General features: G+C 66.7%; 46 protein-coding genes. 12 read left to right on the top strand and 34 right to left on the bottom strand.

Annotated elements, in window-relative coordinates:
- Window positions 1-97 precede the first annotated feature (97 nt).
- The 22 genes from ABS78_RS06955 to ABS78_RS06850 all read right to left on the bottom strand — a co-directional run bounded on the left by ABS78_RS06955 (window position 98) and on the right by ABS78_RS06850 (window position 30,801).
- Window positions 98-2,218: a phosphocholine-specific phospholipase C gene (locus tag ABS78_RS06955; protein WP_293376416.1), complete on the bottom strand. Its 2,121-nt coding sequence runs from the start codon at window positions 2,216-2,218 to the stop codon at window positions 98-100.
- A 51-nt stretch (window positions 2,219-2,269) separates the two neighbouring features.
- Complete coding sequence (locus ABS78_RS06950; RefSeq protein WP_293376414.1) at window positions 2,270-3,490, bottom strand: serine hydrolase; 1,221 nt, start codon at window positions 3,488-3,490, stop codon at window positions 2,270-2,272.
- 131 nt (window positions 3,491-3,621) lie between these two features.
- Window positions 3,622-6,237, bottom strand: coding sequence for a TonB-dependent receptor (locus tag ABS78_RS06945; RefSeq protein ID WP_293376412.1), 2,616 nt, complete (start codon window positions 6,235-6,237; stop codon window positions 3,622-3,624).
- 228 nt (window positions 6,238-6,465) lie between these two features.
- On the bottom strand, window positions 6,466-7,491 hold the full coding sequence (locus ABS78_RS06940) for a FecR domain-containing protein (protein WP_293376410.1): 1,026 nt from the start codon (window positions 7,489-7,491) through the stop codon (window positions 6,466-6,468).
- Window positions 7,484-8,071 carry an RNA polymerase sigma factor gene (locus ABS78_RS06935; RefSeq protein ID WP_293376408.1) on the bottom strand — a complete coding sequence of 196 codons (588 nt, stop codon included), beginning with the start codon at window positions 8,069-8,071 and terminating at the stop codon, window positions 7,484-7,486. Before ABS78_RS06935 ends, ABS78_RS06940 begins: the two co-directional genes overlap by 8 nt.
- 134 nt (window positions 8,072-8,205) lie before the next feature.
- Window positions 8,206-9,081, bottom strand: coding sequence for a histidinol-phosphatase (hisN, locus tag ABS78_RS06930; RefSeq protein ID WP_293376406.1), 876 nt, complete (start codon window positions 9,079-9,081; stop codon window positions 8,206-8,208).
- A 72-nt stretch (window positions 9,082-9,153) separates the two neighbouring features.
- The gene (eutC, locus tag ABS78_RS06925) at window positions 9,154-10,008 is read right to left on the bottom strand and encodes an ethanolamine ammonia-lyase subunit EutC (RefSeq protein WP_293376404.1); all 855 of its coding nucleotides are present in this window, start codon (window positions 10,006-10,008) and stop codon (window positions 9,154-9,156) included.
- Window positions 10,005-11,381 carry an ethanolamine ammonia-lyase subunit EutB gene (locus tag ABS78_RS06920; protein WP_293376402.1) on the bottom strand — a complete coding sequence of 459 codons (1,377 nt, stop codon included), beginning with the start codon at window positions 11,379-11,381 and terminating at the stop codon, window positions 10,005-10,007. The genes eutC and ABS78_RS06920 overlap by 4 nt, the downstream gene beginning before the upstream one ends.
- A complete protein-coding gene (locus ABS78_RS06915) occupies window positions 11,378-13,108 on the bottom strand; it encodes an ABC transporter permease subunit (RefSeq protein ID WP_293376400.1) in 1,731 nt (576 codons plus the stop codon). The genes ABS78_RS06920 and ABS78_RS06915 overlap by 4 nt, the downstream gene beginning before the upstream one ends.
- Window positions 13,098-14,165 carry an ABC transporter ATP-binding protein gene (locus tag ABS78_RS06910; protein WP_293376398.1) on the bottom strand — a complete coding sequence of 356 codons (1,068 nt, stop codon included), beginning with the start codon at window positions 14,163-14,165 and terminating at the stop codon, window positions 13,098-13,100. Before ABS78_RS06910 ends, ABS78_RS06915 begins: the two co-directional genes overlap by 11 nt.
- Window positions 14,162-15,526 (bottom strand): putative 2-aminoethylphosphonate ABC transporter substrate-binding protein, encoded by a 1,365-nt coding sequence (locus tag ABS78_RS06905; protein WP_293376396.1) that lies wholly within the window; start codon window positions 15,524-15,526, stop codon window positions 14,162-14,164. Before ABS78_RS06905 ends, ABS78_RS06910 begins: the two co-directional genes overlap by 4 nt.
- Before the next feature lie 14 nt (window positions 15,527-15,540).
- Entirely contained in the window at window positions 15,541-16,020 is a 480-nt protein-coding gene (locus ABS78_RS06900; protein WP_293376394.1) for an integrase arm-type DNA-binding domain-containing protein, read from the bottom strand.
- 428 nt (window positions 16,021-16,448) lie between these two features.
- Entirely contained in the window at window positions 16,449-17,231 is a 783-nt protein-coding gene (locus tag ABS78_RS06895; protein WP_293376392.1) for an enoyl-CoA hydratase/isomerase family protein, read from the bottom strand.
- Between the two features lie 14 nt (window positions 17,232-17,245).
- Entirely contained in the window at window positions 17,246-18,748 is a 1,503-nt protein-coding gene (locus tag ABS78_RS06890; RefSeq protein WP_293376390.1) for a fatty acid--CoA ligase family protein, read from the bottom strand.
- A gap of 71 nt (window positions 18,749-18,819) precedes the next feature.
- The gene (locus ABS78_RS06885; RefSeq protein ID WP_293376388.1) at window positions 18,820-20,943 is read right to left on the bottom strand and encodes a TonB-dependent receptor; all 2,124 of its coding nucleotides are present in this window, start codon (window positions 20,941-20,943) and stop codon (window positions 18,820-18,822) included.
- Between the two features lie 315 nt (window positions 20,944-21,258).
- Window positions 21,259-21,924, bottom strand: a complete 666-nt coding sequence (locus ABS78_RS06880) for a flavin reductase family protein (protein ID WP_293376386.1) — start codon at window positions 21,922-21,924, stop codon at window positions 21,259-21,261.
- Window positions 21,925-22,086: 162 nt separating this feature from the next.
- Window positions 22,087-22,878, bottom strand: a complete 792-nt coding sequence (locus tag ABS78_RS06875) for an enoyl-CoA hydratase/isomerase family protein (RefSeq protein ID WP_293376384.1) — start codon at window positions 22,876-22,878, stop codon at window positions 22,087-22,089.
- A gap of 13 nt (window positions 22,879-22,891) precedes the next feature.
- Window positions 22,892-25,177, bottom strand: coding sequence for an acyl-CoA dehydrogenase (locus ABS78_RS06870; protein WP_293376382.1), 2,286 nt, complete (start codon window positions 25,175-25,177; stop codon window positions 22,892-22,894).
- The gene (locus ABS78_RS06865; protein ID WP_293376380.1) at window positions 25,167-26,420 is read right to left on the bottom strand and encodes a MaoC family dehydratase N-terminal domain-containing protein; all 1,254 of its coding nucleotides are present in this window, start codon (window positions 26,418-26,420) and stop codon (window positions 25,167-25,169) included. Before ABS78_RS06865 ends, ABS78_RS06870 begins: the two co-directional genes overlap by 11 nt.
- Window positions 26,417-27,952, bottom strand: coding sequence for a long-chain fatty acid--CoA ligase (locus ABS78_RS06860; RefSeq protein WP_293376378.1), 1,536 nt, complete (start codon window positions 27,950-27,952; stop codon window positions 26,417-26,419). Before ABS78_RS06860 ends, ABS78_RS06865 begins: the two co-directional genes overlap by 4 nt.
- A 76-nt stretch (window positions 27,953-28,028) precedes the next feature.
- Window positions 28,029-29,054: a LysR family transcriptional regulator gene (locus tag ABS78_RS06855; protein WP_293376376.1), complete on the bottom strand. Its 1,026-nt coding sequence runs from the start codon at window positions 29,052-29,054 to the stop codon at window positions 28,029-28,031.
- A gap of 85 nt (window positions 29,055-29,139) precedes the next feature.
- On the bottom strand, window positions 29,140-30,801 hold the full coding sequence (locus ABS78_RS06850; protein WP_293376374.1) for a class I adenylate-forming enzyme family protein: 1,662 nt from the start codon (window positions 30,799-30,801) through the stop codon (window positions 29,140-29,142).
- Window positions 30,802-31,050: 249 nt separating this feature from the next.
- On the opposite strand from ABS78_RS06850, the gene ABS78_RS06845 reads away from it, so the two are divergent.
- The 3 genes from ABS78_RS06845 to ABS78_RS06835 are packed head-to-tail and all read left to right on the top strand — an operon-like array spanning window position 31,051 to window position 34,534.
- Window positions 31,051-32,241 carry an acyl-CoA dehydrogenase family protein gene (locus ABS78_RS06845; RefSeq protein ID WP_293376372.1) on the top strand — a complete coding sequence of 397 codons (1,191 nt, stop codon included), beginning with the start codon at window positions 31,051-31,053 and terminating at the stop codon, window positions 32,239-32,241.
- A gap of 20 nt (window positions 32,242-32,261) precedes the next feature.
- Window positions 32,262-33,404 carry an acyl-CoA dehydrogenase family protein gene (locus ABS78_RS06840; protein WP_293376370.1) on the top strand — a complete coding sequence of 381 codons (1,143 nt, stop codon included), beginning with the start codon at window positions 32,262-32,264 and terminating at the stop codon, window positions 33,402-33,404.
- Window positions 33,401-34,534, top strand: a complete 1,134-nt coding sequence (locus ABS78_RS06835; RefSeq protein ID WP_293376368.1) for a MaoC family dehydratase N-terminal domain-containing protein — start codon at window positions 33,401-33,403, stop codon at window positions 34,532-34,534. The genes ABS78_RS06840 and ABS78_RS06835 overlap by 4 nt, the downstream gene beginning before the upstream one ends.
- A 2-nt stretch (window positions 34,535-34,536) precedes the next feature.
- On the opposite strand, the gene ABS78_RS06830 is transcribed toward ABS78_RS06835, so the two are convergent.
- The 9 genes from ABS78_RS06830 to ABS78_RS06790 all read right to left on the bottom strand — a co-directional run bounded on the left by ABS78_RS06830 (window position 34,537) and on the right by ABS78_RS06790 (window position 44,730).
- Window positions 34,537-35,313 (bottom strand): enoyl-CoA hydratase/isomerase family protein, encoded by a 777-nt coding sequence (locus tag ABS78_RS06830; RefSeq protein ID WP_293376366.1) that lies wholly within the window; start codon window positions 35,311-35,313, stop codon window positions 34,537-34,539.
- Window positions 35,314-35,457: 144 nt separating this feature from the next.
- Window positions 35,458-36,081, bottom strand: a complete 624-nt coding sequence (locus ABS78_RS06825; protein WP_293376365.1) for a TetR/AcrR family transcriptional regulator — start codon at window positions 36,079-36,081, stop codon at window positions 35,458-35,460.
- A gap of 133 nt (window positions 36,082-36,214) precedes the next feature.
- Window positions 36,215-37,435 (bottom strand): acyl-CoA dehydrogenase family protein, encoded by a 1,221-nt coding sequence (locus tag ABS78_RS06820; RefSeq protein WP_293376364.1) that lies wholly within the window; start codon window positions 37,433-37,435, stop codon window positions 36,215-36,217.
- Window positions 37,425-38,573 carry an acyl-CoA dehydrogenase gene (locus ABS78_RS06815; RefSeq protein WP_293376850.1) on the bottom strand — a complete coding sequence of 383 codons (1,149 nt, stop codon included), beginning with the start codon at window positions 38,571-38,573 and terminating at the stop codon, window positions 37,425-37,427. The genes ABS78_RS06820 and ABS78_RS06815 overlap by 11 nt, the downstream gene beginning before the upstream one ends.
- Before the next feature lie 42 nt (window positions 38,574-38,615).
- Window positions 38,616-40,130 carry a fatty acid--CoA ligase family protein gene (locus tag ABS78_RS06810; RefSeq protein ID WP_293376363.1) on the bottom strand — a complete coding sequence of 505 codons (1,515 nt, stop codon included), beginning with the start codon at window positions 40,128-40,130 and terminating at the stop codon, window positions 38,616-38,618.
- Between the two features lie 25 nt (window positions 40,131-40,155).
- Window positions 40,156-41,406, bottom strand: a complete 1,251-nt coding sequence (locus ABS78_RS06805) for a MaoC family dehydratase N-terminal domain-containing protein (protein ID WP_293376362.1) — start codon at window positions 41,404-41,406, stop codon at window positions 40,156-40,158.
- A gap of 130 nt (window positions 41,407-41,536) precedes the next feature.
- Window positions 41,537-42,625 carry an acyl-CoA dehydrogenase family protein gene (locus ABS78_RS06800; RefSeq protein WP_293376361.1) on the bottom strand — a complete coding sequence of 363 codons (1,089 nt, stop codon included), beginning with the start codon at window positions 42,623-42,625 and terminating at the stop codon, window positions 41,537-41,539.
- Between the two features lie 44 nt (window positions 42,626-42,669).
- Window positions 42,670-43,857 (bottom strand): acyl-CoA dehydrogenase family protein, encoded by a 1,188-nt coding sequence (locus tag ABS78_RS06795; RefSeq protein ID WP_293376360.1) that lies wholly within the window; start codon window positions 43,855-43,857, stop codon window positions 42,670-42,672.
- 93 nt (window positions 43,858-43,950) lie between these two features.
- Complete coding sequence (locus tag ABS78_RS06790) at window positions 43,951-44,730, bottom strand: enoyl-CoA hydratase-related protein (protein ID WP_293376359.1); 780 nt, start codon at window positions 44,728-44,730, stop codon at window positions 43,951-43,953.
- A 110-nt stretch (window positions 44,731-44,840) separates the two neighbouring features.
- Here ABS78_RS06790 and ABS78_RS06785 point away from each other — a divergent pair, with 110 nt between their 5' ends.
- Genes ABS78_RS06785 through ABS78_RS06770 form a run of 4 tightly spaced genes read left to right on the top strand, consistent with a single transcriptional unit; the run spans window position 44,841 to window position 48,773 of the window.
- A complete protein-coding gene (locus tag ABS78_RS06785; protein ID WP_293376358.1) occupies window positions 44,841-46,166 on the top strand; it encodes an MFS transporter in 1,326 nt (441 codons plus the stop codon).
- Between the two features lie 31 nt (window positions 46,167-46,197).
- Window positions 46,198-46,650 (top strand): nuclear transport factor 2 family protein, encoded by a 453-nt coding sequence (locus ABS78_RS06780; protein WP_293376357.1) that lies wholly within the window; start codon window positions 46,198-46,200, stop codon window positions 46,648-46,650.
- 19 nt (window positions 46,651-46,669) lie between these two features.
- Window positions 46,670-47,506 carry a glucose 1-dehydrogenase gene (locus ABS78_RS06775; RefSeq protein ID WP_293376356.1) on the top strand — a complete coding sequence of 279 codons (837 nt, stop codon included), beginning with the start codon at window positions 46,670-46,672 and terminating at the stop codon, window positions 47,504-47,506.
- Between the two features lie 43 nt (window positions 47,507-47,549).
- Complete coding sequence (locus tag ABS78_RS06770) at window positions 47,550-48,773, top strand: CaiB/BaiF CoA-transferase family protein (RefSeq protein ID WP_293376355.1); 1,224 nt, start codon at window positions 47,550-47,552, stop codon at window positions 48,771-48,773.
- A 3-nt stretch (window positions 48,774-48,776) separates the two neighbouring features.
- Here the strand turns inward: ABS78_RS06770 and ABS78_RS06765 are convergent, their stop codons facing one another.
- Window positions 48,777-49,625 (bottom strand): TIGR03619 family F420-dependent LLM class oxidoreductase, encoded by an 849-nt coding sequence (locus ABS78_RS06765; protein ID WP_293376354.1) that lies wholly within the window; start codon window positions 49,623-49,625, stop codon window positions 48,777-48,779.
- A complete protein-coding gene (locus ABS78_RS06760; protein ID WP_293376353.1) occupies window positions 49,622-51,304 on the bottom strand; it encodes a class I adenylate-forming enzyme family protein in 1,683 nt (560 codons plus the stop codon). The genes ABS78_RS06765 and ABS78_RS06760 overlap by 4 nt, the downstream gene beginning before the upstream one ends.
- Before the next feature lie 199 nt (window positions 51,305-51,503).
- Between ABS78_RS06760 and cofE the strand changes: the two genes are divergently transcribed.
- From cofE to ABS78_RS06735, 5 genes are read left to right on the top strand one after another with little or no spacing between them, the layout of a single operon-like run.
- Entirely contained in the window at window positions 51,504-52,913 is a 1,410-nt protein-coding gene (gene cofE, locus ABS78_RS06755; RefSeq protein WP_293376352.1) for a coenzyme F420-0:L-glutamate ligase, read from the top strand.
- Window positions 52,910-53,869 carry a 2-phospho-L-lactate transferase gene (gene cofD, locus ABS78_RS06750; protein WP_293376351.1) on the top strand — a complete coding sequence of 320 codons (960 nt, stop codon included), beginning with the start codon at window positions 52,910-52,912 and terminating at the stop codon, window positions 53,867-53,869. Before cofE ends, cofD begins: the two co-directional genes overlap by 4 nt.
- Window positions 53,866-54,528 carry a 2-phospho-L-lactate guanylyltransferase gene (gene cofC, locus ABS78_RS06745; RefSeq protein WP_293376350.1) on the top strand — a complete coding sequence of 221 codons (663 nt, stop codon included), beginning with the start codon at window positions 53,866-53,868 and terminating at the stop codon, window positions 54,526-54,528. The genes cofD and cofC overlap by 4 nt, the downstream gene beginning before the upstream one ends.
- Window positions 54,521-56,845, top strand: coding sequence for a 5-amino-6-(D-ribitylamino)uracil--L-tyrosine 4-hydroxyphenyl transferase CofH (gene cofH, locus ABS78_RS06740; RefSeq protein WP_293376349.1), 2,325 nt, complete (start codon window positions 54,521-54,523; stop codon window positions 56,843-56,845). Before cofC ends, cofH begins: the two co-directional genes overlap by 8 nt.
- A 27-nt stretch (window positions 56,846-56,872) precedes the next feature.
- Window positions 56,873-57,286 (top strand): MerR family transcriptional regulator, encoded by a 414-nt coding sequence (locus ABS78_RS06735; protein ID WP_293376348.1) that lies wholly within the window; start codon window positions 56,873-56,875, stop codon window positions 57,284-57,286.
- Here the strand turns inward: ABS78_RS06735 and ABS78_RS06730 are convergent.
- A partial coding sequence (locus ABS78_RS06730; RefSeq protein WP_293376347.1) for a TetR family transcriptional regulator C-terminal domain-containing protein occupies window positions 57,283-57,671 on the bottom strand: 389 nt, incomplete at its 5' end. The two genes, ABS78_RS06735 and ABS78_RS06730, sit on opposite strands and share 4 nt — an antisense overlap.

Here is a 57,671-nt window from a genome sequence, read left to right as displayed (position 1 = left end):
GCAGTCATTCCACTTCGAAATCCACTTTGCCCACATGCCAGGGACCTGGGTAGAACTCGAGAGTGGGACGTAGTCCGCCCCTCGGAGGGCCTCGGCTTTATCGCCACAAAAGTGCCGGGCCGCCTAGGGCCGGATCGCTGATGGTGTCACGGCCTGTCTCGATCCGCCCCGCAAGACGGCGCGCCCAACCGGCTTGTCCGGCCACCACGACGGCGAAATCGTACCACCCCCCAGTTCTCTCCAGGCGCCAGGCCCGCCGCACCGACTCACCCGGCGCAATGGTCGGCCGCCAGGGCGGCAGCGCGGGTCCGTAGGCGCTCGGCGTCACATCAAGGCGCGTCGGGCCGTCGCCCAGGTTTCGGACCATGAGCACAATTCTTGCCATCGACGGGTCACCCTCCGCCTCGACGGAAAGCGCGTCAGCGCCGCGTCCCACGAAATGCCGGTGGAAGCCGTTGGGGCCTAGGATCCAAAGGTCATACGCTCCCGCATCAGCCGACAAATCCCACGAATCTTCCAGGCTCGCGCCACCCCCGATGGTGTAACGCCGAGGGATCTGATTCAGGTGCAGGCGGTCGTAGACATGAAGAACGACGGCCGCAGCGCCGAGGTTCTTCATATGCAGTGTCGCCTGCGTCGGGTTCGAGACCATGCTGACTTCGGGAGCATAAGGCAGGGACCTCGAAGGGCGCACGCCGCGGGCTTGAACCGGCGCCCCCAGCGTGGCCGGCGTCGGCGGTGTGGCCCTCTTCGGCAGCGCCGCCGCTCGGGCCGCCAGGTAGGTCGTGTCGGGCAGCGTCGGGAAGGCCGCGACGTTCGGCGTTCGAAAATCGAGCGTCGAGGTCAGGTCTCCGCAGACCGCGCGTCGCCATGCCGAGATGTTGGGCTCATGGACGCCGAAGCGCGCCTCAAGGAACCGGATGACCGAGGTGTGGTCGAAGACCTGCGAGTTCACCCATCCGCCCCGCGACCATGGCGAGATCACATACATCGGAACTCTAGGTCCCAGGCCGTACGGGCGTCCCATCAACTCTGGCCGGTCGGCCTTTCCGTCAGAGGGGCTCGAGACAAGATGGTGTTCACCAAGGGTATCGACGGTCGAGCTTCCGATCTCGCGGCCCGCAGTATCGCGCGACGGCGGGCTAGGCGGCGGGACGTGATCGAAGAACCCGTCGTTCTCGTCGAACATCAGGAACAGGACCGTCTTGCTCCACACCTCCGGATCGGCGGTCAGGGCTTCCAGCACCTTGGCGGTGAAATCGGCGCCCTGAGCTGGGCTCGAGGGCAGCGGATGCTCGGAGGCCGCAGCAGGGGCGATGATATAGCTGACCTGCGGCAACCGCCCCCCCAACACATCCTCTCGAAGCCGATCCAGCTTGTAGGTGCTCAGCCCCGCCTCAAGCAGGCGTCGGTCGGAACCCGCCATCCCCGCATGCGCGTCGCGGAACACCTTGAAGCCGACGAGCGGGTTGTCGGTGAAGTTGTCGGCCATGTCCTGGTAGATGCGCCAGGTAACGCCGGCCTCGTGTAGCCGCTCGACGTAGGTCTTCCACGTGTAGGGCCGCGCGCCGCCGCCATCTTCTGCGAAGCGGTCATTGGTGTTGGCGAGCACCGGTCCGCCCTCGCGGCCCAGCGGGTCATTCGTCCCCGTCCAGAGGAGCAGCCGGTTCGGGTTCGTCCCCATCTGGAGCGAGCAGTGATAGGCGTCGCAAAGGGTGAAGGCTTCGGCGAGCGCAAACTGGAAGGGGATATCCTGGCGCTCGTAGTAGCCCATTGACCTCTCAGTCTTGAACACCGGCCAGCGGTCCATACGGCCTTCGTTCCAGGCGCCTTGGGCGTCGGGCCAGAGGTGCGGTGTTCCTTCCACACGCATGTGCTCGAAGGATCGGGTCGTGTTCAAAGCAAAGGGCGACACCAGACGCGGTTCGTCGCCCTCCGCGCTAGAGGCCTGCACCCAGATGTTGGCTGGGGAACGCCCGGCGATGTCTGGCGCGGGTATCGGGAAGCGGTCCCCGAAGCCGCGAACCCCGGCGAGAGTCCCGAAGTAGTGATCGAAGGCGCGGTTCTCCTGCATGAAGATCACGACGTGCTCGACGTCGCGGATCGTCCCGGTTCGCACGCGCGCCTCGATCGACAGCGCGCGCGCGATCGACGGATGCTGAGCGACGCCGGCGGCCAGTCCCGCGAGGAGCACGTGGCGACGATCGGGTGCGTTCATGGGACGTCTCTTTCAAGCCCCGGCGACCCTGCGCCGGGAAGGTTTGCACAGCTAGGCGAGCATGTCCTGAACCGCTTCAAGATAGGCGATCGCGGCCGCCTTCCTGTCCGGGTCGCTCGGCGCGTTCCAGGCGCTGTGGATCGCCACGACCAGACTCTTCTCGGGGTCGATGAAGATCTGCTGGCCGAACACGCCACGGGCGTGAAACGCCTTGTCGCCCGGTCCGCCCCACCACTGGTAGCCATAGAACGGGTTGCGGCCGTCAGTGACACGCGGCGCCGACCGATTCGTCGCTTCGGAAAGCCAGTTGTCCGGCAAGACCTGGCGCCCCTTGGCGACACCGCCACCCAGGAAGAACTGGCCGAAGCGCGCGTAGTCTCGGAGCGTTGCGCTGATGTTGGCGCCCCCCCATTCGAGGCCGTCTGTCGCCGTGAGGAGCCAATAGCCGTCCTTCTCCATGCCAAAAGGCGCCCAGATACGGTCGGAGAAGTAGGGCGAAAGGGGACCACCTATGGCGGCGGCGAGAACCTCGGCGATGAGGTGCGAGTCACCGGTCTTGTACTGGAAGACCGAGCCAGGCGGATCGACCTGAGGCAGCGACGCCATGTGACGCAGCAGCTCGCCGGGCCGGTTGCGGGCCGCGAACGTGGCGATGTGTTTGTTGATGTCGGACGTGGGGTCGAGGTAGTTCTCATTCCACTTCATGCCCGACGACATCCGCAGGAGGTCGCGGATCGTCACCTTCGCAAGGGGCGACGACTTCAGAGACGGCAGGTAACGCGAGATCTCCTCATTCACACTCTTGATGTGGCCGTCGTGAAGCGCGGCTCCGACCAGCGTGGAGGTGATCGATTTGGCGACCGAGAACGACGTCCACTTCGAGGTCTCGTCGTTCCCGAGCCCATACCGCTCCAAGAGGATGCGCCCCTTTTGGACCACGATCAGGCCCGCGACGCGGTTAGATTCCATGAAACGGGAGGTGTTCCAGGTATCGTCCAGATACCGATACGACACGTCGAGTTCGCTCGATGCGCGGGGCATCCCGTAGACCGACGTCCCGGCGCGGATGGGCCGCGTGGCGAACACCTTGTCCATGTTGCGGAACGTGAAGACCTGTTCCTCGCCTCGCAGGAAGAGGAGCCTGGAGGCGTCGATGTCCGCCGCCGTCACGGCTCCGGCAAGCGACGGGCGGGGAGCCATCGCCAGCGCCGCGGCGCTGGCGGCCATGGCCTTGAGCGTCGTGCGCCGCCGGGGATTGGGAACATCCTGCATGCTTCTGTCCTTGCTGGTCTGGAACGAGCCCGCCGCTGCGACGGACAAGTGTCGCCCCGGCGGCCGCTGAAGGCGCGCCGCCGGGGCGGATGCCGTGGGACGGCGCCGGAGAGAGCCGAACGCCGTGCCGGTCAATAGGAGTAGAGGGCGGAGATCCCGAACGTCCTGGGCGTGTAGGTCTTCGCGTAGAACACGGGCGACCTAGCGCTATCGTGGCCGTAGCTCAGATAGTCGTGGGCGTTCAGCACGTTGCGGATGAACACAGCGACCTCAGCGCCCTTGACCTTCACCCCGGTCCGGAGGTTCGCGATATCGGTGGACTTCAGGTCAGGCAGCGTACCATCGTAGCCGTAGATGGTCGGATCGCGCTCGGGCTGGTGGCTCTGATACTGGTAGTCCGCACGCACATAGGCGTCGTGGTCGAGCACGCTGAACGTATATTCGCCCGAGACGCTCGCCGACCAACGGCGGTCACCGATCGGCGTCCCTTTCTTGGCGATGAAGCGGCCGCCGGAGACGATGTCCTCCACATACCGCGCGTTCACATATCCGACCGCGCCGCTCAGCGAGAGGTTCGAGGTCGCCTGGACTTGGAAGCTCAGATCGAAGCCTTCGCTTCGCACCTTGCCGATGTTCGCCGTGAAGGTCTGGCCGCAGGACGCCAGGGGGATGACGCTCTGCCGGTTCGTCCAGTCGACCCGAAACGCGCTGGCTTCCACCTGCAGTCGGTTCGCGAAGAGTCGGTTCTTGCTACCCACCTCGTAGCTCCAGACCGTATCGGCATCAAACGTCGATGGCGCCTCGGTAAGGCCAAGCTCCTGGAGGCTCGGCAGACAGGCTGTCGGCGCTGGCTTCTGCGCGCCGCCGGGCCGGAAGCCCTTGGCGGCGCTGAAGTAGGCCATGTTCCCTTCGTTGATCTGGTAGGAGAGGCCGACTTTCGGGGCGATCGGCGTCTCGGATTGCCGGCCGCTGCTCAGGCCCGTACCGCCGAGCGGCCCGGCGTTGATGTTGGAGAAGTCGTACTTCACCTTGGACGCTCGCGCGCCCAGAGTCGCCGTGAGTTGCGGCGTGACCTTGAAGTCGAGCTGTCCGAACGCCGCGATCTGCTTGTCGTGGGTCGTCATCAGATCAGTGTAGGTGGAGTCGTATTTCGCTAGCGGGATACCATAGCGTCTGAGGTAACTGACGCCGGTCTCGGCCAGGTAGTAGTTCGCGAAGTTCGGCGACGAGACCTGCTCCCAGTCGCTCTGCCGCGACCAGCCCCAGAACACGCCCGCCACCCACTTCAGCCGGCCTTCGCCTTCAGCGGACTGGATCCGGAACTCCTGGGCGTAGGACGTCTGCTTGCTCTCGTAGATCCCGCGCGAATAGTCCTGCGGACTCTTCACGTAAGGATTTCCGATCGAGATGTTGTGCTGCCACTGCGAGTAGTCGGGAAAATTGTCCACGTCCCGCTGGAAGAAGGACGTGTTCGAGATCAGGGTTGCGCCGCCGAGGTCGTATTCGATATTGACTGCCGGAAGTATCAACCGGTCACGACTGGGCGAGCTGAGCAGGTTGGCGCTCTTGAACTTCTGCTCGCTCGGCTCGGACAGCGAGACCCAGAAGGGCGCGCCGTTGTTCGCCTCGAGATCCTGAGCATAGACCGACGATGTGATCTTGAGATTTTCAGTTGGCGCCCAGATCACACCCACGCGAACGACCAGCGCGCTGTCGCGGTTCGAGTTCCGATCGACGATATTGCCGGTGAACGGATCGACACGATCCATGTAGCCGCCCGTGTGCCGGTAGAACACGCTCGCGCGGAAACCAAGTTGATCGGTCACGATCGGCCCGCCGACCGCCACGCCCAACTCGGCGCCTGGATCGCCGCCCTGAATGACCGAAGCTTCGCTCCGCGCGTAGACCTGAAAGCGCGTCAGACTGGGCTGTGGCGTGATGAAGCGAACCGTACCGCCCTGTGAGCCCGCGCCGAACAGCGTCCCCTGGGGCCCTCGCAGGACCTCGATCCGTTCGAGGTCGAAGGTCTCGGGGTAGACGTTGGTGCTCGTGAAGCCCGCGTTGCGGACCTGGATGGGCGACTCATCGAGATAGACGCCCGTCGTCGCGGCTCCCGTTGTGGAGCTGATGCCGCGAATGGATATCCGCGAGCGGCCGTGCGTCGAGACGGTGGAGCCCTGCGTGAAGACGAGTCCCGGCGTGAGGCGCGCGATGTCCGCAACCGACTTCACGCCCTGCCGGTCGATCCGTTCCTGTGTGTAGGCCGCCACGCTGAGAGGCACCTTGGACAACGACACGTTGCTGCGGGTCGCGGTCACGATGACCTCGTCGACAGAGGTGGGCTCAGCTTCGTCTGCGTAGGCGCCGCTCGCGCCGAACCAAGCCACCAGAAGCGCCGAGGCGCCGCTCAACAGCGATGCTTTCCGTCCCGAATCCACCTTGCCCTCCTGAATGGACTTCGAGCGCGTGATCGTGATGACCCCGCTACTCGTCAGTTCGCCAGTGAGGGACGTGCCCTGAAGCATGAGCGAAAGCGCTTCAGGCACGGTGTAGCGCCCCCGCAAGGGACGCACGCCGCCTGTATCCGCCAGCTCAATTGGATAGAGAAACGGCGTCTTGCATTGCGTGGCCAGTTCGATGAGCGCCCCGCCCAGTCGACCTCCGACAGTATCGAGATCGCACTCAATATCTTTTGCACAGGCGATAGAAGGCACGATCACCACATATAGAAATACGCCCAATGCCAAGACAAATGCTCGCCTCCGATTTCCCCTTCTATCTTCAGTAAGACAGCTCTCATATTGAGATCGCCCACCCACTACTGGTAGATGACCGGTGAGCGAAATCGATCCTCCATTTAGAATAGGATTTTTTTTTGCGCGTCTCGAGCCCAAGCAACCGACATGAGGATGGCCTTCCCGGCAGGGCCGGCGACCGATCTTGTCGGGCGCAGACAAAGCGGGCGACGCTCTACGCTAGGAGGCCGCGTGCAGGCGCACGCGCTTGGCGTCGATCCGCTCCACGCGCACGCCCAGCCCGGCCCTGAACGCCTCCAGCATCGGTTCGATCTCACCGATCTTGAAGTATGCCGCGACACGCACGTCCCGCAGCCCCGGGTCGGACGCGTCGATGCTCACATCGGTGTAACGGCTCATCTCGGCGACGACTTCAGGCAGGGCCTGGCCGGTGAAGGCCAGCATTCCGCCGCGCCACGCCAACCGTTCGCCCGCCGCTTCCGAGGCGAGCTGAGTTTCCGTGACCTGTGAGCCCGCGAGCGTCCCGGCCTTGGCCTCGGTCGCAGTCGCCGACAGCATGGCTCGCGACGGCGGCGGACCGGCTCCGGGCCGGCCGGGCGAAGCGGATGTGAGCTCCACGACACCCTTGGTCACGGTCACTTCGACAGCCGGGCCGTGAAGCCGCACCGCGAAGGCCGTACCGACCGCCCGAACCACACCCCGGCCAGCGTAGACGAGGAAGGGGCGGCGCTTGCTCGGCGCGACGTCAAAGAAAGCCTCCCCCCGAATGAGGCGGATGGTGCGAGCATCGAAAGTGTAGCGGACTTCGGCGCGGCTATCGGTGTTGAGTTGGATCGTCGATCCGTCGCTCAGGTTGATTACCCGCTGCTGACCGACCCCGGTCGAGTAAGACCGTGGCGCGACATACCAAGAACCCGCGACAATCACGGCCAGCAGGAGCCCGGCGGCAGCGGCAAGCGCCGGATGAACCGCGCTGGGCCATCGACCTCCCAAGGACCTGCGAGCGCGCTGCGGCGTGGCGCCCGCCATACTGGCGATCTGGCCAAGAACGTCCATCTCCGCCCAGAGTCCAGCGAGCCGGTCGGCGGCTTCTCGATGGCTGGCGCTTTGCGCCCGCCAAGCGGCGTAGGCTGCTGCATCGGCCTCGCTGGCGTCGTCGCAGTCGAGCCGCGCGAGCCAAGCCGCAGCCTGGGCCTCGATCTCGGCGAGATCGACGAACGGAAGGACATTGTGGCGTTCAGGCATCGCGCGCGCCCCCGCGGCGGGAGGTTCGTCCCGCGAGTTTCTGCAGCGGGGCGTCCGCCCCGTGCGCGGGGGCCCCCACGCCGTCATCTCGCCCCACCAGATGGCCCCGCTGACGCATGTATTCCGCACACTTGACGAGGCCGAGGGCGACATGCTTCTCCACAGTGCTGGCGGAAATGCCCAACTCCGCGGCGACCTCCTTCTGGGATAGGCCGCGCACCTTGCGCAGCAGAAACACGCGCCGACACTGAGGGGGCAGGCTGGAGACGGCCTCGGCGAACGCCGTCATCTTTTGACGCCCATAGAGCCCCGCCTCCGCCGTCACCCCGTGTTCCTCCGCGAATCCCCCTTCCCCGCCCATGTCCTCGATCCGGTCCGTGAGTTGCGACGCGTGCTTGGCGCGCTCGTTGAGGGCTAGATTTCTCGCGATCCGGTAGAAAAACGCCTTGTGCGACGTGATCTCATTCTCGCCCTCGGCGGCAAACGCACGCAGGAACGTCTCCTGCGCCAGGTCTTCCTCGGCGCCAGCCCCGAGCGAGAACTTGCGAAGATATCGCTTTATGCCGCGCTCATGGGCCATGAATGCTTTCAGGAGAGGCGACATCTTCCGCCGTCAAACATGAGCGCCCGCTATAGCCTCAGCCCGCCCCGCAGTCACCGGTCCGGCGACGTCCCTCCGTGGAGAAGGCGCCGAGCGCCCGCGCGACCGGAAGATCATGCGCCGACAGCCCCCTGCCCGCTATGGCGCAGATGCGACGGGACTGCCGCGCCTCCTCCTGACGACGCCGCGGGCTCCAACAGCGTCAACGCCTCTGCCAGGCATCGCGGGTCACCCGCGATCGCCACCTGCCCCCCCGAGGCTCCCACGGGGCGCCCACCCCAATCCGTGACGATGCCGCCGGCGCCCATCAGGATCGGCATGGCGGGCTCGATGTCCCAACACTTCAGGCTGGCCTCGACGACGAGATCGATCGTTCCCGCGGCGACCATCGCATAGGCGTAGGCGTCACATCCCATGCGCACCAGCCGGGCGGCGGCGCGCAGTCGAGCCCAGGCGGCGCGCTCCTGCGGGGCGAACACCCCGGTGTCGGTCGTGGCGACGGTCGCCGCGCTCAGGTCGGCGCAGCGCCGCACGCGAAGCTGTTGAGTTTCGCCGCCGCGCACCAGCTTTGCGCCCGTCGCCGAGCCCAGGAACACCTCACCCAGGTTGGGCTGCCCAATCGAACCGAACAGCGGCGCGCCCTGCCATCGCAGACCGATCAGGGTGGTCCATACCGGCAAGCCGGCAATGAAGGCCCGGGTGCCGTCGATCGGATCCAACACCCACACGAACTCGGCGTCTGGCCGGTCCTCACCGAACTCCTCCCCTATGACACCGTGGCCAGGAAAGCGCCGAGCGATCGCCTCGCGGATAACCCGCTCGCCCCCCCGATCCGCCTCGGTCACCGGGTCAAATCTCATGGACCCCTTATCGTACAGGCCGTTCTCAGTGCGGAACAGCGGCAGGATCGCCGCGGCGGACAATGCGTTGAGCTCGACGAGGAAGCTTTCGAACTCTTCCAGCGGGCCGAGACCGGAGGATGGGAACATGCCGGACCCTAGCCGTTCAGGAGGAAGGTGGGCATAGGCGACTCCTGTCACGCCGGCGCGGCGCTCACTGAGCTAAGGACCGGCCAGCGGCTCCGATCCTCCAGTGCCGCGGATATTTTCTGCCGGGTCAGCCCTGTTCGCGGGCGCTGGTCCCCGGACGGGGCGTTCGTAGGCCGGCGCCGCCAAGGCCTCCAGGTCGCTCTCATCCTTCAGGGCGACCCCCGTCAGCCCGAGCCGCAGGGCTTCACGCACGATCCACAAGATCTTGAAGGCGGCAGCCTCATGGCTCAGTCCCTCGGACCGGATATTGGAGACACAGTTCCGTTCGCCGTCGAAACGACCCACCTTTGGGCCGAACGTGATGTAAGCGCCAAGACTGTCAGGCGAGGACAAGCCGGGGCGCTCGCCGATGAGCACCAGCACCAGGCGCACGCCCAGGCGCTCCCCGACCTCATCGCCGAGCGCGACCCGCGCCTGATGCGCGAGCACGACGGGAGCCAGGCTCAGGCCTGCAGCGGCAAGGCCGGCTTGGATCGCGGCGACCATGGGCGGGCCGTGGGCGTGGACCGCGGTGCACGACAACCCGTCGGCTACTACGACCGCCACGTCATGAGCGGCTCGGGCGGAAAGACGGCTGATGCTATCGGCGGAGAGGCGCCGCCCGAGGTCCGGCCGACGCAGGTAGGTGGCGCGATCTCCGGCCGCGCTTTCCACCTCGATCGGAGAGAGGCCCATCATCCTGATGTCGTCGGCCAGCCGCGCCGCGTCGTAAGGCGCGTGCACCGCATCGCGCGCCCGGGCATGGGCGAGAGCGAAATCCAGGGCCTCCGCAGTCGGTAGGCTCGCCCCGACCCGCCCCAGCGCGATTCGCGCCGGCGTGAGGCTGCGCAGGCCGCGCCACGGATCTGGCCGGGTCGGCGGGCTCATCCGGCCAACGCCAGCAGTGGGTGGCCCGCCTGCAGCTCGGCGAGGCGCCCGTCACGGCCGGTGATCGCCATCGCCTGAAGCCAGGCCTCGAACTCCGGTGACCGCTTCAGCCCGAGCAGTTCACGGACATAGAGCGCGTCATGGAAGGAGGTCGACTGATAGTTGAGCATGACATCGTCTGCGCCAGGAACACCCATGACGAACGTCACTCCTGCCGCAGCCAGCAGGGTCAGGAGCGTGTCCATGTCGTCCTGGTCCGCCTCGGCGTGATTGGTGTAACAGACGTCGACCCCGAGCGGCGCGCCAAGGAGCTTGCCGCAGAAATGGTCCTCGAGGCCGGCACGGATTATCTGCTTCCCGTCGTACAGATACTCCGGCCCAATGAAGCCCACGACCGTGTTCACGAGCAGAGGCGCAAAGGCGCGAGCGACGCCATAGGCCCGCGCTTCGAGGGTCTGCTGATCGACGCCGTGGTGAGCGCCCGCCGACAACGCGGAGCCCTGTCCGGTCTCGAAGTACATCAGGTTGTCGCCGAGCACGCCGCGACCTAGCGAGCGGCCGGCGTCCAGACCCTCACGGAGCAGCGACAGCGTCACCCCGAAGCTGGCGTTGGCCGCCTGCGTCCCAGCGATGGACTGGAATACGAGGTCCACCGGAGCGCCGCGTTCGATGAGTTGGATGGTCGTGGTAAGGTGGGTGAGTACGCACGACTGGGTCGGGATGTCGAAGCCCTGGATCAGGTCGTCCATGCGGCGCACGAGATCCCCGAGAAGCGTCAGGTTGTCACTCGCCGGGTTGAGGCCGATGACCGCATCACCGCAACCATAGAGCAGGCCGTCCACGATCGAGGCGGCGATCCCCACGGGGTCATCGGTCGGGTGATTGGGCTGCAACCGCACCGCCATCGTGCCCGGCAGGCCAATCGTGTTGCGGAACCGCGTCGTCACGCGGATCTTGGACGCCGCGAGGATCAGGTCCTGGTTGCGCATTATCTTGCTGACGGCCGCCGCCATCTCGGGCGTCAGGCCCGCGGCGACGTCGGCCAGGGTCTCCGATGTCGCGATCGGCGAGAGAAGCCAGTCCCGAAACTCCCCGACGGTCAATGCCGAGACCGGCGCGAACGCCGCCATGTCGTGCCCGTCCAGGATCAGCCGCGTGACGTCGTCCGTCTCGTAGGGAACCAAGGGTTCGGCGAGGAAGGCCTTCAGCGGCGTATCAGCCAGCACCATCTTCGCCGCGACATGCTGCTGGGCGCTCGAAGCGGCCACGCCCGCCAGCACATCGCCCGACCGCAGGGGCGAGGCTTTGGCCATGACATCCGCCAGACCATCGAAGGCATAGGTGACGCCGGAGACGGCGTGCCGGTAACTCATGTTGCGGCGCCTGATGCCTGAACAGGGTCGCTGGCGGGCCCGGCCAGAGCCCGCGCGGTTGGCGCCGCCAGGACGTTTCCGGCGTGTCGTAGCCGCGAGCCCGCCCCCTGGGCCAGGAGGCGCACTCCAAGGTTTACGTAGAGGATCATCATGCCCATCGCGGCGGCGGGCGCCATGTCGCCAGCGTCATCCATGTTGAGGATCGACACAGAGGCGAGCTTGAAGTCCGTCGGGTAGAGGAACACGGCGGCCGAGACCGTCGTCATGGCATTGACGAACAGATAGAGGGCGATTTCCAGGAGCGGAACCGCACTCAACGGGGCGATGACGCGCACGACGGTATGCAGCGCCCCGCGCCCCAGCACCGCCGCAGCCGGCTCGAACTCGACATCCAGCGCGTTCAGCGCCGAGACCGACGTCAGGTGAGCCACGGAGTAGAAGTGGATCACCGTGGCGACCAGCAAGATCGCGAAGGTGCCGTAAATCAGGTGGAAGGGATTGGCCGGATCGCCGAAGAACAGGGCGTAGGCGAGACCCAACGCGAGGCCGGGCGTGGCGGCCGGCAGCAGCGCCAGCAGCACAAACAGGCCGCGCAGCGCCGGGGCGGGGCGGGTGCGTTGCGCGACGTAGGCTCCCGTGAAGGCGGCAAGGGCGCCGGACACGGCCACGGCGGTGGCCAGTCCTATCGAATTCCGCAGCGCGCGCCAGCCACCGTCGTACCGCTCCAGGTCGTAGCTTGCGAAACTGAACGACAGATCATAGGGCCACATGCGCGCGAGCGCGGCCATCTGGCAGGTCAGAAGCAGACTGGCCAAGGCGAGGGTCACGGCGGCGCCGTAGGTGGTGAATGCAACGTCGCGCAAGACGTGTCGGGGCGGATGGCGGGCCGTCGACTTTCCAGAGACCATCGCCGCCTGGCGGCTCGAGGCCAGCCGCTCCACACCGACGAGGACGAGGCTGGGCGCGAGGAGCAGCATGGCCACGACCGAGCCCATCTCGAAGTTCTGTTGGCCCAGTACCTGCTTATAGATGTCCAGGGCCAGGACGCCGAAGTCACCGCCCAGGACGGCCGGCGCGCCGATGTCGGTTATGGCCCGCGTGAACACCACGATGCCGGCGCCGACCAACCCGTAGCGAACCGAGGGCAGCGTGACAGCACGGAACCGGCGCCAGGGTCCGGCGCCCAGAATCTCCGCCTGCTCGTAGAGGCGAGCGTCCGCCATCGAAAGGGCGGCGCGCAGCATGATCACCGCGTGGGGGAACGCTGCGACGATCTCGGAGATCAGGACACCATGCGCACCGTAGATCACGTTGCCGCCGAGCAGGGGCGTGAGCAGGCCCTGATGGCCGAACAGATAGACCAGCCCCATGGCGGGCAACAGCGATGGCGTGAGCACGGGGAACAGGCACAGGGCGCTCATGACGCCCTTGAACCGCATGTTCGTCCGCTCGATCCCGAACGCGAACAGGAAGGCCAGCGGCAGCACGATCAGCGTAGTGGCCCCGCCAAGGAGGCCTGTGTTCATCACGGACTCGCGCAGCGTGGGTGTCGCCAGGTAGCGACCGTAGTTCGCGAGGGTCAGCGCGCCATCAGGCCCGCTCAGCGAGCGTAGCGCGAGGGTCGCGAGGGGCGCCAGCAGGACCAGCGCCGCGACAGCGCACGCGATGCCGGCCGGGACGGCGGCGGCGATCGGGCTGGGCGCCCGCAATCCAGATCTAAGCGTCACGGATGACATCCGGAAACAGCTTCACCTCCGCGGGCTGGGCCTGCAGCACGATCATGTCGCCTTCGGGCGGAATGCAGGTGTGCGTTGCGACGTCCGCCAACGCATGCCCGGCCGCGCCTTCCAACATGATCTTCAACCGCATGACGGGCCCCAGGAATTCGCGCGAGACCACCCGCCCCGGCAGGCCGGAACGGGACGCGCCAGTTGCGATTCGAAGTCCCTCGGGCCTGACGCCGACGCTGACCCTGTCACCAACGGTCCAGCCTTGCGTCGACGCGGCCAGGACCCCTCCCCCTGCGAACCCGATACAGCCGTCCGCGACAACCCGCCCCGGCCAGTGGTTCATCGCGCCCAGGAACCCGCCTACGAAAGCGCTCGACGGCCGGTCGTAAAGTTCGATGGGCGCCCCTGTCTGCTCGACCCGCCCGTCGCGCAGCACTGTGATCTGATCGGCGATCGCGAGGGCTTCCGTCTGGTCGTGGGTGACCATGACCGTGGTGATCCCCATTCGTCGCTGCAGCGCGCGTAACTCGCCGCGCAGGTGCTCACGGACCTGCGGATCCAGCGCCGAGAGTGGTTCGTCCAGAAGCAGGACACGGGGTTCCGCGCCCAGGGCGCGGGCGATCGCGACTCGCTGCTGCTGTCCGCCGGAGAGCTGTGTCGGATAGCGCCCCGCCAGATGCGCGAGACCTACCAGGTCCAACAACTCGCCGGCCCGCCGCAAGCGTCCAGCCTCGCGACGTTTCATGCCGAACAGCACGTTGTCGGAGACGGTCATGTTCGGAAATAGGGCATAGGACTGGAAGATCATCCCCACGCTGCGGTGCGCAGGCGGTAGGTGCGTAACATCGCGCCCGCCATTCAGAATGACGCCGCTGGACGGTGCTTCGAGTCCCGCCAAGAGGCGCAGGCAGGTGGTCTTGCCGCATCCTGATGGCCCGATCAGGCAAGCGAAGGCGCCGCCGGGAATATCCAGGTCCACGTCATCGAGCGCGACCGACGAGCCGAAGCGCTTTGAGAGTCCCCGGATAGAGAGGGTCGTAGGCGGCGGATTCATTGGCGTGCCGCCCGTCCCTCGTAGCGGCGGACCCATTCCGAGAGCACCCGCATGCGGTTGTTCGCTGTCCAGGCCACGTCCATCGGGGCAAGGCGGTTGGCCAGGTCCGGTGGCAGGGACGGCGCAGGCTTGGAGGCATTGGCGACACCGACGATCGCGAAGCTTTCAGCGTAGAGGCTCATCGCCTCGTCCGACATCGCCCAGTCGACGAAGGCGCGAGCCGCTTCGGGATGCCGGGCCCCTGCGACGACGCCCGATGCCTCCATGTCCCAGCCCACCATCCTCGTCGGCACCACGATCACGATCGGAGCGCCCTCGGATTGAGTCTTCACGGCGCGGAAGTCGAAGGAGATCCCGATCGGAACCTCCCCGCGGGCCGCGTCTTTGCATGGCTTCGAGCCGGAATGGGCATAGCTGACCACGTTGCGGTCCAGCCGGTCCATGAAAGCCCAGGCCTCCGCCTCGCCAAGGCCCTGCAGCCAACCCGCCACCGTCAGCAGCCCAACGCCCGATGATGCGGGGTTCGGCATCGAAATGGCGTCCTTGTAGATCGGGTTGGCGAGGTCTTCCCATGTGTTCGGGATCGGCAGGCCACGCCTCTTCGCCTCGATCGTGTTGACGCAAATCGCCGCCGTCAGAACCGCCGTGCCCGTCCAATGGGGTATGGCCCGCGAATCCCGGAACATGGGATCGATCCGGCCTATGTTCTTTGGACTGTAGGGCGCCAGCCCGCCCGCGGAATCGACCTGGGCCATGGATGTGGCCGCGAGCGCGAAGATGGCGTCGGCGCGGGGCGCCTTGCGTTCGGCCAGGAGCTTCGCGGTAAGGACGCCAGTCGAGTCTCGCACCCACACCAAGTCGATCTCTGGGTGCGCCCGCTTGAACGCGCGCTCATACTTGGTGAGCTGATCCGCCTCGGCGGCGGTGTAGACCACGAGAGGCCGCTCCGTCGAACAACCGGCGACAGCCAGCAGTAGGGTCAGGCCGAGCAACCGGCCCAGGCCGGCTGCAAGGCGCGATACCGGTGAATGCAAGCTCGATCCCCTTGCTAAGCAACATCCGCACAAGGCTGAGACCGATGGAACCCGCCGGGCCTCTACCCACCCTTCACAAATCTGTCTCGCCGGCGGCGCGATCGACGAGCGGGGGGAGGCCTTTGCGCCGGACCCGGTCTTGGCCGGGAGGTCCGGTCTCGGGCCATGACGCCGATGAGCCTCGCCAATCCCGATCGCGCCCAGCGCGTCGATGACGTCGGCGACCAACTCAAGACCGAGCCGCATGCGTTCGTTGCCGTCATAGGCCGCAAGACGCCGCATGAACTCCGGAAGCTCACCCGGCTTGAGCGACGGTCGATGCTTCACCGGCTTTGGGGCCTCTAACGCCCCGGTGATACCGGCAGCCGGATTGCGCGGGCATCGACCGGTTGCGCCCCCGTATCGGAACATGCTGCTGCCAACTGAAAGAAGCGCCGGGCCATTTCGGGGGCGCCGCGTCCTTCAACCTTGCGAATGCAAGCGAGGATGTCGACCGGCGCGATCGCAGCGAGCAACCTGCCCCCCAAGTCCGGCATCAGGTCGTTGTCCAGGCGAGACCTCAGGCGATCTGAGTAGGTTTCGACCCACTTGATTTTGCGGGCCGCGAACCACTCATCGGCAACGACACGAAACTTGCTGTCGGCCGCCAGCATCTTGGCCTTGGCGCTCTTGCGTTCGGCGCAAGGGTCGCGGCCGTCTTCGAGAAGATCGCGTGCATCATCCGCCGCTCTGCGAGCCTGACGGAGCGACACATCGGGATATGCGCCCAGTGCCAGAACCTTCTGCCGCTCGTCGAAGCGATAGGCAAAGCGCCACAGCATCGATCCTGTCGGTTTCTGGAAATGATCCCCGCCCGGCGAACCGGAACCACACGATTTCGTGATATTTTTCTAAGTGTTTCTAATGGTTTATGCGAACACTCGGAACCCTTGTGAACGCCCCTGAAAAAGCGCTGCTGGTGGGCCCGGCAGGACTCGAACTTCGCTAGAGAACAACTCCCCCTATCTGGACGATACCAACAGAAATACCAACGCTTAGCGGGCGGCGGACCTGCAGGATTCATCCGAGGAGCGCAGCCGAGACTGCGCCAGGTCCTGAGAAGTCACGGCTGTCCCGTGTGACGCGCGCATCGGCGGTCGATAGAGCGCCTCAGGCGGCGGGCGTGGCGAAGGCCGCCGCATTTTCGCACCTGCATTCCCGAGCACCTACGCCGCACGGCCCACGGCCCCGCCCTGTGCTAGCGACAGCCTCATCGCAGAGACCAGTCTGGAGTGGTCATACTCGAGCGATCGATGGCGGCGGTCGAGATCGGATTGCCAATCTGGGTGTACTTCAGGGCGTTGGCGACCGCGATTGTTCGCGGCACGCCCTGGGACTCCCAGATCGCCCGGACGGTTCCCTGGATCGCCACCGGATGCTTGTCCGCGATCAGGCCGGCCAGCTCGGCGGCCCGCGCCCAGAGGTCGTCGGATGAGGTAATCTCGGTGACCAGGCTGATGCGCAGCGCCGTCTGAGCGCTGATGCGTTCGTGATTGCCCAGCAGCACCATGCGCTGGATTTCCGAGAGGGGGATGCGCGCCATGGCCCCGACCGGCTCCACTGCGGAGACCATGCCGAAGGTCACATGGGGGTCGAAGAACGTGGCGTCCTCCGAGCAGATGATTATGTCGGCCTCGTTCAGCCAGTAGAAGGCGCCGCCGGCCGCCATTCCCGAGACGGCGACGATCATCGGCTTCCACACCTTGTTGCTCTTCGGCCCTAGCCACTCGCCGGGATCGTCCATCTCGAACGGCATCTCGCGCGCACCCGGCGCACGCCAGCCTTCCTTCACATCGACACCCGTCGAGAAGGCGCGCCCGCCCGCGCTGCGCAGGACGATCGCCCGAATCTCCGGATCCTCCCGGACGCTCTCCCACAGCTGTCGAAACTCCTGCGCCATGACGCGATTGAAGCTGTTCATCTGTCGCGGCCGGTTCAGGGTGACGGTGGCCACACCGTCGGCCACTTCCACGAGGATCGTTTCGTACGGCACGGGCGTGATCTCCTTCACAGGCCGAGCATCGCCTTCAGCTCTGGACGGCTCACCTTCATGGTGGTCGTCCGCGGCAAGGCGTTGACGAAGCGGAACTCCACAGGCACCTGGTAGGCGGCCAGGCGCTCGCGGGCGAACGCCTTGAGAGCCTCGACGTCGGGTCTCTCGCCTTGCGCCTCGATGACAGCGAGAGGGACTTGGCCAAGCCGTTCGTCCGGCACGCCCACGACCGCGGCGTCGCCCACGCCGGGAAACTGGCGCAGGACCGCGACGACATCATCGGGAAGAACCTTGAACCCGCCGCGGTTTATCGCGTCGTCCACCCGTCCATGGATATAGAGGAACCCGTCGGCGTCCAGCGACGCTAGATCCGTCGTGCGGACCAACTCGCGTGCAAACCGCGGGCACTTGAGCTCCAGCTGGCCGGTTTGGCCGACATCCATCGAGTTTCCGTTCTGAGCGTCGACCACCCGCATCTGCACGTCTGGCCGCGGCCGGCCGACGCTCCCGCGCTTCAGATGGGCAAAGCGCGTGTGGTCGCTCAAGGACCAGCCGGCGACACCGCCGATGAACTCGGCGGCGCCATAGTCGATCAGAACCGGCACCCCGAACCGCGCCTCGAACTCCACCTGGGTCTGCACGTCCAGGGGCGCGGTGCTGCTGTGCACGGCCTTCAGGCTCGCCAGCGCCCCTCGCGGCAGGTCGGAAGCCAGGATCATCCGGATCATCGCGGGGACCAGGTTCGCCGACTTCGGCTTGTGGCGCCGCACTGCGTCGGCCCAGGCGTCGACGGTGAAACGGTCGAACAGGACCATCGGCCGGGCTTGGTATATCGACAGTAGCAGCCGGAAAATACCTCCGGCATGGGTGAACGGGGACAGGATGATGCCCGGCGACCCCTTCAGGGTCAGCGGTCGCTCCATTCCGGACGCCGCAGCCTCGGCGGATCGGAGGGCGGGGAGCAACACGTCTGCGCTAACCGGAATTCGTTTGGGCGGGCCGGTGGTGCCGCTCGACAGTCTCTCGATTACCATGCCCGGCGCGTCCGGCCTATGAGGACCCGGACCGATCGCCGTCAGGCCGTCGACTAGATCAACGGTGAAGCTCGCCGCGCCGCTGATGCGGATACCTGCGCTACCTGCTTCCCGAGCAGCGCCGACGACACCATCGATCCCCCAATCCTGATCGTCGCCGATCACGGCCTGGAGCCTCTGGATGCGGATCTCGTCGCAGAATCCGCTCGGGGATTGGTTCGGCCGCAAGGGGGCGATCGGACGACCTGCCAGCAGGAGCGCGACGAAAACCGCGACCGCCGCGGGCCGGTTGCGCGCGACCCATCCGACCGGGGAGTGCGGCCCGACGCCCGCCTGGCTCAGATGCGCCTCGATGGACGTCGCCGCTGACGCGAGCGCAGCCCAGCTTGTCCATTCGCTTTCGTACTCGACCGCTCCAGAGTCCGGAGACAATCCCAGCACTCGAGCCGTCCGGCCCCTGATCGATGACACGGTCTGGTTCATCTGCACCAAGCGTCGCCGCCGGGCGGCCGAGCCGGAGCTCGCGGCGCCCGGTTGGACGCCGCGAGCCTGGGTCAATTGGTCTTCATCGAGAACGTTATTCCGACGCGGCGAGGCGGCGCGACGTTCCCGGTATCACCACCCGTCGATACGTTGACGTTGTTATAGTAATATTCGTCTGTCAGGTTCTCCCCCCAGACAGTTACAGTGAATCGCTCGCTCTCCGGGGACCACGACACGCGCCCGTTGATCAGTGTAAAAGCAGGCTGCCGCATCCTGTTGGATGGCTCCCACGAGAATCCACTATTGTAGTAAACCGACCCCGTAGCTTTTATTACGCCACCAAAAACGTTGTTCGTGTAGCTGAGGCCAGCGTTGAGGGTTTGTTCCGGCGTTCTGTAAACCGGGTTCCCCGAAGCATCCATCGTTGCGTTTCTGTTACCGCCGCCGGGGATTGGAATGAGGACGCTGGCATCCGGGAAATCGGTGTAGGTGCCCTTCATGAGGGTCAAGCCAACGTTCGCGTCCAGGTGGTCCGTCAGAGCGGCGTGCCCCTCGAACTCAACACCTTTGATCTTCGCCCTGGCAGCATTCTGGAGAAAGTTCGCCCCCGTGGTGGGGTCGGTCGTCCGCTGGATTTGAATGTCCTTCCAGTCATAGTGGAAGGCGTCCATGCTGAGCGTTAGTCCCCGCCGCGCGAATTTCGCACCGGCCGTCCAGGCATCCACCGTTTCGGGGAAAACTGCTGGATCCGTGAACGAGGTGGCGTTGTAGGAACCGCTCTTAAATCCGGTGCTCCGCGTGAGATACACATTCAGGTCCGGGTTGAAGAAATACTGCGCGGTTAGACGGTAGTCGATATCATCCCAACTTTCCGACACATTCCTCCTCAGCGCTCCAAAACTCGCATTCACCAAGTGCTTCTTCTCGTAGCTGTACCTCAGGCCGCCGATTAAAGTCAGGCGATCATTCGCCTTGAAGGTAAGCTCGCCATACGGCGCGTAAGCTTCGGTTGTAACGGCCGCGTTGAGGACCGACGTGGCCACTCCGTTTGCATAAGAGGTCTGCGGCAGACGCTCATTCTTGTCCTTGAAGAGGAACAGTCCGGTGACCCATTGGAGCGGACCCTCCGAGGTCGAGGCGGCGATGAACTCCTGGCTCCAGGTCTGCCCCCTGGCTCGGACGAGGGTCGTCTGCCTGGGAATTGGTGTTACGTCCGAGTCGATGACGCTCTGAGAGCGCATATGGCGGAACCCGGAGATCGACTTCAGGGTCGCGAACCCGAGGTCCAGATCGGCAATGAGCGAGCCCCCCTTCTGCAGCGTTTTTACAGAGGGATCGAAGCTGGGAGCGATTTCGTAGTCACCCTCACGACCAAATAGCACTCCGGGGGTGAGGCGCCGCTGCGCAATGTTGCCGTTCACGGCTACATAGGCGTAGGCGGTGTGGTTCGAGTCCCAGACATAGTCGGCGGTGGCTGTAAAGCTAAGCTTTTCCGAGGCCTCCCACAGGAGCTTTGTCCGGAACCCGTAGTCATCAGCGGAGTCGAGGTTACTTCCGGTGACGATATTTTTCATATATCCGCTATCGGCCTCGTAAAAGGCCTGGAAGTCGGCGCGCACTGTACTCGTCAGCGGCCCGGTGACGTAAGCTTTTGCCGTCACCATTTCAAAGCTTCCGTAGCCGAGCTCTGCTTCAGCGAACAGCTCAGGCGCCGGCGTTCTTGTGATGATATTGATGGCCCCTCCCGTGGCGTTTCTGCCAAAGAGCGTGCCCTGGGGTCCCTTCAAGACCTCAATGCGTTCCAGGTATCCGAAGTTGAAAATGCCCGCTTGCGGGCCCACGAGGGGCACCCCGTCAAGGTAGAGGGCGACGCTCGCAGAGTCTCCGGATGCGGTGGAGCGGCTACCGATGCCACGGATCGACGGCTGGGCGTATGCAGTATTCTGAACAAACAGCAGGCCAGGAACAACCCGGGTGAGGTCGGCTGTGCCCTCCACGCCCTGCTCTTCCATTTGCTGCTGCCCGAGGACGCTTACGGGGATCGGCACGTCCTGAAGGCGCTGCACACGCTTTTGCGCCGTGACAATCACTTCCTGGAGTTCACTGGACGCCACAGCCGCCGGCTGGGCGTAGCCCAAGGCCGGCGCGCCAAGCGCCGCCGTCACCACCAGAAGCCCCTGAGACAAATGGCGCATCTAAACCTCCCCAATTCTGTTTTCTTGAGTGTCCGGGCCCCGGAACCCGTTCAATCGCGACTGTCGCGGCCACTTCCGTCCACCGACGAGCCCATCCTGATACCGACCCAGATCAGGGTCTAACCGAGCATCACGACTTTCACGATGTTGGCTGGCTAATCAATAAATGGCAACCCAAAAGCTCTTGGGGCCGCATGCTGATTCATATTCGTTTTAAGTGGCTTATATTCAGCGACGATAACTGGCGGCGTCGTCTCGTCTGGCGGTTGTCGGAGGTCTCCCGCACGTTGTGGATGCTTCGGCGCCGTAGACCGCTCACCCTGCTGGTGGCGTCTCGCTAGCAGCCATTCCGGAACGGTAGGCTCGCTGCCCCGGACGTGGCAGATGCAGCAACTCGCGCACGACGGCGTAGTGGGAACGATAGCCGCATCGGGCAAGGGGACGGGCCGCCACAGTATCGAAGACGCCGTCATTCAGGAATGCGCGGTCGATATGGACCCCCACGACCTGGCCAATGACGACGTGCGTGCTTGTCGCTTTGCCATCGAGATCGTGGAGGTGAATGATCTGCAGCAGCTTGCATTCCATAGCGGCCGGCACGCCGCCGACCCGCGGCGGCTTCACCATCCGGGACGGAGCCGCCGTCAAGCCAACGCGCGCCATCTCGTCCACGCCGTAGGGCTCCTCCACGGAGCTGTCGTTCATCTCCGCCGCCATAGACTCGGTGCTGAGGTTGAAGACGAATTCGCCGTTCTTTTGGACGTTGATAAGGCTGTCGCTGAGCTTGGCGTTGGCGAACGCCAGGATCGGCGGAGTGACGCTTAGGACGTTGAAGAAGCTGTAGGGCGCCAGGTTGGGCGTTCCGTCGTCGTCCGCAGTGGATATCCATCCGATCGGTCGCGGCGCGACGATAGCGGTCAGCGGGTTGTGCTTGAGGCCATGGCCTTGCGCTGGATCGTAGAAGTAGATGTCCTCGCCCACCGGGAGTCTCCTTGGGTCAGTGGCTCAGTCACCGCGCGGTGTCGGCCAGATGCGCGTCCTTAAGTGGACGTCGGCGCGGCGCGGCATCAAGCCCGCCGTCGCCAGGATTATGTCCGGCCACGACTAAATCCTGGCCTCGATCGGCATTGGGCGCCAACGCCATCAGATCCCCGTGAACAGGCCCGCACGGCGTTCCTTCGCGGCCGCAAGCCCCTCCCGGAAGTCTTGGGTCCCGAGCAACAGCGCCTGGCCCAGCACATTGGCCGACCACTCACTCTCCATGCTGGAATCCAGCCCGCGGTGCATCGCTTCCTTGGCGGCCCGGTAGGCCAGCGGCGGCAGGTCGGCCAGCGACTGCGCGAAGACCTGCGCCCGCTCGTGGAGCGTCTCCTCGGTATCGACCAGTTCCGACGCAAGGCCGATGCGCACGGCCTCCTCCCCGCCCACGGGACGTCCGCCCAGCGCCATCTCCGACGCCCGGCCCAGTCCGACGAGGCGCGGCAGCAGATAGAGGCCCCCCAGCGGCGGCAGGATCCCGAGCTTGATCCAGCTTTCCTGGAAGCTTGCCGAGGGCGCGACGATCCGGAAGTCGCAGGCGAGCGACAACTCACAAGCCACCGTGACGGCCGCGCCGTGCACCGCCGCCACCACCGGCTTCGGGCAGTGGAACAGGCGTCGTGCCGCGCCTTGGAAGAGGCCGTAGATCTGCTCCTTGATGGTCATGCTGGGCGTGCGCGTCAGCTCCTCGAGGAAGCTGAAGTCGGCCCCGGCGCTGAAGTGCTTGCCTTCGGCGGCCAGCACGATGGCGCGGACCTCGGGGGCGAGGGTCAGCTCGTCGATCGCCCCGCAAAGCTCTCGCAGCGTCTGGGGCCTGAGGCTGTTGCGCCCATCCTTGCGGTCGATGAGCACCCAGCCCACCGTGCCGCGACGTTCCACGCGCAGGTCCTCGTACATCACTCTGTCTCCTTCACGCCCAATCGTCGGCCCATGGATCGCGCGGCATGCCTAGGACACGTTCCGCGATCTTGTTGCGGTGGATCTCGCTCGTCCCGCCCCCGACGGTGGCGGCGCGCGACCCCAGGTAGGCTTTGCCGGGCCGCCCGGCGGTGAGGCCCTCGACTCCGTGGACGTCCAGGGCGAGTTCATAGAGGCGCTTCTCCTCCTCCTGGCCGAACAGTTTCAGCACCGATCCCTCGGCGCCCGGCTGGCCGCTATCCAGGATCCTGACCATGTTTCGCAGGCCATGCAGGCGCAGCAGCTGGGTGTTGATCCAGGCCTGGGCCGCCCTTCGCCGCAGACCGTGGTCGACGCCGTACGCAGCTTCGCGTCGGCCCAGCTGCGCGATGGTGCGCTCGACGAGCAAGCTCTGACGGAACTGGGCGCCCAGGAATACGGTGGAGTGTTCGTGCGCCAGCGACGTCTTCGCGACCTTCCAGCCCTGATCCAGCTCACCCACCATGTTGCCGGTGGGTATGCGCACCTCGTCGAGGAACACCTCGTTGAAGCCGGCCTCCCCGTTCATGCGGCGGATCGGGCAGACGGTGACGCCAGGCGCAGCGAGCGGGATAAGGACGCAACTGATGCCAGCGTGCTTCGGGATCGAAGCCCCCGTACGCACGAGCGTGTACATCCACTCCGAGTAATGCGCCCCGGACGTCCACGTCTTCTGCCCGGTCACGACCAGGGTGTCGCCGTCGACGACGGCGCGGGTCTGCAGCGAAGCCAGGTCGGAGCCGGCTCCCGGCTCTGAAAGCCCGCTGGCCCAGAGGATGTCCGCCCGCCGCGACGCGGCCAGGAAGCGGTCCCTCTGCTCCGGAGCGCCATGCGCGATCAGGGTCGGCCCGACCAGGCTGAGACCGCGGTTGCCGACCAGCGGCGGCAACCCGCGCCGGGCCAGCTCGGAGTGATAGAGCACCTGCTGCAGGAAGCTCGCCGAGCGTCCCCCGTATTCCAGCGGCCAGTGGATGCCTGCCCAGCCGGCATCCGCCATCGTGGCCTGCCACTCCCTCAGCGCCGGTATGGCGCGGCTTCTCAGCTCGCCCAGTCGCTCGCCCGTCGCATGCGCGTCCAGCCAGTCGCGCAGCTCTTCGATGAAGTCCCGGTCGCGCTCGTCCAGCGAGAGCTCGCTGCCGGGGCCCTCCGGGGCCCGTCGCAGCCCGGCTTCGGAAGGCTGGGTGAGCTCGGCGCCGAGGACGTCCAGGTGCCTGTCCCCGGAGCCCAGCATCAGCTGCACGGACTTGGCCCGCCGAAGCAGCAGGTGAAGGTCGTGGTCCCAGGTGTTGCCGATGGCGCCGTGGATCTGCACGGCTTCCGACACGACCCGGGCGGCGGCGCTCGTCGCGACGATCTTGGCCACGCGGGAGGCGCGCGGGTCGGGGAAGTCGTCGCGCACCGAACGCAGGGCGCCCTCCAGGGCGGAGCGGGCGTTCTCCACGTCCACCAGCGCATCGGCGAGCTTATGCTTGATGGCCTGGAACCGCCCGATTTGCTCACCGAACTGGCGACGATCCAGGCAGTATCGCGACGTAAGGTCGAGCGCGGCCCTCGCGACGCCGACCGCCTCCGCGGCGAGCAGCGTCCAGGCCACGCTGAGGATTGCCTCCGGATCCGCGCTCGAGACGGCGACACATGCGGCGTCGCGCAGCGACAGGCTGGCCATCCGACGGGTGGGATCAAGTCCGCTCAACTCCAGCCGCTCAACGCCGTCCGCCCCGGTATCGATCGCCCACCATCTCCCAGCCACCGGCACGAGCACGATGTCGAGCGCCGCGCCGTCCATCACATCGGGGATGACGCCGCTGATGCGATGGTTGCTCCCCGCCTCGACGAGCGACAGGCCGACGTCGACGCCGCGTTCGGCTGAAAGCGCCGCCCCGACGATGCACGCGCCGGACGCTAGGGTCCGCGCCAGAGCCTGAGCCGCCTCCCCCTCGCCCGCCGCGAAGATGTGCGTGGCGAGGAACACGGAGATGAGCGGAATGGGCGCCACTTTCCCCGCCAGCGCCTCGGCCACCGCGGCCTCCGTCGCCAGCCCTGCGTCGGCGCCGCCGAGCCCTTCCGGCAGGACGCCGCAGAGCAGGCCCAGCTTGGCCAACTTGTCCCAAAGCGCCCGGTCGACAGCAGCTCCGCCCTCCGCGGCTCGCCGCGCGGCGCTGCGATCTGGCGTCAGCTTTTCAAGGACGCGAACGATGTCTCGCAGATCATCCGTAGCCGCCGGGTCCGCCCAGGTCTCGACGCGCGGGTCACTCCCCATGCGTGCGACGATTGTGCTCGATCATGAACTCGAGAGCCCGGCGGGCCAGGTCCGCGGGCGGCTGCGGCAGCTGCACCGGCCCATGGTCGCGACTGGGCAGAGCAATTGCCGCCACGGCGTGACAGGACTCCTCGCCGCGCTGGTTCACGCCCGCCACGCGGACGTCGACGATCGCGCGACCGTCCTCGTGGCGCTTCTTCATCACCTGCCCGGTGAAGACGTGCAGGTCGCCGATATAGTTGAACTTTCGAACCTCAGCATGCATGTGGCACATCCAGCCGTCGTCGCCCATCCAGTCGGTCAGCACGTGGGCCAGCCAGGCCTCGCGCATGACCGAGTAGTCGTAGGCGCTCGGGGCGCCGATGGCCCGGGCCCAGCTGCTGTCCCAGTGCACGCGCTGGGCGATGTCGGGAACGCCCTGGTCGTTGGGCACATAGAAGGCCGGCATGCGTTGGCGGTTCTTGTAGGCCATGCGACCGGACCCCGGATTGAACCGGAAGCCGACGCCGCCGGCGTGCCAGAAGATGATGTCGGTCATGGTGAGCGGCCCGCCGCCGGCCGGGCCGATGCGGTCCCCGACCTCGACGTCCTCCCAGTAGCGCGGCTCGCCATAGCGCGGCTGCTCTGCGGCGTAGATGGCGTCGTGGCGGGCGATGTCCTCCGGCGAGTAGTTGGCCAGCTCTAGGTCGGCCAGCTTCTTGCGTTCCCGCGCAGCCTTGCGCTCGGTCATCACCATCAACGGGCGCGAAACCGCCACGACCTCGCCTCTCTGGTTGATGTGCGTCCACCGGTCGACCTTGATCAGCGACCGGCCCGCGAAGCTCGACTCCTTCGGGGTCAGGCCCTCGATGCCGCCGAACTTGAAGAGTTTGTCACCCTCGCGGATCGGCAGGTACCAGTCGATCGTCTGGCCCGACACGAACTGGTGAATGCCGCGGAAGGAGGCCTGCCGGGGCGGCTTTTCTCCGCGCAGGGGATTGTTTATCGCGCGCACCATGAACGGAGCAGCGATCTGCCCGCTCCATCTCGTGCGTTTGCCGTACTCACGGTCGCAGAAGAGCGGATTGTCGTCCCCTGCCGCGCGGGAATACGCGCGCATGGTGTCATGGGACGCTTCCGTCCACTGCTCCCGCGCAGGGCTTGCGAACTCCTTGCCGATAAGGGAGCGTGTCAGCTCGACGTCTTCGTCCCGGAAGGTCGCGCTGGTGGCCTCTTCGACGCGGTCGGTGACTTCAGTGCTCATCTTGAGCTGTCCTCGGATTGTGTGGCGCGGGGGGCGGCGAACAGCTCGCGCACCGCCGGCAGCATCGGTTTCATGCTCTGGGTTCGGGGCAGGTCGGCGACGAACCGGAACGCCGTGGGCACCTGATAGGGAAGGAGTTGCTCGCGGGCCCAGGCCTTCAGCCCCTCTTCCGTGAGGTCAGCGCCCGCCTGCAACACGACGGCCGCCACAGGAACGTTGCCCAGCCGCTCGTCGGGCACCCCCACGACGCAGGCTTCCCGCACGGACGGATGTTGCTCCAGCGTGCGCTGCACATCCTCGCCATGCACTTTGAAGCCGCCGCGGATGATGACGTTGTCGACGCGGCCCTTGATCCACAGGAACCGATCCGCGTCGAGAACGGCACGGTCGGTGGTCCGCAGCCACTGGTCGCCGGCGACATGGGCGCCACGCAGCTCCAGCACACCCTCGGTTCCGAAGGGAACAGGCTCGCCGGACTGGGCATCTACGATGCGGGCTTCATAGTCGGGGTTCACGATCCCGACCGCGCCCTTGTGCGTCGCATAGTGCTCGCGGAACTCGCCGACGGACCAGCCGGCGACATTGGTGAATTCCGTGGCCCCGTAGGTCTGCAGGACGGGCACGCCCCAGCGATCGAGGGCCTCGTCGATAAGGTCGGGGCTGAGCGCCGCCGTCCCGGATTTCAGCGCTGTCAGGCTCGACAGCTCCTCTCGGGTTACCCCTGCGTCAAGCACCATGCGCAGGCTGCTGGGCGTCAGGTTGGCGATCTTCGGCCTGTGCCGCGCGACGGCCGAGCGCCACTCGTCCACGTTGAACTTCTCAAGCAGGCAGACGCGGAATCCGCCGGCGATCGCGTTCAGCAGGCCCCATATGCCCGACATGTGGACCAGGGGGTTGTCGACGATCACCGCCGCGGAGCGCAGCGCCGGCGGATCGGTGATCGCGGCGGGGTTCTTCTGGTAGCGCAACGCGCCCTTGATGTTGGCGAGGATGCGGGCCCGCCCGATGGCGACCCGCTTCGGGGCACCGGTAGTTCCCGAGGTGAGCATGTAGATGGCGACGTCCGGGTCGCCCTCAAACCGGTCGCCTGAGGTAGGCCTCTCCAGGCCGGGTACAGAGCGAATTGGTTGCGCGCGGTCGTGCGTGAGCTCCAGACCGGCGGCGCCGATGGCCCCCACCGCCGCCTTGAAGCCCGCGCGGTCCCAGTCCTGGCCGTCGGCGATCACGACCGCCGGCCGCAGCTTCGCGAGATCGGCGGCCAGGGTCTCGTCCGGGAACAGCGGGTTGATGGTGAGCAGGCTGTGGTCGCCGGCCAGGAAAGCGATGATCGCCGCCGCGTGCTCGCCCGAATTTCGGATGGCGCAGCCGACCGCCTGGCTGGTGGGAACGCCGATATCCTGCAGCGCCTCGTTGATTCCCTTGGCGACGTCGGCGAGGTCGCCCCAGCTGAGCCACGAGCCGCGGAATTCGATCGCCGGCGCCTGCGGATCGACGGCGAGCATGCCCTTGAAGCGGTCTTGCAGCGTGACCATCGTGATCCTGACCCGGGAACCGTAACCCGAAGCTAGATGGTAAGGCGCCTGCGATCCAATCCGGGTTTCCGGGGATTTATCCGCGTTTCACTATGGGTCGGCCGGGCGTGCCACCTAACTGTAGAGCTTCGCGGCGCCGCCCAGATCCGGCGCGCAATTGGCCGTCCGCCGAGGCTGCCTCGCCCGTCGCAGCTTCTGGGAGCGGTTGAAGCTCGTAGGCGCGCCCGACCGCCCAGAACCATTCCAGCGCGAGGCTGTGCAGCGTGCTGCGCCGCACCAGGTGCAGTTCGCATCCCGGCGGCCCGCCGACCAACGGCCGGGTGACCATGTCGCCCACCGCGCGGTCCATGCCTTTCTGCCAGCGGTACGACATCAGCACGGCGCCGCGCGCGTTGGTGAAATGCATCTGCGCGTACGGATCGGATTCCGGCGCCTCGAGCAGCTCGGCTCCAGCCCGCAACGCCGGCCCGTATTGCCGTTCGAAGTACGCCTTTCCGAGATTGGCTCGCTGCATGCAGACCAGCACCTCGCCCTTGAGGGCCTCGATCGGCACGGTCTCCATCATCGCAAGGCGATGGTTCGGGGGCATCACGACGCAGGTGGTGGAACGAGCCACCACCATGGACTCCAGGCCGGCCAACGGCGGCGGGTCGGTGGCGAACACCACGTCGACGTCGCCTCGCCGCAGTTCGTTCAGCTTTTCCCGTGTGCTCCCGTAGGAGACCTCCAGCACGACGCGGGGATGCTTGGCCGTGAACTCCCCTAGGATCTGCAGCCGCACCGCGACGCGGTTCGTATAGATCGGAGCCGCCACCCGCAGCCGGACCCGGCTCTCGCCCCGCATTTGCCGCACCAGCGCGTCGGCCTCCTGCAGCGAGGCTTCGACCTTCAAGGCCACCTCGCGGAACTGCTCGCCGGCCGCTGTCAGCTCCACTCTGCGGGTGGTGCGGATGAACAGGTCGAAGCCGAGTTCGGATTCGAACCGGCGTATGATGTAGGAGAGCCGCGGCTGGGTCAGGCTGAGCTCGACCGCCGTCTTGGTGAACGACAGCGTACGGGACAACGAGAGGAACGCGAGCACGGCTCGGTTGTCCAGGATCATCTCATTCTAACGAGACGGATCGCTCGCTCACACCATGACATTTGATGGGACTATCACGACTGGGCCCCAGCAAAGTCAATATTTCCTAGGCGTCGGCCGTGGTCTCAGCCGCGGCCGCGGCCAGCAACTCAGCACGAAAACGCTGCTTGTGAAGCTTGCCGCTGCCGGTTCGCGGAAGGTCCTCGAAACGCCGGAAATGGATCACCTTGGGGATCTTGAAGGCGGCCAGTTCCGTGCGGATGCGCCCGCGGATAGCGTCTGCGTCCAGTGTCTGACCAGAGTTCAGGACGACCACCGCGGCGACCTTCTGGTCGTGGCCTTCGCCGGGCAGCGAGAAGACGCCGACCTCCTGCACTTCAGGCAGCGCCTCGATGACCTTCTCGACTTCGGTGGGCGAGACGTTGGCCCCCGAGGTCTTGATCATCTCGTTGTTGCGGCCGACGAAATAGAGAAAGCCGTCGTCGTCGATCCGGCACAGGTCGCCGGTGCGGTAGAAGCCGTCCGGCTCGAAGACCTCCCAGCGCTCCTTGTTGTACATGCCGACCATCATGTTGGGGCTGCGCACGCACAGCTCTCCGACCTCGTTGGGGCCCAGCACCGCGCCGGTAGCCGGATCGATGATCCGCCGTTCGAAATCCGCGGCCGCCCGACCGCAAGCCCCGGCCTTCGCGGCGGGCAGCACCCCGCCCACCTCGAAGCTGTGCTGACCGGCCGTCTCGGTCATCCCCAGGCCACTGTTCTTGCGTTCCGGCGGACAAATCTCGCCATTTTCGTCGAACCGCTCGAGCACCCGGGCCAACTCCGGATCCAGCCCGCCTTCGGCGATGCTCGGATGCTGGCGGATCTCGCGCATGAGGACGTCCTGCGCCGCGACGCGCGTCGGCCGCTCCCTGAGGAAGGTGGCCACTGTGTCGTCGAGCTTCGGCGTCGCGGGACAGATGGCCGTCGCGCCCGTGCCGACAGTTTGCAGCAGGGCGTTGAAGCGGCCCGCCCAGAAGAACGGCCCGACGATCAGGTTGCGGTCGTCGGAAGTGGGCCTGAGCCAGCCGCGAACGCTGTAGAGCCGGTTCACGGTCGAGCCGTGGGTGTGCAGCACCCCCTTCGGATCGGATGTGCTGCCTGAGGTGTACATCACGAGCGAGAGGTCGGCGGGCGTGACGCTGTCCTCGACGTTGCGAAGCAACTCATCGCTGATTCTCGACGCCTCCGCGTCCGCTTCGGCCGGCGCCGCCCAGCGTGGCGCCGTATCCCCGTAGACATAGACCCTGCGCAGGTGGGGCAACGCCGGCGTGGCGAGCCGCTCGCTTGCAAGTTGGCCCTTCAGTTCCGGCGCGATCTCCTCGAGTCGCGCGACGTAGTCGTGATTGAGATAGCGGTCGGCCATCAGCAACACCGCCACGTCGGCGTTGCGCAGCAGCCATTCCAGCTCCCGGCGCTGGTACATGGTGGAGATCAGCACCGCCAGGGCGCCGATCCGGGTCACCGCCATGAACGCGATCAGCCACTCCGGTGAATTGGGGAGCAGGATCCCGACCCTCGCGCCCTTGCCTACGCCTGCAGCCAGGAGCGACTTCGCAAGGCCGGTCGCGCGGGTGTCGATCTCCGCATAAGTCAGCCTGCGTTCCCCCTGGACGAAGGCGACCTTGCCCGCGTGCTGCTCGAGCGTCCGGCGGAACATGTTGGGCAGCGTGGCCGTGAAGGGCGGAGGCCGCGACCAGTACTCCCGTTCGTTGCCTGGGTCCGACATTCGACTACTTCTGCTCCGAGGCTGCCGCCCGACGATCGCGCGGCGGCGTGCCTGGATGCTAACGGACGAAAGAATCCGGCAAAAGCCGATTGCCGCCCGGCTAATGGCCGGATTTCGGTCGACTTATGCGCGAGTGATCAGAATGGCGCCGAGAGCGGGCTTGATGCTTGCCCCCTGCCCCGCCAGCGTAATGCCGTGGCCTGCGCCCGGCGCGGCAGCCTCGATCATGCTTCCCCGCAGGCGGACGGAATGGATTTCTCCCTTTCTCAGGATGATTGCAGGTTTCGCGACGAGGTGCGTGAATTCCTGCGCGCCGAGTTGCCGGCCGAGCTGCGGGAACGGCACCGCCAGGGGTTCCACATCCGCGACGACGACCATCGCCGGTGGACGCAGATCCTGGGACGCAAGGGTTGGGTGGCGCCCGAGTGGCCCCGGGAGCACGGCGGCCTGGGCCTGACGCCGATCCAACGCTACCTGTTCGATGAGGAGTTCGGCGCCGCCGACGCGCCCACGATCCTGAGCTTTGGCCGCAACCTTGCCGGCCCGCTGATCTACACCTTTGGAACGCCCGAGCAGCGGGCGCGCTTCCTGCCGCCGATCCTCGCCGGGGCGGAGTTCTGGTGCCAGGGCTTCTCCGAGCCGAACGCCGGCTCCGACCTGGCGTCCTTGCAGACCCGGGCCGAGCCGCATGGCGACGCCTATGTGCTCAACGGCGGAAAGATCTGGACGACCGAGGCGCACCACGCCGACTTCATGTTCTGCCTGGCGCGGACGTCGGCCGAGGAGAAGCGGCAGAACGGCCTCTCGTTCCTGCTCGTCGACATGAAGTCGCCGGGGATCACGGTGCGCCCGATCTGGTCGATCGACGGAGAGCATCACCTCAACGAGGTGTTCTTCGACGACGTGGTGGTCCCCGCCGACCGGCGGGTCGGAGAGGAAGGCCAGGCCTGGAGCTACGCCAAGTTCGTGCTGACCAACGAGCGGACGTCCGCCGCCGGGCTCGACCGCATGAAGGCCGGTCTACGGCGGGCCCGCCGGCTGCTGGTCAGGCTCGCGCCAGGTCTCGATCCGACGGCCGTCACGCAGTTCCGGCGACGCCTCGCCCAGCTCGAGGTGGACACCATCGCCCTGGAGTGGGCGGTCCTCAGGGTGCTCACGGCCGACGCCCGGGAGATGGCCGGAGCCTCGGCGCTGAAGCTGCGCGGCTCGGCCCTGGCCCAGCGGGTGGCCGAGCTCGTCGTCGACCTCCTCGGCCCTGAGGCCCTGCCGCAGTTCTCCGACGAGGGCTATCCGCACAACGCCGACCACAACTACGGCTTCGCCGACCCGGACGCGCCAGGCGCCATGACCACCCACCTCTACCGCCGGGCGCTGACCATCGCAGGCGGCGCCTACGAAGTGCAGCGCGGCATCGTCGCCAAGCAGATGTTCGGCCTGTGACGGTCCAGGAGCCCCGCCGCATGAACCTGAGCCTGACCGAAGAACAGTTGCTGCTGCGGGACAGCGCGCGGCGCTTCCTGCGCGAGCAGTACAGCTTCGACGTCCGACGCCAGCGCCTCGGCGACCGCGGGATGGGCGGCGAGCTCTGGACCCAGTTCGCCAATATGGGCTGGCTGGCCATGTCGCTGGACGAGGAGTTGGGCGGCAGCGGCGCGGGTCCGGTGGAGATCGCGCTCCTGTGCGAGGAGCTCGGCCGCGTGCTCGCCTTGGAGCCTTTCGTCGACAGCATCGTGCTCGCCGGAAGCCTTCTGCAAGCCATGCCCTCGACGCAGCTGCGGGACGACCTTCTCCGCGGCCTCGGCGCTGGCGAGATCGTCATCGCCGTCGCCGTGCTCGAGCCCGGAGCGCGTTACGCGGGCGCGGCCGGAGGCGTGGTGGCCGGCCTGACGTCGGAAGGCTGCACGGAGCTGACGGGCCGGAAGATCCTGGTCCGCGGGGGCGGCGAGGCCGACATGGTCATCGTGGCGGCCGTGCCGCCAGAGGGCAACCCGGGCGATCTCGGCCTCTACCTTGTCACCATGCACGGCGACAGCTGCGCCCGCCGGACCTACTCGACAGTCGATGGCTGTGAGGTCGCCGACCTCAGCTTCGACCGGACCGCGGCGGTGGACCTGGCGGGCGGGCCGATGTCGGCCGCGGCGATCCTGGATGAAGCCCTCGACCGCGCCACCGTCGCGCTGTGCGCCGAGGCAGTGGGATGCATGGAGGCGGTCATCGAGCTCACCGCGGTTCATCTGCGGACCCGCAAGCAATTCGGCAAGACGCTCGGGTCCTTCCAGGCGCTGCAGCACCGCATGGCCGAGATGCACGTGGAATGCGAGTACGCCCGGGCGATGATCTACAAGGGCCTGCAGAGCCTCACGCTGCCCGCCGACGAGCGGCAAAAGGGGGTGTCGGCGGCGAAGATCCGCGTCTGCCAGGCCGGCCTCGAGGTCGGCGCCCAGGGCATCCAGCTGCACGGCGGCATCGGCATGACCGAGGAATATCCCGTCGGCCACTACTATCGGCGGCTACTGGTGATCGAGAAGACCTACGGCGATCTCGCACACCATTTCGGCCGCTTCGAAGCCCGTTCACCCCTGATTGAGGCGCAACGCCAGTGAGCACGACCGAGGTCGATTGGGAGCACGGCAAGATCACTGCGGCGGGGATCGCCCAGATGCGTGCCGAAATCGGGATAATGCACCGGGTGCCGGGCTGGAACCGCACGGTGACCCGCGACAGCATCGAGCATTTCGCGCTCGGGATCGGCGACGACAATCCCCTGTGGTGGGACGAGGCCAGGCGCGTCGACGGCCGCTTTGTCACGCCGCCATGCTACCTCTACAGCCACTTGCGCGGTCCCCGTCTGCACGGCGGGACCATCGCCATCGAGCGGTATCTGCCGGGCGTCATGGGCGTGTGGTCCGCGGAGAACTGGCGCTGGAACCGCCGGGTGCTCGAAGGCGAGACCATCTACGGGGAAAGCGGACTCGCGGACGTCATACTGGTGCCCAGCCGCTTCGGGGGTCAGTCGGTCACGCAGGTCGAGCGCATCAACATGATCGCCGACGGGGGCGAGGTCGTCGCGAGTTGCGACCACTTCATTCGCCGCTTCGAGCGCGACCAGATCCGCAGCCGCGGCTCCTATCTGGAGCGGCCGGAGACCCGTTACACCGCCGCGGACCGGGCGCGCTTCCTGGAGCAGTACGAGTGGGAGACAACGGCGCGCAGGGGCGCCGAACCGCGGTTCGTCGAGGACGTCAAGGTCGGTGATACCGTTGGCCCGCTACTCAAGGGACCCCTGACCGTCACCGGCCTGATCGGCTTCCTCATGGGCGCGGGCTGTCCGTTGATCCTCTCCAATCGGATCGGAGCCCGCTATCTCGCCGAGCGGCCGGGTTCGGGGATGGTCCATCCCGAAACCGGGGTCCCGGACACTATCGAGGCCCCGCACTGGGACCGCGCCCTGGCGCGGGCCAGCGGCATGCCGGACGGCTACGACTGGGGCGGCACGCGGGTCTGCTGGCTCTCACACGCCTTTACGGACTGGGCGGGCGACGACGGCTTTCTGCAGTCCATGGACGTTAAGCTGCTGAAGCCGAACATCCTGGGCGACGTGACTTGGATCCGGGGCGCGGTGACAGCCGTGGACGCGGACACGGCGACCATCGAGCTCACGGCCACAAACCAGCTCGACGAGGCGACGGCGGCCGCGACCGGCGTAGTGAGGCTTCCCCGCCGCGCCGAATAGGCTCAGGTGGGCTTCGGCGCGTGGCCGCCAGCCCCGCGGAAGGTAGTCGCCTGCCGGGCCTTGCGGTCCTCGATGCGGTACCTGGCGGTGGCCTCGTGGAGCACGCCCTCATCGAGGCTGAGATTCTGCGACAGGCGGTACAGGTCCTTGTAGGCGGCGACCGAGCCCGGGCTGACGGCGATGATCGCGTTGGCCAGCGCGTCCACCCGAGCGTCCAGCTCTTCGACCGGCACGGCGTCCAGCACTAGACCCAGGTCCAGGGCCTCGCGGCCGCTCACGCGGCGGGCCGTGAAGGACATCTCACGGGCGCGTTGCACGCCGATCAGCCGCGGCAGCCGTTGCGTCATGCCCCACGTCGAGTGCAGGCCCAGGGTGGCGTGGTTGTCGCAGAACTGAGCGTCCTCACTGCAAAGCAGGAGGTCGAGGCCCACCGCCAGCGACAGGCCGCCCGCGTAGCAGGCGCCGCGGACAGCGGCGATCGTCACCTGCGGCATCGTCTGCCAGGTGTGGAGTAGCCGCCTTGCCTCCCCCGACAGCGCCTCTTTGCTGTAGCCTGGATCCGCGGCGGCCTTGTAGTCCACGCCCGAAGAGAATGCCCGGCCCACGCCCTGCACCACCAGCACCCGGACATCCTTCAGTCCGGCCACGTGCTCGCTGGCGCGCAGCGCCTCGTTGATGAGCGTCTGCGTGAGGGCGTTCACCCGTTCAGGGCGATTGAACAGCAGCGTCGCCCGCGGCCCGTCGATCTGCAGTATGACCTGTGTGAATTCGCTGACCACTGCGTCCCTCTCGCCCGTTCGTCGACCGCAGCCGCCCGCGGAGGCTGAAGTGAGCGGCGACGGTGTCGCGGATCGACACGGTGGTCTAGGTCGCCAGTAGGCGCGATCTATCTCGAAGGCGGATAAGCCGGGATCGGTCGACGGCTATTTCAGGCTTGCCAGGACCTGGCGCTGCACCAGCGGCAGCAGGGCGTCGATGTCCACGGCCTGTTTGTCGGTAAGGACCTGGATCGCCACGCCTCTCAGCACCGCCAGCAGGAGCACCGCGGCGGACTTGACGTCGAGGTCCTTGCGGAACGCGCCGGCCTTCACGCCGCGCTCGATCAGCGCCTCGAGCTCGCCGCGGATCCCCTTGTTGAGCTCGGCGATGTCCTTCTGAACCTCGGGCACGGCGCCCAGGGCCTCCCCCATGATCACGTAGAGCGCCCGCATGGACTTTTCTCGGGTGGCGAGTTCCTTGAAGAACGTCTCGATGTGCTTCTCGACGGAGCGTTCGGCGCTGTCCAGGTCGATCGTCGGGCGAAGCTGGTCGTGCAGGTAGCGCGACGACATGCGCTGCACGACCGCCTTCAGCAGGGCCTCCTTCGACCCGAACCGGTGGCTCACCAGCCCGCCGGTGTACCCGGCGGCCTTGCCCACCTGGTTGATTGTCGTGCGCATGTAGCCTTGGCGTGCGAAGAGGTCGATCGCAGCCCGGATGATCTTGCGTTCCGACTCGGCCTTCCGCTCTTCCTGCGTGCGCTGGCGCCGGATCCTGGTTTCTGACATTGCGCCGCCGAACTTTGCTGACGAGACCCAGCGAGCACGCTTCCCCGCCGGGATGCTCGCCTTCCGATGCATTCATATCCTTTCAGGTTACAATGAGTCTGGGAAGGCGCGCGCCGCGCCTCCCAAGCGACCCTCAGAGACCCAATAGGTGCTTGGCGACGTTGTTGCGGTGGATCTCCGGCGTCCCGCCGGCGATCGTGTTGGCCCGCTGCGCCAGGTAGAACGGCATCGGCAGGAGGACATGGGGCGGCCCCACCACGGGGACGTCGGTGACCACCTTACGGGCCCCGCGCTGGTCGGGGGCCCCATAGTAGCCGACGGCTTCCGCGCCCAGTTCGGTGAGCGCTTGCGCCGTCTCGCGGTTGCGGATGTTGAGCAGCTCTCCCGTCGCATCGGGCGGCGCGCCGGGCTTGGCGTCGGCGATCAGCTGCGCGGCCGCGAAGTCGGCAGCCTCCACCGCGATCTCCAGCAGCGACAGTCGCCGGGAGAAATCTGGATCGTCCCGGAGCGACCCGCCGTAACCGTCCGCCTCCAGGCCGACCAGCTCGTTGAGCCACCGCACCCGCCAGCGCAGTTCCGTGACCATCCGGAGCAGGCCTGCCGAGTGTTCGTAGAGCAGTAGATGGCGGGCCACGCTCCAGCCGGCGTTCTCCTCGCCGAGCCGGCGGCTCTTAGGCACGCGGACGTCGGTGAAGAACACCTGGTTGAACTCATGCTCGCCGGCGATCGTGTAGATCGGCCGCAGCTCGATCCCCGGCGAATCCATGTCGATCAGCAGGAAGGTGATGCCCTCCTGCTTCTTTTGCATCTTGGCGGTCCGCACCAGGCAGAAGATGCGGTTCGCGAACTGGGCGAAGGTTGTCCAAATTTTCGACCCGTTGAGGATGTAGTCGTCGCCGTCCGACGTCGCCTGGAGTTGCAGGCTGGCCAGGTCCGACCCAGCTCCCGGTTCGGAGTAGCCCTGCGCCCACCAGTCCTCGCCCGAGATGATGCGCGGCAGGAAGTAGGCCTTCTGCTCGTCCGTCCCGAAGGTCATGATGCAAGGGGCGACGAGGTTCTTGCCCATCCGCATGATCTCAGGCGGCCGCGCGCGCTGCGACTCCATCTCCCAGATCAGCCGCTGCTTTGGCGACCACCCGGCCCCGCCATACTCAACGGGCCAGTTCGGAGCCCCCCAGCCGCGTGCGTACAGGATTTTCTGCCACGAGCGGCCATACTCGAACTCGGCCAGGGCCCACGTCGTCAGCAGTGCGGCGCGGCGGTGTTCATCCGTCAGGTTCTGGTCGTAGAACCGCCGCACCTCGTCGCGGAAGGCGTAGTCCTCGGGCGTCGGATCGAGCTGTTCAATGTCCACGTGCAGCGCCCTCGTTGTGGCCGCGCAGCTCGCGATAGCGGCGCAGCTGATGTTCGACGGGGCCGAACAGCGAATTGATCATGGTGATCCGTTTGAAGAAATGGCCCACGTCGAGGTCCTCGGTCATGCCGATCGCCCCATGCAGCTGGACGCCGTTCTTTCCTACGAACACGGCGTCCTGGCCGAGCTGGACCTTGGCCGCCGCCACCGCACGTCCGCGCGAGACCGGGTCCTGATCCAGGGCAAGGGCGGCCCGCAGGGTCAGTGCGGCGACCTGCTCGTAGGCGACGTGCATGTCCACGAGGCGGTGCTGCACGACCTGGAACTTCGATATCGGCTGGCCGAAGGCCACCCGGGTTTTGCAGTATTCGACGCAGCGTTCGTTCAGGGCCGACATCGCGCCCACCGCCTCCGCGCAGACCGCCACGATGGCGTCGTCGATCACCCGCTCGATTGTCGGAAGCGCGCCGCCCGGCTCCCCGACGATCGCTTCGGCCGGCACGCGCACCCTGTCGAAGGCGATCTCCGACGCGGTGAGCCCGTCCATGGTCTGATAGTCCTGACGCGACACTCCAGCGGCGTCGGCAGGAACCATGAACAGCGAAATCCCGTCGCGATCGCGCGTGTCTCCGGCGGTCCGCGCCGACACGAACAAGACGTCCGCCTCGGGCCCGCCATAGACGACGATCTTCTGCCCGCTCAGCTCGTACCCGTTGCCGACGGTCTGCGCCCGCAGCTCGACATTGGCGAGGTTGAAGCGCGATCTGGGCTCGGCGTAGGCGAATGAGAACAGGGTGTCGCCGGCGATCAGCTTCGGGATCAGCTCCGCCTTGAGCGCCTCGTCCCCCGCATGCCGGAGCACCCCGCCCCCCAGGACGACGGTCGAGACATAGGGTTCCACCACGGGTCCGCGCCCGAAGGCCTCCATGACCAACACGGTGTCCAGGGGGGAGCCGCCTCCGCCGCCGTAACGTTCGTCGAAGGCTACGCCCAGGAGGCCAAGGCTGGCCATGTCCCGCCAGGCGGCGCGCGGCGTCTGCGGTTTGTCCCGCCGCGCGGCGAAGCCGAGGTTCTCGATGACGTAACGTTCGACGGTGTCCCGCAGCAGTCGCTGCTCTTCACTCCAGGTGTATCGCATGTTGTTCAAGCAGGACGGTCAGCCCGCGTGCCTCCAATCGGCCTAGGACGTCGGCGCGCCGACGGGGATCTCCGCGGCTTCCAGAGCGTTCACCAGGTCGCGTACGCGGCCTGGAACGACCTTCAGCATGGCGTTGCGCGGGATCTCGTCGACGAACACCACCTTGGTTGGCACATAGTAGGCGGGCTTGCGCGCACGGACCCAATCCATCAGTTCCTGTGCAGAGGTCGCCTGCGCAGGCTTTAGGACCACCGCGGCGATCGGGACCTGCGTGAGCCTCGGGTCGGGGATCCCCACGACCGCGGCGTCCGCGACCGCCGGATGGTCGCGCAGCACAGCTCCGACGTCGTCGGCGGAAACCTTGAAGCCGCCTCGGATCAGCACGTCGTCGGCGCGCCCCTCTATCCAGTAGAAGCCGTCCTCATCACGCCTCGCGAGATCGTTGGTCGTGATCCAGCCCGGCGGGGCGTCCGCCGATCGGCGCGGCGTGTCGATCTGCAGGACGCCGATTTCGCCGGCTGGCAGCTCATCCCCTGAGGCAGGGTCGATGATGCGCGCCTTGATCCCCGGTCTGGGCGTGCCGACGCTGCCGCGCTTCTCCTTCACCAGGTGCAACGCGTCGAGGTCGAAGCCCATGGCGTTGCCGAGGAATTCGGTTGCGCCGTAGCGGCGCACGACCAGGACGCCATAGACCCGCTCGAACTCGTCGGAGGTGGCAAGGTCGACAGGCGCGGAGCCGGCGATGAACAACTCACCGCTGGCGAGGTATTCCGGGGGCACCTTTGCGTCGAGCAGCATGCGCAACGCGGCGGGCGGCGCGCCGAGGTGGCGCGGCTTGTGCTCGAGGACGAGCTCGGCCCACTTCCAGATGTCGAAGCGTTCCATCAGGGCGATAGCCCGGCCGCGCCAGACGCTCTGCACCATGCTGGTGGCGCCACCGATGCTCACCAGGGGGACAGCGGTGATCGCAACTCCGCGCCGCGTTCGTTGCCAGAGGTTCTCAGGGAACTCCCCGCGGAACTCGTCGAAGCTCACCGCAATCCGTTTCGGCGGACCGGTCGTCCCGCTGGTCAGGACGGCGGCGCCGACATTGGGCGCCGGTGGATAGTGGGCCTCGGGGCCCACGGTCTCCAAGCCTTCGACGACCCGGACTGGGTCCGTCCGATCGCCGGTGAGTTCGATTCCGATGGAGCCCGCCGCGGCGACCGCCTCGCGAAAGCCGTCGCGTCGCCAGTCCTGACGGTCCGCCACGACGGCGCGCAGGCGCAGAGCCCGCACATCGGCGCAGATCGCCAGGTCGGGCTGGATTGGAGTGATCATCACCGCGCAGCGGCGCCCGCCCAACACGCCGAGGTAGGCGCCGAATGAATGCGGCCGCTGACGCAGCACCAGGCCAACGCCTTCGCTTGCACCCACATCGGCGGCATCGAGGATGGCGCGCATGCGGTCGCCGATCCTGCGCATGTCGTCCCAGGTCCACCAACTGCCCTCGTACTGGACGGCGGGGCCGTGGGGCTCGGTTTCCAGCAGCTGGGCGATGCCCTCCCATATCTCCATCTTGTCAGCCTCCGCTTCGCCCTGCTCAGTCGTCGGCCTGTCGCCCGAGCCGCTCGATGTCCCAGCGGACCATCTCTTCCATCGTGCGCACCGGCGGAGGGGGCAGCTCGACAGGGGCCCCGCGGGAGGGGAGTAGCACGACGGCGTGACCGGGCGAGGTCGTCACGCCGCGCTGGTTGCGGCACTGCAGCTGGACGTGCACGACATTGCGGCCGTCCTCCTGACGCTTGTCCACGACCTCGCCAGTGATCCAGGTGGTGTCACCGATGAAGTTGAACCGGCGGTGCTCGCACCGGATCTTCCACAGCCAGCCTTCATCGCCCATCCAATCGGTGACGATATGGGTCAGCCAAGCCTCCCGCATCGCGCCGTAGTCGTAGGAGGTCGGCAGGCCCAGCTGGCGGGCGCGCTCCGGCTCCCAGTGCAATCGCTGCACCGTGTCGGGAATGTTGAGATCGTTCACGGGAAAGAGCCCTGGGGCCTTCTTTCGGACGCGGTAGGAGATGCCGAACGCGCCCACCGGGGTGATGCCCATCCCGTAGCCCAGGTGCCACAGGAGGATGTCGGTTGTCAGCAGCGGCCCTTTGACCTTGGTGGGCAGGACGTCGCCCACCTGCACGTCTTCGAAGTAGCGGGGCTCCGCGCCGCGCCGCGTCTCCGCTTCGTAGCAGGCGTCGATCTCGGCCAATTGCTCGGCGGTGTAGGGTTCGGCCGTCTCGCGCTCCTTCTTGCGTTCACTCGAGGCATGCCGCTCGGCGTTGATCCATGTGCCGCGCTGCACCGCGACGAGTTCGTCGTCCTCGGTGGCGTAGAGGATGTCGTTGGTCACGTGGGCCGCGCGGCCCCCGAAGGAGCTGCGTTTGTCGACCACGCCGACGGGCACCCGCATCTTCTTGAGGCGCTCGCCCAGCCGTACGGGCCGCCACCATTCGAATTCCATAACCGCTTGGTACGAGCCCAGCCCCGCCCAGGGGTCTCCCTTCATCAGCGCCTTCTGCTCCGGCGTGGGCTTGGGGCCGGCGTCGACACCCATGGTGGTGACCATGTTCGGCGCGCCGATCAGCCCGCTCCATCGGGTGCGCTCGCCGTATCCGGGATCGGAATAGAGCGGGTTGTCGTCGCCATAACCGAAGACGTAGCGCCGGGCGTTGTCCCAGGTCATCTCCATGTTGTGGGGTGGGTTTGGAAGCCGAATGGGAATCCCCAGCCGCTGCCGAGCGCGCTCGAACGACGCGTCGGTGAGCTTTCCCTCGTCGCGCGCTGCGGCGTCACTCATGGCGTTTCCCCTTGTCGAGCTCGTCAGTTTGCGGGCGGACCCGCGGCCCAGCGGCGAACCAGGCTTGGCTCGGGACGCGCGCGGACCGACGCGTTAAGACTGTGAACAAATTGGTTGGTCGTCAAGCAACTTAATTGATTTGCCAGTCGGCCATGGCCGCCGCGCGCTCGCGATGCACCGACGGCGAGCCGAGGAACGTCCGGTCGAACATCGCGCGCTTCAGCCAGAACTGGCAGTGGAATTCCCAGGTGTAGCCAATGCCGCCGTGCAACAGGACCATCGTACGGGTGGTGTTCACGTATCGGTCGGTGAGATGCGCCTTGGCCAGGGCCGCAAGGCGGGGCGCCTCGTCCGGCCGATGATCGAAGGTGTAGGCCGCATACCAGACCAGTTGCCGGGCTGGCTCCACCTCCGCGGCGGCGTCGGCGATCTGGTGCTTCACGCCCTGGAAGTGGCCGATCGTCCGGCCGAACTGCACCCGCTCATTGGCGTAGTTGGTCATCAGTTCGACGGAACGGTGGGCGCCGCCGTAGGCGTCTGCGGCCAGCAGGACCAGGGCGGCGTCGCGGATCCGCTCGGCAACTGCCAGCCCCTCGGGCAGCAGTTCGCAAGGGGTGTCGACGAACCCGAGCGCGCCGAGACGGCGGGTCCGGTCTATGCCGTCGACCTCCCGCACCGTCAGCCCAGGCGCGCCCTGCTCGACCAGCGCCAGCCCGCCGCCCGCCAGGCCCACCAGGAAGAGGTCGGCGTCCGCGGCGAACAGCACGTTCTTCTTGCTGGCGGTCAGCCGACCGGCCGTCGCCACGGCCGTCCATTGGTCGGGCTGCCAGCGCTCGCCGTGTTCCGAGATCGCCAGGCTGGCCACCACCTCGCCGCTCGCCAACCGGGGCAGCCAGCGCGCCTTCTGCTCTTCGGAGCCGCCCAGGGACAACGCCATCCCGACCAGGGCATGACCCAGCAACGGTCCAGGCGCCGCGCAATAGCCCATGGCGTCCGTGACCACGGCCAGGTCGAGAAGCTCCAGGCCCGCCCCGCCGTGTTCCTCCGGCACGATCAGGCCGGCAAGCCCCAGGTCCGCCGACTTGCGCCAGAGGTCGCGGTCCAATCCCTCGTCCCGATCGTAGATCTTCAGCAGCCGGGACGGCGGAGCCTCTGTTTCGAAAAACCGCCGCACCGATGAGTACAGCGCCTTCTGCGTGTCACTCAGATCGAAATCCACATTCTTCTCTCAGTCCTGCTGTGACATCTGCAATGGATTGACGGTCACGCATCGCGCGGCAGACCGAGGCCCCGCTCGGCGATTATGTTGCGCTGGATGTTCGAGGTGCCGCCGCCCATGTTTGCGGCCAGGGACCCTAGGTTGTGGTTCACCCACCGTTCGTTCCCGAGCGGGGCCTTGGCGCCCGTGACCTGCGCCAGCAGCAGCGCGTCGTCGCCGATCAGCTCCTGCGCGATGCGGGCGGCCTCCAGGCCAATCACATGCATCGTCAGGAACTTGCCGGTGTAGTCGAGCACCCCGGCGGACTCGCCCTTCGCGCCCAGGGAGAACTGGTACTGACCCGACCAGTAGGAGGACATGACGTGGCCTTCGAGGGCCACCAGCCACTGCCGCACCTCGGGATCCTCGATGGCGCGCACGCCGTTGCGCGTCGTCCGCTTGGCGAGGCCGACGATCTTGCGGAACAGGTCCAGCCCCTGTTCCGGGCCGCCCATCTGGTCACGCTCGAACTTCAGCGTGGTGCGTGACACCTCCCACCCCTGCCCCCGCTCGCCGACGATCCAGTCCGCGGGCGCCTTCGCGTCGGTGAAGAACACCTCGTTGAAGGAGGCGTCGCCGGTGACCTGGCGCAGACGGCGGACCTCGATGCCGGGCTGCTTCATCGGCACGAGCAGGTACGAGAGCCCCTCCCGTCCGGGCTTGTCTGGCTCCGTCCGCACCAGCATGAACATGTGGTCGGCCAGATGCGCGCGGGTGGTCCAGATCTTCTGACCGTTGATCACCCACTGGTCGCCCACCAGCTCGGCCCGGGTCCTCAGGCTGGCCAGGTCGGATCCCGCGCCAGGCTCGGAATACCCCTGGCACCAAATATGCTCGCCACGAATGGCCGGCGGAACGAAGTGCTCCTTCTGCCAGTCGCTGCCCCATTGCAGCAGCGTCGGCACCAGGCGCCCGGCGCCATTGCGCTCGAGCTCGCGCGGAGCCCCGACGCGGCTGAACTCCTGGGAAATGATGCGCGCTTTGAGGGGGTCGGCCGCTTGTTCCGAGCCCCCGTAGCGGACCGGGATCCCGCGATAGAGGTATCCCTGCTTCGTGGCCCGAAGTCGGAACAGGCTTGCCTGGTCCTCACGAGGAAGTTGGGCCTCTTCGGCCTTGAGCGGCCACTCGCGCGCGAGGAAGCCACGCACCTCCTCCTGGAAGGACAGGTACTCCGCGCTGTAGTCCAGGTTCATTCAGCCACCCGCCCAATCGGCCCGCGCGCAACAAATCTGCCTGAAAGTCTGAGATTATTTGTTGGCTGTCAATCTAATATCATGGCGGCTGAGCTAGCGGCCGGTAAAGGTTGGCGGTCGCTTCTCCATGAACGCAGACCTGCCCTCCGCCGCGTCCTGGGTGGCCGCCACGGCCCTGAGAGCCAGTTGCTCGAGCCTCAGACCCGCCTCAAGCGGAAGGTCGCGGCTCCGCAGCGCCAACTCCTTGCTGGCCTGAACGGCCAACGGGGCGTTTGCCGCGATGAGCTCCGCGTAGCGCATCGCCGCGGGAAGCACGTCCGACCACGTGGGCACGAGCCTATTGATCAACCCGAAAGCGAGGGCCTGCGCCGCCGTGACGGGCTGGCCGGTGAGCAGTATCTCCATGGCGATCGCATGGGGCAGTTGCTGCGCAAGCCGCTGGGTGCCGCCGCCGCCCGGCAACAGCCCACGCTTCACCTCAGAGGCGCCGAAGGTGGCAGCCTCGCAAGCCACCCTTATGTCGGTGGCCAGCATCAGGTTCAGCCCCGCCCCTAGGCAATAGCCGTTCACCGCCGCGATCACCGGCTTCCACAGATCGATGCCCCTGTTGAGCATGGGGTGCGCCGAACTCCCCCAGCCGGCAGAGCCGTCCACGTCCCGTCCGGCATGCGTCTTGATGTCACCGCCGGCGCAGAAAGCTTTGTCGCCGGCGCCGGTGACGATGGCCACCCGGATGTCCCGATCGTCACGCACACGCGCCCAGGCTGCGGCCAGCGCTTGGTAATGGGCGCCGTCAAGGGCGTTCCGCTGCTCGGGACGGTTGATGGTGACGACCGCCAGGCCCGCGGCTGTGATTTCGAAGTCGATAGACATCGCGTCGGCCCCCTCCCTCAGATCTTCTGGACCAGAGACAACTTGTTGGTCATAAAGCCAATAGGTATGTTGGCGCAAAGATCGGCAAGCTCCGGAGAAAGGGTCACCAAGTGACAACAATCAGCGCCGACGACACGGCGGCGGCCGACGCTGCGGCAGCCGAAAAGCCCCCCGGCGTCTACGCCTGGTACGTGGCGGTAGTCCTCGTGCTCGCCTACGCGCTGAGCTTTCTGGACCGGAAGCTGCCGTTCATCCTCGTCGAGTCGATCAAGCATGACCTGTCGCTGAGCGATACCCAGATCGGCCTCCTGACGGGCGTCATGTTCGCCCTTGTCTATTCCACTGTGGCGATCCCCATCGCCACGCTGGCGGATCGCGGCTCCCGCAAGAAACTCATCGCTGGCGCAGTATTCATTTGGAGCAGCGTGACGGCGCTGGGTGGGTTCGCTCAGAACTTCTGGCACCTCGCGGCGTCGCGCGTGGGCGTAGCGGCCGGTGAGGCGGCGCTGAGCCCGGCGGCCCACTCCATGCTGGCCGACTACTTCAAGCCGCGGTTCAGGGCGCGCGCGCTAGGATTCTACTTCGTCGGCGCACAGATCGGCATCGTTGGCGGCCTGGCCCTGGGAGGATGGATCAACGAGATTGCGAACTGGCGCGTGGCGATGTTCCTGTGCGGCGTGCCCGGCGTCATCCTGGCTCTGCTGATTTTCTTCACTGTCAGGGAGCCGGCGCGGACTCGATCGGCTCCAGTTGAAGGGGACGACGGCGTCAGACCGGCGCGCTTGATGGAGACGCTGCGCGCGCTCTTCAAGCACCCGACGTTCATCCACCTCATGATCGCCGCCCTGCTCTCGTCCTTCACGTCCGGCGCGGTGAATGCCTTCACGCCCTCGTACATCATCCGCACCTTCGGCCTCACGTCAGCGGAAGTGGGTTTCAGCTATGGCTTCGTGACCGGCGGCGCGGGCGCCGTGGGCGCCGTGCTCGGCGGCTTTCTCGGGGATCGATTGCGGAAGTCCCACCCCCGTCGGGCCTTGCAATTCGTCGCCCTGGCGACCGCCATCGGCGCGCCATGCCTCGCCTACGCCTTCGTGACGCAGACCTATTGGGTCTTCCTGACGATGCTGTTCATCGCGCAGGTCGGGGTGATGACCTATGCCGGGCCCAGCTTTGCGACGATCCAGTCGCTTGTCGGGCCCCGCATGCATGCGGTGGCCTCCGCCGTCTACCTTTTCGCGCACAGCGGACTGGGACTGGCGCTGGGCCCACTGGCCGTCGGCATGATGAGCGACTGGCTGATCGCCCGCGGGTCGGAGAACTCCTTGCGGATCGCCCTGTTCATCGTCGTGCTGCCCAAGCTGTGGTCCTCGCTCCACTATTACCTCGCCGCCAGAAGTCTCGGGCGGGTGCGTGGGGCGGCTGCCGCCCCCGTCTGAGGCACGGCTTCGGCTTTCGCGGAGAAGACCTATGAGCGTCGACGAACTGCTCGCCCGCGAGGAGATCCGCGTGCTGCTGGCCTCCTACAACATGGCCGGAGATCGCGGGCGGCTCGCCGATCTCGCCGCGACGTTTGCGCCGGACGGAGCCCTCATGGGGCGCGAACGCCTCCTGGGCCGCGCAGCGATCGAGGAAGGGTTGGGGCGGCGGCGCACAGGGGCCGCGGAGGGCCCTGACCGGCAGATGGAGTTCGTGCGCCACAACCTGACCACCTCGCTCGTGACCTTCGAGAACGAGACCGCCGCCAGGGGGCGCACCTACTTCATCGTCTTCACCAACATCGGGCCCGACCACATGGGCGTGTATGTGGATAGCTTCGAGAAGCGCGACGGCCGCTGGCTGATCGCCGAGCGCGAGGTCCGCATCGACTGGGTTTCTGACCAAGGCCATACCCTCGCCACCAGAGCGCAGAGCCGCGCGTGAACCCCTTGGGCGCGTGTCGATGATCGATCCTTCCCAGCTGATGCTTACCGACAAGGTCGCCTTCGTCACTGGCGGGGGCGGCGGCATCGGCAAGGGTATTGCCCTCGGCTTCGCCCGATTCGGCGCCGATGTCGTGCTGGTCGACAAGGACGCCACGGCTGGGCGGGAGACCGCCGAAGAGATCCAGGATCTAGGTCGCCAGGCGCTGTTCGTAGAAACTGACGTCATGGACAAGGCGCGGCTTCGCGCCGCGGTGGCCGACGCCGAGCGGCGTTTCGGCAGGCTCGACGTTCTCGTCAACAATGCCGGGGGCGTGCGCCGTATGCGATTTGAGGAGATGGACGACCGCAGCCTCCAGCGTCACCTAGATCTAAATCTGGTCAGCATGTTCACCGCGACCGCCGCGGCAATCCCGTTGATGCGGAGGGGCAAGAGCGGGGGGTCGATCATCAACATTACGAGCGCCGAGGGCCTTCGGGCGGGCCCCAACCTCGCTGTCTATTCGGCCTGCAAGGCGGCTATGATCAATTTCACCCAGAGCATGGCCTTGGAGCTCGGACCCGACGGGATTCGGGTCAACGCCATCGCGCCGGACCAGTGCGCGACGCCAGGCTCGCTCACACCGATCGGCAGGCTGCCGGGGTGGCTGCCGCATGGCCATCCTGCGCGGCTGCGATATGTGCCGCTGGGTCGTAGCGGCACGGTGGACGATTGCGCGGGGGCGGCCGTGTTCCTCGCCTCGGATCTTGGCGCCTACATTACAGGCGTCACCCTGCCGGTGGATGGCGGCACCATCGCCGCCGGAGGCTGGAAGCGTAACAGCAGTGACGACTGGACCCTCTATCTGACTGAATAGCGAGCCTGGCTCCAGGCCAGCGGACGCAACAACGGAGGCTGCCATGGCTGGCGCGAGCCCTCTTCCTCTGACCGGCGTCAGGGTGCTGGACCTAGGCCGGATGGTCGCCGCGCCAGTGGCGACACAACTGCTCGGCGACCTGGGCGCCGAGGTCATCAAGGTGGAACGGCCCGGCTCCGGTGACGACATCCGCGCCAACGGGCCGGTCTTCCTGAAGGACCGCGACGGGGCTGACGACGACTCCCCCTACTTCCTCGCCGTGAACCGGAACAAGCAGTCGGTGACGGTCGACATCACGTCCACCGCCGGCAAGCAGATCGTGCGCGAGCTGGCCGCGGTCTCGGACGTGCTCGTGGAAAACTTCAAGGCCGGGGACCTCGCGCGACACGGCCTCGACTATGCGAGCATCCGTAAGGTCAATCCGAGCCTGATCTATTGCTCGGTTACCGGGTTCGGGCAGACCGGGCCCTACGCCCAGCGGCCAGGTCTGGACAGCCTCTTCCAGGCGATGAGCGGTCTGATGAGCATCACCGGGGAGCCCGACGGCCCGCCCCAAAAGGTGGGCACGGTGATGTCCGACTTCATCGGCGGAATGTACGCAGCCGTGGGCATCCTTGCTGCGCTCCGTCACCGAGACCTGAACGGCGGTCTGGGCCAGCAGATCGATCTGGCGCTGCTCGACGCCCAGATCGCCGCGCTGCTGGTCCCCGCTCAGACCTATCTGGTGTCGGGCGTGGTGGCGCAACGCCATGGCTCGAGCACCCCCAACTATCAACCCGGGGGACTCTATCACTGCGGGGACGGGCAGATCCTGCTGACCGCGGGGGCAGACGCGATGTTCGCGAGCCTCGCCGGCCTTCTCGGGATGCCAGAACTCGCCGAGGACCCCCGTTTCGGATCCCGCCCCGCCCGCTCCAACCATCGCGACGAACTTACGCGGGTCTTGGAGCAGGTCCTTGGGAAACACCCTCGGAGCTACTGGCTGGAGCTCTTCCATGCCAACGGAATCATGTGCGCCCCCGTCAACTCAATCGGTGAGGCGTTCGCCGACGAACAGGTAAGACATCGGAAGGTGGCTGTCTCCACCGCGCACCTGACCGCCGGAGAGGTGAAACTGATTGCCAACCCCATCCGGATGTCAAACGCTCCGGACCCTCCCCTCGTCGCCCCGCCCCGCCTCGGTCAGCACACTGACCTGGTGCTGAGCGCGCTCCTGGGACGCTCGGCCCTGGAGATCGCGCGGCTGCGGAGCGAAGGCGCGATTTAGCCGCTAGGCGAAGGCCGGGAGTACCTGGTCCCCGAACCGGCGGATCCAGTCGACTCCGTCGCGGGGGTGGCCCTGCGGCACGACGAGCACCCGGTCAACGCCCATGTCGCGATACCGCTGGAGGTCTTCAGCGCTCACAGGCTCGATGTTGTAGATCGTCACCTGCAGGGGCCGCTCGCGACCGGCCTCCTCTCGCAGCTGCGCGAGCTTGGCGAGGCTGCCGGCGAGGGTGTCCGGCGTCTGCGCCATGGGCATCCAGCCATCGCCCAGCTGAACCGCCCGGCGCATGGCCGGAATGGAATCCCCTCCGATGTGGAACGGTGGCCAAGGCGCCTGCACCGGCTTGGGCATGAAGCTGACCGGTTGGAAATTGAAGAACTCGCCCTGATGCTCGACGACATCCTGCGTAAAGAGCTGCTGGATAATGCGGATCGACTCGTTCACGCGCCGCCCGCGGGTCTCGAACGGGAGCTCCATGGCCTGCCACTCCTCCGCGAGCCAGCTCGCGCCGATCCCGAATTCGACCCGACCATTCGAGATCAGATCCGCCGTCATCAGGGCGCGGGCCGTTATGAACGGGTGTCGCAGTCCGATGTTGAACACGTTGGTGCCGAACCGGATGGTGCTTGTCTGACCGGCTAGGTAGGCGATTTGCAGCCAGGGGTCCCAGGCGGGTGTTTCGCCAGAGATGGGGGGCTCGCCTTCGTGCGCCGAACCGGGCTTGCCCGACATTTTGACGGGCATGATCAGGTGCTCAGGCATCCAGATCGACTCGAAGCCGGCCTGTTCAGCGGCCTGGGCGTAGGAAACCCAGTTGCGAGGTCCGACCCGAAGCTGCATGCCGATCTTCATTGTGCGTCCGCTTCCATTTCTGAGGTTGACGCCACGGGGGCGCCTGCTGGCGTGCGCCCCGAAAGATCGAACCGCTCCAACAGCCTGACTTTCTGGACCTTGCCGCTGGCGGTGCTGCGCGGCACATCCTCGGCTCGGATGAAGGTGATCTGCTTGGGCACCTTGTAGGCGGACAGCTCCCGACCAAGCCGCGCGCGCAGCACGGCCTCGTCGGGCGCAACCTCCCCTTCGGGAACCACAAGGGCGACCACCACCTGGCCCATGGCGGGGTCTGGCCTGCCAATGACATAGGCCTCCCGCACCTCCGGCTGGGCGAGGAGCACTTGCTCCACCTCTTCGGGCGCCACGTTTGCCCCGCTGGTCTTGATCATTTCGCCGAGCCGGCCCTCGAAGAAGAGGTGACCATCCTGGAGGATGCGGCAGCGGTCCCCGGTGCGGAAGAATCCGTCCGGCTCGAACACCTCGTGACGCTCGCGCTTGTAGTAGCCCTCCATCATCAGGGGACCGCGGATCAGCAGCTCGCCGGACGTGCCCGGAGCCAGGGCGATGCCCGTCTGCGGATCGACGACCTTGCGCTCGAACGCGCCTATGCCGCGTCCGAAGGAGCCCTGCCGATCTTCGGACAACAAGGTCCCCCTGTGCTCACCGCTGTGCGGGCCAAAGGTCTCGGTCATGCCGAGCATGCTGGGGGTTCGTTCCGGAGGTGCGGCGGACCCAGACGGAAGCAGGCCGGAGCGTGCCTGAACGCCGCTCGACTTCAAGCCTGCGAAGACCGCGGGCGTGAAGTCCTGATGTTGCCGGATGGCATTCAGCTGCCCCGCCCAGCCGGTCAGGTAGTCCAGTTTCTGGCGGGTTATGAAGTCGATCATGTAGGCCGGATCTGGCCGATCGGGAAACACCAGCGTGCCGCCCGCAAGCATGGTGCTCAGGGCGCTGTAGAGCCCCCCAATCCAGAACAGGGGCGTCAGAATGCCGACCCGCTCCCCGTCAGCCCGGCTGCTGAAGGGTTCAAGCTCAAACAGCCGTCGTACGATCGCGCCCTGGGTGTGGGCCACGCCCTTGGGATGTGCGGTGGTTCCAGAGGTGAAAATCAGGACGCCAAGGTCTGCCGGCGCCACCTGCGACTCCGCTTCGGCCAGGAACTCGCGGTCGAGCTCGTCGCCCCGCGCCAGAAGCTCCGGCCCGGTCCCCCGCGCCCATGCGGGGCGTCCCCCGCCCCAGATCCATACCGAGCGCAGGAAGGGCGCTTCCGGCACGGTGAGCGGCCGCGACGCCTCACCGGTCGCGAGAGAGGGTAAGGCCAGTTCCAGTTCCTCCACGTAGTTGTGCCGCAGGTAGGCGTCCTTCATCAGCAGCGTGTCGATGTCGGCGAACTTGAGAAGCCAGGCCAGTTCCCTCGGGCGGAGGAAGGTGCTCACGCCGATCAGCACCGCCCCGATGCGGAGCGCCGCCATCCAGCAGACAAGCCAATCCGGCGAGTTGGGCATCAGCAGCCCGATGCGTGTTCCCTTGCCCACGCCCGCCAGCAAAAGGCCCCGGGCCAGCCTGCCGGACTCGGCCTCCACCTGCTGGTAGGTCAGCTCTCGGCCGCCGCCGATCGCCACGGCTCGATCGCCAAAGCGGGCGCACAGGTGGCGCAACAGCTGTGGTGCGTTCTCGATCGTTGCCTGACCGTCCACTCCGCCTCCTGCAGATGACGCCGTGCGACATGACCATTTGTTGGTGGAAAAGACAATATGTTGCCGGAACAGTGGGGTCGCGAGGATATGGCCCGCGCCTAGCGGCCGCGACAACATATTGGTTGATTAGTTATTATGTTGGCGCGATGATAAGGCTGCTGTTCGACGCGCCGCATCGGTATCCAGGAGTTCCCGCGCCTTGCAAAGTCTGGCCATTCTGGGCGGCACCGGCGCACTGGGGGGAGCGCTGGCGAAGCGACTCACCGCGATCGGGCGTGAAGTCCACATCGGCTCGCGCGATCCTGCCAAGGCCCAAGCCTTTGCGGCCGAACTGCGGCGTGACCATCCGGACGCCCAAGTCACCGGTAGCGGACTGCGGGAGGCCGCAGCACGCGCCGATATTGTCTTCCTCACCGTGCCTTATGCAGCTCATGCCGACACACTGAAGCAAGTCCTCGAAGAGGTTCAGGGTAAGGTGGTGGTCGACGCCACCGTGCCCCTGCGCCCGCCCAAGGTCGGTCTGGTCCAGTTGCCCCCGGCCGGCTGCGCGGCTGTCGAAGCGGCCCAGTTGCTCGGACCTGGCGTGAAGGTGGTTTCGGCGCTCCAGAATATCGGGGCGGAGAAGCTCGGCTCGGGAGGAGCCGTGGACGGCGACGTCCTGGTGGCCGGCGACGAGAGCGAAGCGGTCGAGACGGTCCGCACGATCCTCAGCGACCTGGGCCTGACCAGTTGGCACATCGGGCCGCTGGCGAATTCCGCGGCGACAGAAGCGCTGACGTCCGTCCTGATCCAGCTGAACCGCCGCTACAAGCTGGGCCAAGCCGGCGTTCGCATCACCGGCAAGTCGCGGTCGGCCGCAAGCCTACAGGTGACGGCGCTGGCCGGGCTGCCCCTGTTTGCCAAGGACGATGATCTGGCGAGCGCTATCGAAATTGCCCTGGGAGCGGCGGGGGAGCGGCTGCAGGATGGCGACGTCGTCGTCGTTGCGCAGAAGGTGGTCTCAAAGGTGGAAGGCCGCGCTGTCAGGCTGATCGACGTCTCTCCCGGGGCCGAGGCGAACGACATTGCCGCCAGATCGCTCAAGGAGCCTCCCCTTGTCGAGCTGATCGTCTCCGAGTCGCAGGAGATCATGAGGATCGCGCCTGGGCTGGTGATTTCCCGGCATCGCACGGGTCACGTGCTGGCGAATGCCGGGATAGACGCCTCGAATGTCGGCGAGGGCTCGGTGTTGCTGTGGCCCGAGGACCCCGACGCCAGCGCGCGCCGGCTCCGGGAAGCGCTGCAAAGGTCTTCCGGGGCGCGGATCGCGGTGATCGTCAGCGACAGCGTTGGCCGCGCCTGGCGCATGGGCACCACGGGAACCGCCATCGGCGTTGCGGGGATGAAGCCCCTTCGGGATCGCCGCGGCGAGGTCGACCTCTTCGGTCGCGAACTGAAGGCCACCGTGGTGGCCGTGGCCGACGAGATCGCAGCGGCGGCGTCCCTTGTCATTGGAGAGGCGGCGGAGGGGACGCCGGTTTCGATTGTTCGCGGGGCCACCTATGAGGCGGATGACGAGACGGGCGTTTCCGAACTGCTGAGGCCCCTGGAACAGGATCTGTTCCGATGAGCCGCCATGTGCTCGCCCTCTGTGGCGGAGTCGGCGGCGCCAAGCTCGCCGCCGGCCTCGCGCGGGCGATCGCTCCGGGCGACCTTTCGATCGTCGTCAACACCGGGGACGACTTCGTCCACCTCGGGCTGCACGTCTCGCCCGACATAGACACGGTCGCCTATACGCTCGCTGGGCTTTCGGACCGGGAGCGTGGCTGGGGAATCGCTGGCGAGACCTGGGCGTTCATGGCCTCCTTGCGGCGGCTGGGAGGTGAGGACTGGTTCCAGCTCGGTGATCAGGACCTCGCGATGCACGTCGAGCGCACCCGACGCCTCTCGGAAGGCCAGGCCCTGTCGACAGTCACCGCCGCCCTGACACGGGCGCTTGGAATTGATCACGCGATCATCCCGATGTCTGACGACCCAGTGGCGACGATCGTGCAGACCGACGACGGCGAACTTTCCTTCCAGCACTATTTCGTTCGAGACCAGTGCCGCCCCGTGGCGAACGGAATTCGGTTCGAAGGCGCCGCGGCGGCCAAGCCCTCGCCCGGCTTCGAGGCCGCCCTGGCCCGCGACGACCTTGCGACGGTGATCCTCTGCCCATCGAACCCCTACCTGAGCATCGATCCCATCTTGGCCATCCCAGGGGTGCGAGGCGCATTGGAGGACCTGGACGCGCCGATCGTCGCGATCTCGCCCATCATCGGCGGCCGCGCCGTGAAGGGCCCGACAGCGAAGCTCATGGTCGAGATGGGCCTCGAACCGGGCGTCACGGCGATAGCCGAACACTATCGCGGCCTGCTCGACGGTCTCGTCGTCGACCCCGAAGACTCTGAGGCTGCGGAGGCCCTCCACGTCGCGACCCTCGCTATCCCGAACTTGCTCAACTCAGACGAGGACCGGCTCCGGGTCGCCCAGGCGAGCTTGGCGTTCGCCGAGGCGTTGGCGCAGAAGCGCAGAGCGGAACGATGAACGCTCACGTGGTCATCGCCGTGCGGGGCGGCACCGCAGCCAAGTCGCGGTGCGCCGACAGACTCAACGGGCGCGATCGCGAGGGCCTCGTCCAGGCAATGCTCGTCGACATGCTGCAAGCCCTTTCCCGCTGCAGCTCGGTGCGGACCCTCCATGTGGTCACGCAGAGCCCTGACATCGCGTGTACCGCGGAACGCGCCGGCGCGTCCGCCATCCTCGAACCGGCTCCCTCCGATCTCAACGGCGCCTTCGAGATGGCTCGCGCTCGACTGACGGCGCGACATGGAAACGAGCTGATCGCATTCCTTCCCGGAGACCTACCGCTGGCCGCAGCGCACGACGTCGAACGATTGCTGGCGCTCGCCTCGGGCGAGCCCAAGATCGTTCTAGCCCCCGCCGACCTCGACGGCGGGACCGCAGCGGTCGTGCACCCCGCCGATCTGCCCTTCCCCTTGGCGTTCGGGCCGAACAGCTTCCAGCGGCACCAGGCTGCCGCCCATGCCGGCGGCTTCAATCTGCACGTCACCCACGCGGGCAGCCTGGGCTTCGATGTCGACCACCCTGGGGATCTCGACCTCGTCGTTGCCTCGGCCCCGCACGGGTGTACTGCAACGGTCGCACGGTCTCTCCTTGCTCCACGAAAGCCTTCCCATGACTGACCCTGCCCTGCGCGACCGGCTATTGTCCGCGCCCCTGTCCGAACTGCTGGCGGAGGGCCGCAGGATCCGCGATGCGCGCGGTCCTGAGCGCATGACCTACTCGCGCAAAGTCTTCATTCCGCTTACCCAGCTCTGCCGTGACGTCTGTGGCTACTGCACCTTCGCCAAGGCGCCCCGGGGCGTCGGCGCCGCGTTCCTTGCTCCCGACGAGATTATCGAGATAGCACGGCAAGGCTCTGCAGCCGGCTGCAAGGAGGCCCTGTTCACTCTCGGGGACAAGCCCGAGCTGCGCTATGCCGCCGCGCGGCGGGCCTTGGACAGGCTGGGGTTCGCGACGACTGTCGACTATCTCGAGCACGTCGCCGGCCGCGTGCTGGTGGAGACCGGGCTCATCCCGCACATCAACGCCGGCGTGCTTACGCAGGATGACTACAAGCGCCTGCGCGCAGTCTCCGGCTCCATGGGTCTGATGCTGGAGAGTGTGTCGGAGCGACTGTCCGCGCGGGGCGGTCCACACTTCGGCTCTCCCGACAAGCATCCGGCCGTCCGGCTCGCGTCGATCGACGCAGCCGGCCGAGCCGCGATACCGTTCACGAGCGGCCTCCTGATCGGCATCGGCGAGAACCGCGACGAACGCATCGAGTCCCTCGTCGCCCTGCGCGAGCTGCACGCCCGTCACGGGCACCTGCAGGAGGTGATCGTGCAGAATTTCCGCGCCAAGCCGGGCACCCGCATGGCGGCGCATCCGGAGCCGGACCTGGAGGAACTACTCTGGACCATCGCCGTCGCGCGTCAAATTCTCCCCGCGGATGTCAGCGTGCAGGCGCCGCCGAACCTCTCGCCAGGCCATGCGGCTGAGCTGATCGCCGCCGGTCTGGACGACTGGGGGGGAATCTCGCCCGTCACCATCGACCACGTGAACCCGGAAGCGCCGTGGCCCGAGATCGAGGCGCTGGCTACGGCCTGCACCGCGGCCGGCCGCGCCCTGGTCGAGCGCCTGACGGTCTACCCGCGGTTCGTCCAGGACCCCAGGCGGTGGCTGCATCCGACGTTGGCGCGAGCCATAGTGCGCGTCGCCGACAGCGAAGGCCTGGCGCGCGACTGCGCCTGGAGCCCGGGCGTAGCCGGGCCCGCGCCCGGAACGCCGGGCCGGCCGCTTGGCCAGGCGCCGGCAGTTGTCGCGCACCTGGAGCTCGACAGGGATCTTGGGAGCGCCGCCGCGGGCAAGACCCTGAGCAGCGAAGCGATTGTCCGGTTGTTCGCCGCCCGCGGGGCCGCGGCCAACGCGGTCGTCGCGGCTGCCGACGAGCTGCGCCGCAGCGTCCGGGGTGACGTCGTCACCTACGTCATCAACCGCAACATCAACTACACCAACATCTGCAGCTACAGCTGCAGCTTCTGCGCCTTCTCCAAGACGTCCTCGAAGTCTGGCGCCCGGGACCGTCCCTACGATCTCGACCTAGAGGAGATCGCATCCCGAACGAGCGAGGCTTGGGCCAAGGGCGCGACGGAGGTCTGCCTGCAGGGCGGCATCCACCCGCGCTACACCGGACAAACCTACGTCGACATCCTCCGGGCCGTGAAGCGGGCGCAGCCGGACATGCACGTGCACGCCTTCTCTCCGCTGGAGGTGAGCCAGGGCGCGGCGACGCTCGGGGTCTCCGTATCCGACTTCCTCCGCCGACTCCGGGACGACGGCCTGGGCTCACTCCCCGGCACCGCTGCGGAGATCCTCGACGACGAGGTGCGGGCGCAGATTTGCCCCGACAAGGTGACTACCGACGAATGGCTTTCGGTGGTGGCCGCGGCTCACGAAGTTGGCCTGCCTACCACCTCGACCATCATGTTCGGCCATCTCGAACAGCCCAAGCACTGGGCCCGGCACCTGCTGGCGATACGGTCACTGCAGCTGCGCACCGGCGGATTCACAGAGTTCGTCCCCCTGCCCTTCGTACACATGCAGTCGCCGGTCTACGTTCGCGGCCAAGCCCGCCGGGGACCGACCTGGCGCGAGACGGTGCTCATGCACGCGGTCTCACGCATCGTGCTGCACGGAGCTATCGGCTCGATCCAGGCTTCCTGGGTCAAGCTGGGGGTGGACGGCGCGGCCGCGTGCCTGGCCGCCGGCGTGAACGACCTGGGCGGGGTGCTCATGAACGAGTCCATCAGCAGGGCGGCCGGCGCGGCGCATGGCCAGGAGACTAGTCAAGGGAATCTGGAACGTGCCGCGGTCTCCGCCGGGCGGATCCTTCGGCAGCGCACCACCACCTACGGCGAGCCGTTACCCCGCGAGGCGCCTGCGATGGCGGCGCACTGACGGACCAGGGCCCAGGGATTGACAGCAATGATATCACCCAACGTGCAGCACTTCCCGCGACTGAAGATCGGTGACGCAATGCGCCTCTTCGGCGTAACCGCGCGAGCTCTGCGCCAATACGAGGCTGAGGGCCTGATCGTGGCGTGCCGTGATCGATTCAATGTCAGGTACTACGATGCGGCGACCCGGCGCCGGATCTTCTGGATCGTGAGACTTCGCGGCGCTGGTCTACCGCTCTGCGCCATCCGCGAAGCGCTCGCGGTCGAAGGCGACAACCAGTTGGCAGCCCACGCAGTAGACAAGCTGATCCCGCGCAGGGCCGAGCTTGCGGAGCAGCTGGCGCACCTGGATCGTCTACTCGCGGACCTGAGTGGAACCGCCGGCGAAATCGCGACGGAGCAATGGACGTCGCAAGCTCGATCGCCGGGCGCCCTGTTCTAGCGCAAGCTGAGCAGCACCTGCCTCTTAAGGAGAGGTACGATCTGATTTAGGTCGACAGCCTTGCTGTCGGTGAGCACTTGCATCGCCACTCCCCGCAGCGAGGCCACGATCAGCACCGACGCTGCCTTCGGGTCAACGTCCTTGCGGAACGCACCAGACCGCACGCCGCGCTCGATCATGCCTTCGACGGTTCCCCGGATACTTGCGTTGAGCTGCGCGATGTCCTTCTGGATCTCGGGCACCGCACCAAGCGCCTCGCCCATGATGACATAGAGGGCGCGCATCGACTGACGTGACCCCCTGAAACTCAGCCAGGAATAGCTAGAGTCCGCCCGACCAAAGGACGGACGAATGAAGCGATCAAGGTTCACGGAAGAGCAGATCA

Source organism: Phenylobacterium sp. SCN 70-31 (genome assembly GCF_001724605.1).
Classification (GTDB): domain Bacteria; phylum Pseudomonadota; class Alphaproteobacteria; order Caulobacterales; family Caulobacteraceae; genus Phenylobacterium.
Note: the sequence above shows the minus strand (reverse complement) of the source record. Positions and strands in the feature narration are given on the sequence as shown.

What these genes read in the sequence shown, in the direction of transcription:
- ABS78_RS06955 (WP_293376416.1), bottom strand. Translation starts at nt 2,218, where the DNA reads ATGAACGCACCCGATCGTCGCCACGTGCTCCTCGCGGGACTGGCCGCC.
- ABS78_RS06950 (WP_293376414.1), bottom strand. Translation starts at nt 3,490, where the DNA reads ATGCAGGATGTTCCCAATCCCCGGCGGCGCACGACGCTCAAGGCCATG.
- ABS78_RS06940 (WP_293376410.1), bottom strand. Translation starts at nt 7,491, where the DNA reads ATGCCTGAACGCCACAATGTCCTTCCGTTCGTCGATCTCGCCGAGATC.
- ABS78_RS06935 (WP_293376408.1), bottom strand. Translation starts at nt 8,071, where the DNA reads ATGGCCCATGAGCGCGGCATAAAGCGATATCTTCGCAAGTTCTCGCTC.
- hisN (WP_293376406.1), bottom strand. Translation starts at nt 9,081, where the DNA reads ATGTTCCCATCCTCCGGTCTCGGCCCGCTGGAAGAGTTCGAAAGCTTC.
- eutC (WP_293376404.1), bottom strand. Translation starts at nt 10,008, where the DNA reads ATGAGCCCGCCGACCCGGCCAGATCCGTGGCGCGGCCTGCGCAGCCTC.
- ABS78_RS06920 (WP_293376402.1), bottom strand. Translation starts at nt 11,381, where the DNA reads ATGAGTTACCGGCACGCCGTCTCCGGCGTCACCTATGCCTTCGATGGT.
- ABS78_RS06910 (WP_293376398.1), bottom strand. Translation starts at nt 14,165, where the DNA reads ATGAATCCGCCGCCTACGACCCTCTCTATCCGGGGACTCTCAAAGCGC.
- ABS78_RS06900 (WP_293376394.1), bottom strand. Translation starts at nt 16,020, where the DNA reads ATGCTGTGGCGCTTTGCCTATCGCTTCGACGAGCGGCAGAAGGTTCTG.
- ABS78_RS06890 (WP_293376390.1), bottom strand. Translation starts at nt 18,748, where the DNA reads ATGAACCAGACCGTGTCATCGATCAGGGGCCGGACGGCTCGAGTGCTG.
- ABS78_RS06885 (WP_293376388.1), bottom strand. Translation starts at nt 20,943, where the DNA reads ATGCGCCATTTGTCTCAGGGGCTTCTGGTGGTGACGGCGGCGCTTGGC.
- ABS78_RS06875 (WP_293376384.1), bottom strand. Translation starts at nt 22,878, where the DNA reads ATGTACGAGGACCTGCGCGTGGAACGTCGCGGCACGGTGGGCTGGGTG.
- ABS78_RS06870 (WP_293376382.1), bottom strand. Translation starts at nt 25,177, where the DNA reads ATGGGGAGTGACCCGCGCGTCGAGACCTGGGCGGACCCGGCGGCTACG.
- ABS78_RS06865 (WP_293376380.1), bottom strand. Translation starts at nt 26,420, where the DNA reads ATGAGCACTGAAGTCACCGACCGCGTCGAAGAGGCCACCAGCGCGACC.
- ABS78_RS06860 (WP_293376378.1), bottom strand. Translation starts at nt 27,952, where the DNA reads ATGGTCACGCTGCAAGACCGCTTCAAGGGCATGCTCGCCGTCGATCCG.
- ABS78_RS06855 (WP_293376376.1), bottom strand. Translation starts at nt 29,054, where the DNA reads ATGATCCTGGACAACCGAGCCGTGCTCGCGTTCCTCTCGTTGTCCCGT.
- ABS78_RS06850 (WP_293376374.1), bottom strand. Translation starts at nt 30,801, where the DNA reads ATGTCGGACCCAGGCAACGAACGGGAGTACTGGTCGCGGCCTCCGCCC.
- ABS78_RS06845 (WP_293376372.1), top strand. Translation starts at nt 31,051, where the DNA reads ATGGATTTCTCCCTTTCTCAGGATGATTGCAGGTTTCGCGACGAGGTG.
- ABS78_RS06840 (WP_293376370.1), top strand. Translation starts at nt 32,262, where the DNA reads ATGAACCTGAGCCTGACCGAAGAACAGTTGCTGCTGCGGGACAGCGCG.
- ABS78_RS06825 (WP_293376365.1), bottom strand. Translation starts at nt 36,081, where the DNA reads ATGTCAGAAACCAGGATCCGGCGCCAGCGCACGCAGGAAGAGCGGAAG.
- ABS78_RS06815 (WP_293376850.1), bottom strand. Translation starts at nt 38,573, where the DNA reads ATGCGATACACCTGGAGTGAAGAGCAGCGACTGCTGCGGGACACCGTC.
- ABS78_RS06810 (WP_293376363.1), bottom strand. Translation starts at nt 40,130, where the DNA reads ATGGAGATATGGGAGGGCATCGCCCAGCTGCTGGAAACCGAGCCCCAC.
- ABS78_RS06805 (WP_293376362.1), bottom strand. Translation starts at nt 41,406, where the DNA reads ATGAGTGACGCCGCAGCGCGCGACGAGGGAAAGCTCACCGACGCGTCG.
- ABS78_RS06795 (WP_293376360.1), bottom strand. Translation starts at nt 43,857, where the DNA reads ATGAACCTGGACTACAGCGCGGAGTACCTGTCCTTCCAGGAGGAGGTG.
- ABS78_RS06790 (WP_293376359.1), bottom strand. Translation starts at nt 44,730, where the DNA reads ATGTCTATCGACTTCGAAATCACAGCCGCGGGCCTGGCGGTCGTCACC.
- ABS78_RS06780 (WP_293376357.1), top strand. Translation starts at nt 46,198, where the DNA reads ATGAGCGTCGACGAACTGCTCGCCCGCGAGGAGATCCGCGTGCTGCTG.
- ABS78_RS06775 (WP_293376356.1), top strand. Translation starts at nt 46,670, where the DNA reads ATGATCGATCCTTCCCAGCTGATGCTTACCGACAAGGTCGCCTTCGTC.
- ABS78_RS06770 (WP_293376355.1), top strand. Translation starts at nt 47,550, where the DNA reads ATGGCTGGCGCGAGCCCTCTTCCTCTGACCGGCGTCAGGGTGCTGGAC.
- ABS78_RS06765 (WP_293376354.1), bottom strand. Translation starts at nt 49,625, where the DNA reads ATGAAGATCGGCATGCAGCTTCGGGTCGGACCTCGCAACTGGGTTTCC.
- cofD (WP_293376351.1), top strand. Translation starts at nt 52,910, where the DNA reads ATGAGCCGCCATGTGCTCGCCCTCTGTGGCGGAGTCGGCGGCGCCAAG.
- cofC (WP_293376350.1), top strand. Translation starts at nt 53,866, where the DNA reads ATGAACGCTCACGTGGTCATCGCCGTGCGGGGCGGCACCGCAGCCAAG.
- cofH (WP_293376349.1), top strand. Translation starts at nt 54,521, where the DNA reads ATGACTGACCCTGCCCTGCGCGACCGGCTATTGTCCGCGCCCCTGTCC.
- ABS78_RS06735 (WP_293376348.1), top strand. Translation starts at nt 56,873, where the DNA reads ATGATATCACCCAACGTGCAGCACTTCCCGCGACTGAAGATCGGTGAC.